This is a genomic window from Mycobacterium sp. DHQP2018-32-09 (assembly GCF_058148405.1).
This window is the reverse complement of record NZ_JBYVYK010000017.1, coordinates 57194-98008: the sequence shown is the minus strand read 5'-3', so window position 1 is coordinate 98008 and position 40815 is coordinate 57194. Positions and strand designations below refer to the sequence as shown.

Sequence of the window (40815 nt, the reverse complement as noted above, 5' to 3'; positions counted from 1 at the left end):
CCGGCCGCCGCCGCTCGCGTCGGCGCCGCCTTGGCGCTGGGCCTCGTCGCACTCGGGGTGGTCGGCGTGCGCGACGCCGCCATCGCCGCCGGCTGGATCGGCGGCACGCCGTGGGTCCCGGCGGCTGCCGACGCCGTCGACGGCCTGACCCCGTCCGGATGGATGCCCGCGGCGGCCGTGTTCGCGGCGGTGCTGGGGGTGGCGTTGCTAGGCGTCGCGGTGGCGCCCCGCAGGCGTGTCGCGGTGCCCGTGACCGCTGCGTCGGCCGTCTACCTGAGACGCGCGGACGTCGCGACCATCGCGGCGACCGTGGCGCGCGACGTGCCCGGGGTCCTCGACGCGCGCGCGACGGCGTCGTCCAGGCGGCTCGTGGTCCGATGCACCGTCACCACGGGCGACGCCGGCCTGCGGCAGCGCATCGAAGCGGTCGTGGCGACGGAACTGGCTGCGCTGCACCGCGTTCCCGCCATCACGGTCCGCGCGCGCCCCGCGGAGCGCGCGTGACCAGGCTTGCGGTCGGCATCGACCGTCTGATGGCCGCCGTGGCGGGCTTGGGCCTGCTCGCGGGCGCGGCGCTGACGGTGGCGTGGTGCGCCGGGCGTATCGGAGGCGGCAGGCCGCTGCGCTGCGTGCTCACCGCCGGCGTGCACGCCGCCTGGTGGCCGTGGGCGGCCGCCGTCGGCGGCATCCTGCTGATCCTGGTGGGTCTGCGGTGGCTGCTCGCGCATCGTCGCGCCCCGCGCGCTCGGCGCATCGCGCTGGCCACCACCGAGTTCACCGCCACCGCGGACGTCACGGCCGCGGCGGCGGCCGCCGCGGCGGCGCTGCGCACCCGACCGGCGGTCGTGAAGGCCAGCGGGGTCGCCACCGTCGAGCACGGCGCGCCCACCGTGACACTGACGGTGACGGTGCCCGCGCGGCACGGCCTCACCTACGCCGCGGCGGCGGCCGACGACGTGGCCGGCACGCTAGCCGCGATGTTCGGCGATGCCGTCGCGGTGCGCACCGTCGTGCGCGTCGACGCGAAACGCGCGCACGCCGCGGTGGTGTAGCGCGCTGCGGGTGGCAAGCCACGCCGCACCCGCGCCGAACACGCCGCACAGCGTGACCATCCCGGCGGTCTCCGGCGTGCCGACCAGCATGAGGAAGCCGAACCACGACGCCACCGCGAGCAGCGCCCAGCGCCACGGCGTCCACGCGGCAGGCGTGCCGAAGCGCAGGGCCAGCGTCATCCCGAGCAGTAGCGCCAGCCCGTGGCCGGCGTCGGTGAAATCGCTGCTGGTGGCCACGACGCTGCCCTCGACACCCAGCCACCACCCCACCCACAGCGGTCGCCAGGACGGCGGAATGGCGGCCGTCAGCACGCCGAGGACCGCGGCGGCGCCGTAGCTGGTGCCGACGTCGACCGCCCGGGCCACGTCGGCACGCGCCCACCCGCGCTCGACGGCGGCGACCAGTCCGACCGCCACCAGCAGCGTGGCGCCCACGTGACCGACGGCGAACGCGACCACCAGCCGTCGGCTTCCCCAGACCAGCTCGGCGAGTCCGAGCAAGCACAGCAGTCCCGGCAGCCACAGCAACAGCGGGCCGGCGTCGACGACGAACGCGCTCCCGAACAGGGTGCCCACGCGTCCGCGGGCCAGATTGTGCAGGTTCGTGCTGGCGTGCTCGAACACGCGCTCCTGCACGTCGGGGTCGAGCGTTGCCAGTGCCGCGGCGACGGCGGCCAGGATCGAGCCGTAGATCAGGGTCACCCGCACCCGCAGCAGTCGCGAGACGGCGAGGTGGACCATTGCTCAACTATGCACCGGGAGTCACGGCGCCCTGCGGTTCGTCGGCTGGCAGATCCCTGCGAGTCTTCAACCAGTACATGGCGAGATCGTCGGGCACGCCGGAGATCCGTGGGGCGAACAGGGGCTTGCGGACCCTCTTCGCGACCACGCCGAGGGCCTCGAGTTTCCCGTCGGGCAGCCCGTCGAGGGTCGCCTGGGAGATCACCAGACCGCCGCGCGTCGCGCGTTCCATCACCCTGGCCGCGATGTTGACGTCGACGCCCAGCCAGTCGGACCCGATGCGCTGCGGCCGCCCGGTGTGCACCCCCACCCGCACCCGCGGCCGGTATCCCTCGACCTCGACGCCCTTGACCGCGTCGAGCGCGTGCACCACCGCCGCGACCGCGGTTCCCGGTTCGCCGAAGACCGCCATCGACCCGTCGCCCATGCGCTTGACGATGCGTCCGCCCGCCGCCAGCAGGGGCGGTTCCATCTTCTGGGTGACGCGGCGCAGCAGTCGCAGCGTCGCATCGTCGCCGGCCGCCAGAGACCAGTCGGAGAACCCGACGAGGTCGGTGAACACCAACGTCACCTCGTCATTGGCGGGCTTGCCGGAGACACGCTCGGTGATCGCCTGCCACACCTGCAGCGCGCCGAGGCTGACCTCGCGGGACGCGGCGTCGCGGTCGAGCAGGCGGTCGGCGGCGCGCGTGGCCGCCCGCGGGCCGCCGACACCGGCCGCCGAGAGCGGATCCCCGAATTCCGGATCGCCGGGCAGCGCACGGCGGGCGCGTCGCAGGAAAGCGATGACGTCGGGGCTGTGGTTGGTCGCCCGAAGCCACCCGAGCGGCCCGTTGGCGCCGTATCCGGTGTCGGTGCGCTCCACGCCGTCGGATCGTTCCTCGAACGACTCGACATCCACGACGCCACCCTAGGTCCGCCGCGCGGCGAGCGGCAATGACGCCACGCCCGCGTGGGACGTCGCTCACAGCCTCGATCTTGACGCGCCTGTCACTTAGTGACATGGTTGGAATGTCACTAAGTGTCACCCGCGTGATCCGCACGCGCCGACCGACGAAGGGACACCCCATGCCACTCCCCGACCCCATCTCGGTGGAGGACTTCTTCAACCCGCCCGTGCGCGCCGCCGCCACCCTCTCCCCGGACGGGACCAAGCTCGCCTTCCTGGCCCCGTGGCAGAACCGCCTCAACGTCTGGGTGAGCGACCTGGCGGCCGACCTCACCGAGGGCGAACCGCGCTGCGTCACCGCCGACGCCACCCGCAGCGTGCACCATTACGAATGGACCGACGATCCCCGGTGGATGATCTACCTTCAGGACACCGGTGGTGACGAGAATTGGCACGTCATGCGGGTCGACCTCGAGAACCCCGACGCCCCAGCGGTCGACCTGACGCCGTTCCCCGGCGCCATGGGGATCCCCATCCGCGAGATCACCGGGGGCCGCGCGTTCGTGATGGCCAACAACCGCGACCCCCAGGCCTTCGACGTCCTCGAGATCGACGTCGCCACGGGCGAGACGACACTGCTCGCCCAGAACCCCGGCCAGATCGGGTCGTGGCTGTGCAGCGAAGACGGCACGCTCTACGCGACGTCGCTCACCGACGACGGCGACGTCGTCGTGTCGCGCTGGGACGCCGAGACGGCCACGCCGAATCCGATCGTGACCTATGACGGATCCGATCATCCAATGGGCCTCTACCCGACGGTGCTCACTCCCGACGGCAAGGGACTGTGGCTGGGATCCAACCGCGGCACCGACCGCACCCGCCTGGTCCGCCTGGACCTGACCACGGGCGAGGAGAGCGAGGTCGACGACCACCCCGAATACGACCTCGATCCCCGCGCGATCGTCAGCCCCGTCCTCCCGTCGCCCCTGATCCTGGACCGCCGCACCGGCGACTTGCTCGGGGTGCGCTACCTGGGTGCACGCCAGGTGATCCATGCCCTCGACGACGACTTCGCGAGCGTCCTGGCCGCGGTGCAGGAACTCTCCGACGGCGACCTGAGCAGCCTCACCTCGGACCTCACCGGCAGCCGCTGGGTGGTCGGTTTCACCCACGACCGCGATCCCGGCGTGACCCACCTCTACGACCACGCCACCGGAACGTCCCGGACGTTGTTCCGGCCGCTCCCGCACCTCGATCCCACCCAGTTGGCGCCCATGCAACCGGTGACCATCACCTCGCGCGACGGCCTGGCACTGCACTCCTACCTGACGCTTCCGGTCGGCGTCGAACCCCGCAATCTGCCGCTGGTCCTCGTGGTGCACGGCGGGCCGTGGTACCGCGACGGCTGGGGCTGGGACGGCGGGACGCAACTGCTGGCCAACCGCGGTTACGCGGTGCTGCAGGTCAACTTCCGCGGATCGCTCGGCTTCGGCAAGTCGTTCCTGAAGGCGGCCATCGGCGAGTTCGCCGGCAAGATGCACGACGATCTGGTCGACGCCGTGCAGTGGGCGGTGGATCGGGGCCTGGCCGACCCCGACCGCCTGGGGATCCTCGGCGGATCCTACGGCGGCTATGCGGCGCTGGTCGGGGTCACGTTCACCCCGGATCTGTTCGCCGCCGCCGTCGACTACGTGGGCATCTCCGACCTGGCGAACTTCATGCGCACCCTGCCCCAGATCGCGCGCCCACACCTGGCCAACAACTGGCACGCCTACGTCGGCGACCCCGACGACCCGGTGCAGCTGGCCGACATGATGGCGCGCTCCCCCATCACCAAGGTCGACCAGATCACGACACCGCTGATGGTCGTCCAAGGTGCCAACGACGTCCGCGTCGTCCAGGCCGAGTCCGACAATCTGGTGGGCGCGCTGCGCGACCGCGGCGTCGAGGTGGAGTACCTGATCCAGCACGACGAGGGCCACGGTGCGGTGAACCCCGAGAACAACATCACGATGTGGCGCGCCATCACCGAGTTCCTCGCGCGCCACCTCGGCGGGCGTGCGTGAGCGCCGGCGCCGGCGTCCTGCAGCGCGTCGGCGGTGTCGCCGGCCTGGTCCAGGCCAGCGTGCCCAGCATGGTCTTCGTCGCCGCCGACGCGGTCGCGGGCCTGCACGCCGCGGTGGCGGTGGCGGTCGGCAGCGCCGCCGTCATCGCCGCACTGCGCCTGCTGCGCCGAGAATCGTTGCAACCGGCCCTGTCCGGATTGCTCGGGGTAGCCGTCGGCGCCCTGATCGCCTACCAGACCGGCGACGCCAAGGACTACTTCCTGGTGGGCATCTGGACCAGCCTGTTCCTGGCCGTGGCCTGCATGGCCTCGGTGCTGGCGCGGCGACCGCTCGTCGGTGTCGCGTGGAACCTGCTCAACGGCCGCGGCGGAGCATGGCGCACGGACCGAACCTCGGTGCGCGCGTACGACGTCGCCACGGGCGCGCTGGCGGTGGTGTCGGCGACGCGGTTCGTGGTGCAGAACTGGCTCTACGACGCCGACGCCACCGGATGGCTGGCGGTGGCGCGGGTGGCGATGGGTTACCCGCTGACGGCGCTGGCGCTGCTGGTGATGGTGTGGGCCATCCGACGCTCGGCACGCAGCCTGGGCCGCCGCGACGCCGCCTCGGCAGACCTTCCCGGGACGCGGCCGTACTGCTCGTCGCGGGATGTCTAGGCCGGCACGGCGCTTCGTCGACGGCGATCGTGGACAACGACCGTTGTCAGGAATATCGTGGCGGTTCCACCTTGGTTTCGGAGCACGCCGAGGCGGCGGGACCCCACGAAAGGCGGCGTGATCGATGCTCGAATGGTCCGAGGTGGATCTCGCCGTCCGCGATGCCGTCCGCGACTTCGTCGACAAGGAGGTGCGGCCCCACGTCGACGACCTCGAGAGCGGCGACATGGCCCCCTACCCGATCATCCGAAAGTTGTTCGCCACGTTCGGAATCGACGCCATGGCCAGGGAGTCACTGGAGCGTCGGCTGACCAAGATGCGCGCCGGCGACACCGGCGGGTCGTCGGGCGGCATGCTGGGCGGCGGGACCGAACAGGCGGGCATGGGTTTCGTGCTGATCAGCGAGCTGTGCCGGGTCAGCATGGGGGTGGTCACGGGCATGGGCGTCAGCCTCGGCCTGACGGTGCCCACGATCGCGGCCAAGGGCACGCTGGCCCAGCAGGAGCGGTGGCTGCCCGAGTTGGTCACCTACGAGAAGGTGGGCGCGTGGGCGATCACCGAACCCGACTCGGGATCGGACGCCTTCGGCGGCATGACGTCGACCGTGGTCCGGGATGGCGACGGCTACGTGCTCAACGGCCAGAAGACGTTCATCACCAACGGACCCGACGCCGACGTGACCGTCGTCTACGCCAAGCTCGACGAGGGCGACGGCACCGACAGACGGGCCCGCAAGGTGCTGACGTTCGTGCTCGACCGGGGCATGGACGGTTTCGTGCAGTCGAAACCCTTGCGCAAGATGGGGATTCACAGCTCGCGAACCGGCGAGCTGTTCTTCACCGACGTCCGCCTCGGCCGCGACCGCCTGCTCGGCGAGAGCGAGCAGAACACCGACGGCCGCGACAGTGCCCGGTCGAACTTCTCCGCCGAGCGGATCGGCGTCGCCGCCATGGCGCTCGGGGTCATCGAGGAATGCCTGCGGCTGTCGGTGGACTACGCGAAGTCCCGCACCCTGTGGGGGCAGAACATCGGCCAGTTCCAGCTGATCCAGCTGAAGCTGGCGACGATGGAGGTGGCACGAATGAACGTGCGCAACATGCTGTTTCGCGTCATAGAGGCCGCTCAGAATGGCGTCGCCATCTCGCTCGCCGAGGCATCGGCCATCAAGTGGTACTGCTCGCAGGCGGCGACCGACGTCGCGATGGAGGCCGTGCAGTTGTTCGGCGGGAACGGCTACATGACGGAATACCGCGTCGAACAGCTGGCGCGCGACGCAAAGTCGCTGATGATCTATGCCGGCAGCAACGAGGTGCAGATCACCCACGTCGCCAGGGGGCTGCTGGCCTGAGGGGCCTGCCCAACGGGGGGTGAGCCGCGGCATCTGCGAACCCTGGGTGGCACGGCAATCATGGCCCGCCTAGATCGCCCATCCGACGGGTGCGGACCAGAAGTCGGTCCCTCGACGTGAAGCCCCCACCCCACGGCCCCGAGAGTGGGGGCGCCGTCGTGTCGATTCCCCGGGGTCGCGGACCCGCGGTGTTGACGACCGTGGAAGCCATCGACGCCATCCCGCAAGCGAGACGGCGGACATGTCAGACCTCGAATGTATGTTCGAAGCATGCGGGCGGGGATCGTGGGCGGGGCGGTGCCAGAGGCGGTGGCAGCGTTGCGCGCCGCCGTCGACGCGCTGACTTCCTGCGACCTCGAATCACTCGACGCCGCCGAGCGGGTGGAACTCCTCGCCGACCTGGAAACCCACCGCTGCCGCATCCCCGCGCTCGAACACCGCCTGATCAACGCTCTGGACGCCGACACCCCGCCAGCGCAGTTGGGGGCCAAGAGTCTCGCCGACGCGTTGCAGACCCGGCTCAACCTGCACCCCAGGGAAGCCAAACGCCGCGTCGCCGTGGCCGCCGACCTCGGGCCCCGACGATCCCTGACCGGACAGCCGATGCCACCTACGCTGCCCGCCACCGCGATCGCGGTGTCGCACGAGGTGATCAACGCCGACCACGTGACCGTGATCCGCGACGCCGTCGCCAAGATCCCCACCCACGTCGACCCGATGCAGCGGTCGGGGTTGGAGGTCGCCTGGGCGCGGGCCGCGATGTCGATGGCGCCGCATCAGTTGGCCGCCGATCTCACGCGGGCGCTGTATCTGCTCGATCAGGATGGGCCGCCGCCGACCGACGAGGACGGGGCGGCGTCGCGGCGTGACCGTCGGCAGGCAGGGGGCCGATGGCACCGTCGCGGTGAACGTGGTGATGACCGCCGCGGCCTGGGCCGCCCTGGAAGTCCTGTTGGCGAAGTTCGCCGCCCCAGGCATGTGCAACCCCCGCCGACGATGAGCCCTGTACGTCGGGGACACCGAGCCAAGCGCAGATCGACGCCGATGACCGCACGCTGGCCCAGCGTCGCCACGACGCGTTGGCGTTCCTCCACCGCACGGCCCTGGCCAAGGGTGAACTGGGCCGGCTCAACGGGATTCCCACGGCGATCCTGATCCGCACCACCCTCGCCGATCTGGAATCGCGCGCCGGCGTCGGGGTGACCGGCGGCGGCACCGTGCTGACGCGCCGCGAGATCCTGCAGCTGGCCGCCCAATCCACCACCACGGGATTCCTGACCCTGTTCGACGACGCCACCGGCAAGGTCCTCGACCTGTTCCAGACCCGCCGCACCGCCACCGTCGTGCAACGCCTCGCCCTGATCACCCGCGACGGGGGCTGCACCAAACCCGGCTGCACCGTCGGGGCGTACGGCTGCCAAGTGCACCACGCCAAGAAGGACTTCGCCGCCGGTGGCAACACCAACGTCAACGACAACGCCCTGGCGTGCGGCAGTGACAATCGGCTGGTCGGCACGACCGGCGGCTGGACCACCCGGATGAACGCCCGCCACGAGGTCGAATGGCTACCGCCCCCACTACTGGACCGCGGCCAAACCCGGGTGAACACCTACCACCACCCCGAACGACTCCACCCACCACCGGGCGGCGAGGAAACTGATTGCGCGGCAAGCGAATCGCCATCCGACGGCACCAGGGAAATGAGCGAGGCAACCGCCGACCCACCCGGTGACGGACGCACCGGACCCACCATCGACGACCCGTGGGCACCCGAGCACCACCCGCCGCAGGCGGCCTCGCCATGACGGCGATCGTCAACGGATGGCGGCGCCTGCACACCCGCTCCCGCGCACCTGGCCAGGCCGGAAGGGTCCCTGACCCCGCCGTTCAGCGGGTGGCGCGCGAACTCTGGTACAGGCAGATGGCCGCGGCGGACGCCACGTTCAGGCTCTCCGCGCCACCGGTCATCGGGATGCGCACGCGCACGTCGGCGGCGTCGGCGACCTCGGCGGGCAAGCCGTGTGCCTCCGAGCCGAACAACCAGGCCGTCGGCACGTCGAGGTTCAGATCGGGCAACGACACCTCGCCGTCCAACGTCGCCGCCATCACCACCAGACCGGCGTGGACCAGCTCCGTGATCAATCCCTGCGTGTCGGGCACCGATACCACCGGCACGGAGAAGAAGCTGCCCGCCGAGGCTCGCAGACACTTCGCGTTGTAGGGGTCCACGGAGTTGCCGGCGAGCACGAACCCGTCGGCGCCCATGGCATCGGCCAACCGGATCAACGTGCCGGCATTTCCCGGATCGGACGTGTCCACGGCGACGGCCACCAGGCTGGGCGCGGTCAGCAGGTCCGCGAGCGCTGCGTCCGGCATCCGGCAGACGGCGATCAGCCCCGTGGGCGTCACCGTGTCGGACAGCGCCTTCGCCGCCCGCTCGGTGACCTCGTGCACCGGCGCGTCGGCGAGCAGTGAGTCGAAGCGCTGCGCTGCGTCCGCGGTGGCGAAGACCTCCTCGACGAGACCACGCCGCAGCGCCGACTCGACGAGGTTGGGACCTTCGGCGAGAAAGCGTGCGGCGTGGCGACGTCCTGCGGGCCGCTGCAGCTTGAGCGCCGCAGCTACCCGATTGGAGCGTTCGGTGAGGGCCGTCAGGCGGCTTCGCCCGACGGGGCGTTGACGTCCTCCGGCAGCGCCGTGCGGGCCACCTCGACCAACGCGGTGAACGCGGCCGGATCGCTCACGGCGATCTCGGCCAGGTTCTTGCGGTCCACCTCGACACCGGCGGCCTTGAGGCCCTGGATCAGGCGGTTGTAGGTGATGTCGTTCGCACGGGCCGCGGCGTTGATGCGCGAGATCCACAACTTGCGGAACTCACCCTTGCGGGCGCGACGGTCGCGGTACGCGTAGGTCAAGGAGTGCAGCTGCTGTTCCTTGGCCTTGCGGTAGAGCCGCGAGCGCTGGCCGCGGTAGCCCTTCGAGGCCTTGAGGACTGTACGACGCTTCTTCTGGGCGTTGAGTGCGCGCTTCACGCGTGCCATGGGTGTTCCTATTCTCGTTCGGTCAGGTCAGTGGCCGCAGACGGCCGGAAGTCGAAGCCGGCCAGTTAGCCGTTCAGCATCCTGCTGATGCGGGGAGCGTCGTTGGCCGCCACGGTGGTGCGGCCGCTGATGCGGCGCGTGCGCTTGCTCGCCTTGTGCTCGAGCAGGTGGCGCTTGTTGGCCTTCTCGCGCACGATCTTGCCGGTGCCGGTCTTCCGGAACCGCTTCGAAGCGCCGCTGTGGGTCTTGGCCTTGGGCATGTCGTCCTCTAGTTCTGCTGGTTGATCAGGTCGTCGGTGGTTGCTGCTGCGCGTCGGCCGGGGCGCTCGCTCGCTGCGCGGCCGGAGCGTCGGCATCGTGCGCCGCCTTGGCGCGAGTCTTCGCGCCGCGATGCGGGGCCAGCACCATCGTCATGTTGCGGCCGTCCTGCTTCGCGGACGTCTCGATGAAGCCGTACTCGGCCACGTCGGCGCCCAGGCGTTGCAGGAGTCGGAAACCCAGTTCGGGCCGCGACTGCTCGCGGCCACGGAACATGATCGTCACCTTGACCTTGGACCCGGCCTCCAGGAAGCGGATGACGTGACCCTTCTTGGTCTCGTAATCGTGCGGGTCGATCTTGGGACGGAGCTTCTGTTCCTTGACGACGGTCTGCTGCTGGTTCTTGCGAGACTCACGCGCCTTCTGGGCCGTCTCGTACTTGAACTTGCCGTAGTCCATGATCTTGCACACCGGCGGCTTGGCGTCGGGTGCGACTTCGACGAGATCGAGATCGGCGTCCGCGGCGACGCGGAGAGCATCTTCGATGCGCACGATGCCTACCTGCTCACCACCTGGTCCGATCAGGCGAACTTCAGGTACGCGAATGCGCTCGTTGATGCGTGTCTCAGTGCTGATGGGGCCTCCTATGTAGTCCTCGAGGAGTACCCACAACGTCGGCTCCCCCATCACATGGGGCGGGCCCTGCTGGATGGCAGGGCCCGAACGCCGACCGGTCGCGGCCGAAGCCGCCTGCACCACGTGCAGGAACGTCCATCCCGAAGGATGTCGGTGACCGGACCGTGAGGTCTCGTTCGGCATCGAGGTGACGCCGTGACCTACGGTGGGAGCGGGACTCCACTTGCTGTCCCGGTCGGAGCCGGGACGGTCGCGCGTGAAAGTCTAGCAGGCATGACCGATGATCCCGAACTCGCCGACCTGCCCACGCGCGAGCTGGCCGAGATCCCCGCCGTCGAGGTCATCTCGCGGGCCGCACTGATGCTGATGAGCGCCGCCGCCGAGAAGCTCGGGCTCGCGGCCGACGACCCCGAGGACAGCCCCCACCGCGACCTCGACGAGGCCCGCCGCCTGATCACCGCGCTCGCCGGGCTGATCAAGGCCTCCGCCGAATACCTCGGACCGCACGCCGGCCCCGTCCGCGACGGCCTGCGCGAGCTGCAGCTCGCCTTCCGCGACGCCAGCGCCTACCCCGACGAACCGGGGCAGGGCCCCGGCGAGAAGTTCACCGGCCCCGTCTGGCGGACCAGCTAGCGCGCCACTTCGTGGCCTGCGGTGGGCACCACGACCAGCTCGTGCGGCCGGTCGTTGACCGACACGGCACCCTCGGCGGTCACCACGACGATGTCCTCGATGCGCGCCCCCCACGAGCCCGGAAAGTAGATGCCTGGCTCCACGCTGAACGCCATGCCCGGCTGCAACGCAAGATCGTTGCCCGCCACGATGTAGGGCTCCTCGTGCACCGAGAGCCCGATGCCGTGTCCCGTGCGGTGCACGAACGCGTCGGCGAGACCTTCGGCGGCCAGCACGTTGCGCGCGGCCGCATCGATCTGCTCGGCGGTGACGCCGGGCCGCACCGCGGCGACCGCGGCGCGCTGCGCCCGCTGCAGCACCGCGTAGTCGCGGGCCACGTCGGCCGACGGCACGCCGATGCTGTAGGTGCGGGTGGAGTCCGAGTGGTATCCGGGTTCCCAGGGACCGCCGATGTCGACCACCACCACGTCGCCCTCGCACAACACCCGGTCCGAGCACTCGTGGTGCGGGTCGGCACCGTTGGGGCCGGAGCCCACGATGACGAACGCCGCCTCCGAATGCCCCTCCTCGACAATGGCATTGGCGATGTCGGCGGCGACCTCGGCCTCGGTGCGGCCCGGTGCGAGGAAGCCGGGAACCCGCGCGTGCACGCGGTCGATCGCCGCGCCCGCCCGACGCAGCGCGTCGATCTCCGCGGGATCCTTGATCATCCGCAGCGTGCGCAGCACGTCGGTGGCCAACACCGGCGTCACCCCCAGCACCTCGGCCAGCGGCAGCAGGTGCAGCGCAGGCATGGCGTCGGTCACCGCGAACGTGCCCGACGACGCACCGGCCAGCGCGTCGGCCACCATCCGGTACGGGTCCTGCCCGTCGACCCAATCCCGAACCGCCACGCCGAGATCGGGGACGGCCGACTCGCGCAGCGCCGCCAGTTCCATGCGGGGCACCACTACCGTCGGGGCGCCGGCGGCGGGAATGACGAGGGCGGTGAGCCTTTCGAACGTCTCCGCGCGCGAACCCACCAGATAGCGCAGGTCGTAGCCGGGCGTGATCACCAAACCCGTCAGCCCGGCCGCCGCCGCGGCCTCGGCCGCCGACCGCAGCCGGTTCGCATACACGTCACTGCCGAATCGAGGGCTGTCCATGGCAATAGGCTAGCGGGACAGGCCAGCGGGGCCGCCCACCCAGACGGAGGTTCGATGCCCGACCAAGACCGACCCGTGCTACTTCTCGACGGCGCGAGCATGTGGTTCCGCTCGTTCTTCGGCGTGCCCTCGTCGATCACCGCGCCGGACGGCACACCGGTCAACGCCGTTCGCGGCTTCCTCGACACCGTGGCCACCCTCGTCACCCGAGAGCGGCCGCGACGACTGGTGGTGTGCCTCGACCTGGATTGGCGACCACAGTGGCGCGTCGACGCCATCCCCTCCTACAAGGCCCACCGCGTCGAGACCGAGCGCGGCCCGGACGCCCCCGACGTCGAGGAGGTTCCCGACGACCTGACCCCGCAGGTCGACGTGATCATGGCGCTGCTGGACGCGTACGGCATCGCCACCGCGGGGGCGCCCGGCTACGAGGCCGACGACGTGCTGGGCACGCTGGCCACCCAGGAGCGCACCGATCCGGTGGTGGTGGTCAGCGGAGACCGGGATCTGCTGCAGCTCGTCGGCGACGAGCACGTGCCGGTGCGGGTGTTCTACATCGGGCGGGGGTTGTCCAAGGCGGTCCGCTACGGCCCGGCCGAGGTCGCCGAGACCTACGGTGTGCCCCTCCACCGCGCCGGGGCGGCCTACGCCGAACTGGCGTTGCTGCGCGGCGACCCCTCCGACGGGCTGCCCGGGGTGGCCGGCATCGGCGAGAAGACCGCGGCCACCCTGCTGGGCCAGTACGGTTCGCTGGCCGACATCGTCGCCGCGGCGCACGATCCGGCATCGAAACTGGCTGCCGCGCAACGCAAGAAGCTCCTGGCCGCGGCAGATTACGTGCGCCGGGCGGAGCCGGTGGTCCGCGTCGCACGCGACGCCCCGGTGACGCTGTCGACTGCGACCGACGAGCTGCCGCTGGCCGCGCGCGACCCCCGGCGGGTGGCCGAACTGGCCTCCCGGTACGGGGTCACGTCGTCGGTGGGCCGACTCCAGCAGGCCCTCGACGACCTGCCCTGAGACGGCGCAGCCCTACTTGGGCCTGCCCACCTCGTAGGTGCCGTCGTCGTCCTGGAACGTCACGGTGACCTGCCGCTTGGTGCCGTCGATGCTCACGTCGCACGTGAACGTGCTGCCCTTCTTCACCTCGGGATTGGCACCGTTGTTGCACGTGACGCCCGAAACGTTCTTGGCGCCATAACCGTTGGTCTCGTCACCGAGCACCTGGGCGACGCCCTGCTGGGCGGCGTTGACGTCGAGTTGCTTGGACACGAACCAGCCGGGCGCGAAGAAGCCCATGACCAGCACGGCGATCACGATGACGGCGACGACGCCGCCCACGATGCCCAGCACCAGCTTGGAGGAGCCCTTCGACGTCGACGGGCTCGCGCCCGGCGCCGCGTACTGCGGGTACTGCTGCTGGTCGGGCTGGCCGTACTGCTGGGTCGGTTGACCGTAGGCGCCGTACTGCGGCTGCTGGCCGTACTGCGGTTGGCCATACGGGGGCTGCCCGTACTGCGGTTGGCCGTAGGGGGGCTGCCCATATTGCGGTTGGCCGTACTGGGGCTGGCCGTACTGGGGCTGACCGTACTGCTGGGCGTAGGCGTCGGGCTGCGGCTGCTGATAGGCGGTGGGGCCGTAAGCCGTCGGCTGCTGATGCTGATCGGCTTGCTGGCCGTACTGCTCGGACTGGGCACCGTAGGCGGGCGGCTGCTGACCCCACGCGGGGGTCTCACCGGCGGGCTGGGCCTGCCCCTGGTCGGACGCGGGTTGCTGCCAGGCCGACTGGTCGCCCTGCGGCGACTGCTGACCCGACCACTGCTGTTGCGTCGGATCAGATCCCTGCGGTCCGCTCATCGTCTCTCCTCGGTGCTGGCTCGCCGGTTCCCACTCCACTCGGGTGCGTTGGCAACACACTACCCTGCGTCAACAGCCACGACGCCGCGCCGAATGTCGACGATGGCGCGTTTCGCGGCCGTCCGCAGGCTCGATTCCGGAGCGGCGTTGCGCACCTGGTCCAGCAGGTCCAGCACCTGCCGGCACCACCGGACGAAATCCCCCGCCGACAGCGGAGACCCGGTGCCGTAGACGTCGGATGCCTCCAGCGCCGACGAGAGGTCACCGGTGGTGGCCCAGCGGTGGATGGCGGCGACGAACCCGGCATCGGTCTCGCGGCTCGGCGCCAGCCGATGGCGCTGCTCGTCGGCCCGGATGGCGCCGCACGTCCGCCGGGTCTGGGCCAGCGCCTGACGCAGCGGGGCGCTCGCCCACTCCAGACTTGGTGCGCTGCCGGGCGTGTCGCCACGCGACTCGTAGAGCACCGAGGACAGCACCGCCGCCAACTCCGCCGGCTTCAGACCCGCCCAGGTGCCCTGGCGCAGGCATTCGGCGACCAGCAGGTCGCTCTCGCTGTAGATGCGGGCCAGCAGCCGGCCATCGTCGGTGACGCGCGGGTCGGTCACGCGCGGATCCTGGGTCCCGACTGGGGTCGCGTCGGGGGCGCCCCAGGCCTGCTCGATGAACCCCCGTTCGGCGAGCAGGGCGACGATGCGGTCGAACGTGCGCGCCAGCGAGTTGGTGGCCGACGCGACCTTGCGCTGCGTCTCGGCGTTGTCGCGCTCGATGCGCAGGTAGCGTTCGGCCACGCGCATCGCATCCTCGCGGTCCGCGGCGTGCTGCACCGGGTGGTCCCGCAATTCGGCGCGCAGCGCCACCAGTTCGGGATCGATGTCCGGTTCGGCGTCGGCCCCGCGCCGCGACCGACGCGACGGCAACTCGAGTTCGGCGGCGGCGGTGCGCAACGCCGACGCCAGGTCGCGGCGCACCTTGGGCTGACGGTGTTCGACGCGCCTGGGCAACGTCATCGTGCCCAGCTTGGCGGACGGACCCGTGTAGTCGGCTGCCGAAATCCTTCCCGCCCAACGTTCCTCGGTGAGCACGAGGGGACGGGGATCGTCGGGGTCGCCGGCGGGTTCCAACACCACGGCCACGCCGCTGCGCCTGCCGTGACCGATCGTGATGATGTCCCCGCGGCGCAGTGCCGCCAACGCATCGGAGGTGGCCTTGCGCCGCTGCACGCGTGACGCCCGCGACTGGGCGCGCTCGCGGGTGGAGATGGCCGCCCGCAGCCGGGCGTACTCCAGGACCAGCTCGGCGCGGTCGCCGAGTTCGGTCGCGATCTCGGCGAGCATGCGTTCGCCACGCTGCACGCCGCGCACCAGGCCGACGACCGAGCGGTCGGCCTGATACTGGGCGAACGACCGCTCCAGCAGGCTGCGCGCCTGCTGGGGTCCCATGTGCCCCAGCAGGTTGATGGTCATGTTGTACGACGGCGAGAAGGAACTCCGCAGCGGGAACGTGCGCGTCGAGGCCAGGCCCGCGACGTCGGCGGGGTCGACGCTGGCGTCGCCCGCCTGCCACAGCACCACGGCGTGACCCTCGACGTCGATGCCACGTCGCCCCGCGCGCCCCGTGAGCTGGGTGTACTCCCCCGGCGTCAGCGGGGCGTGCTGCTCCCCGTTGTACTTGACCAGCCGCTCCAGCACGACGGTACGGGCGGGCATGTTGATGCCCAGTGCCAGTGTCTCGGTAGCGAACACGGCCCGCACCAACCCGGCCGTGAACAGTTCCTCGACGGTGTGCCGGAACACCGGCAGCATGCCCGCATGGTGGGCGGCGATGCCGCGCAGCAGCCCCTCGCGCCATTCGTGGTAGCCCAGCACCACCAGGTCGGCCTCCGCGAGGTCGGCGCAGCGGCGGTCGACGATGGCGGCGATCCGGGTGCGCTCCTCGTCGGTGGTGAGGCGCAACGGCGAACGGAGACATTGCTTGACGGCGGCGTCGCATCCCGCGCGGGAGAAGACGAACGTGATGGCGGGCAGCAGTCCCTCGCGGTCCAGGATCCCGATGACGTCCGGACGCGCCGGTGGGCGGTAGAACCCGGGGCGGCCACCGCCGTCACGCCTGCCCCGGCCCCGCGGCGGCGGCCAATCGGTGAGCCGGTCGGCCTCGCGGCGCAACGCGATGTGACGCAACAACTCCGGGTCGACGCGCGGTTTGCCCGTCCCGTGCTGGCCACCGTCGAACAGGTCGAACAGCCGCTTGCCCACCATCATGTGCTGCCACAGCGGCACGGGACGGTGTTCGTCGACCACGACCGTAGTGTCGCCGCGGACCGTCTGGATCCAGCCGCCGAACTCCTCGGCGTTGCTGACCGTCGCCGACAGGCTGACCAGCCGCACGTCGTCGGGCAGGTGCAGGATGACCTCCTCCCACACCGCGCCGCGCATGCGGTCGGCCAGGAAGTGCACCTCGTCCATCACCACGTGCGACAGCCCGTACAGCGCCGCCGAGTTCGCGTACAGCATGTTGCGCAGCACCTCGGTGGTCATCACCACCACGTCCGCGTCACCGTTGACGGACTGGTCGCCGGTGAGCAGGCCGATGCGTTCGGCGCCGTAGCGGCGCACCAGGTCGGCGTGCTTCTGATTGCTCAAGGCCTTGATGGGCGTGGTGTAGAAACACTTTCGGCCCGCGGCCAGCGCGAGGTGCACGGCGAACTCGCCGACCACGGTCTTGCCCGCACCCGTCGGCGCGCAGACGAGCACGCCGTGCCCGTTCTCCAGCGCGCGGCACGCGGTGATCTGGAAGTCGTCGAGCGCGAAGGGCAGTTCCGCGACGAAACGACTCAGCTCGTCGGGCGCGGCGGGGGTGGCCGGGTCAGGTGGCTTGGTCATCGACCGTCAGCCGGGAGGGGGCGGGCACCTCGGTGGGCGCTTCGACGGGCGCGGGCGCACCGATGGGGGCGGCCTCGTCGTCGGGCACGTCCTCGAGCGCCGCCCGGCGGGCCCGCCGGCGGTCGTTGAAGCGGGCCACCTGGATGGCCAATTCCAGCAGCAGGCTCAGCGCGCACGCCAACGCGAGCATCGAGAACGGATCGGAGCCCGGCGTGGCGAACGCGGCGAACACGAACAACCCGAAGATGAGCCCGCGACGCCACGCCCGCAGACGCTCGTAGGTCAGCATGCCGACGAGGTTCAGCATGATGATGAGCAGCGGGAACTCGAAGCTGATGCCGAACACCAGCAGCAGGTTGATGAGGAAGCCGAAGTATTGGTCGCCCGACAGCGCGGTGATCTGCACGTCGCTGCCGACGGTCAGCAGGAACGCCAACGCTTGCGAGAGCACCACGTAGGCCAGCACGGCGCCCGTCACGAACAGCACCGCGCCGAACCCCACGAACACCGACGCGAACCGGCGTTCCTTCTTGTAGAGGCCGGGGGTGATGAACGCCCAGATCTGGTAGAGCCACACCGGGCAGGCGAGCACGACCCCCGCGGTGAGCGACACCTTCAACCGCAGCATGAACTGATCGAAGGGCGCCGTCGCGAGCAGGCGGCACGCGCCGTCGGGTGCGATGGTGGCACGCGCGGACGCGGGCAGCGAACAGTACGGTCCGCGCAGCCAGTCGCCCAGGCTGGGCGTGCCGAACATGCCGTGCGTGTACCAGAAGAAGCCGACGATGGTGGTGAGCACGACGGCCGCCGCCGAGATCAGCAGTCGATTGCGCAGTTCCGCGAGGTGGTCGACGAGCGACATCGTCCCGTCGGGGTTGACCCGGGCGCGACGGCGCCGCGGATCGAGTTTGAGGAGGATTCCGGGGAGGGCCACGGGATCGAGAGTGGACGCCAGTCAGCGACGCGACCGCGATGGTCGCGTCGATGGTGTTGGCGTCAGGCCGTGCGCTTGTCGGGAGACGCCTGCTCGGTGGCGGGCGTCGTGTCGACCCGCTCCGAGGCGATCGGCTTGGCAGGCGCGGGGGCGTCCGCCGAGTCCGACTTGCCGTCCGCCTGCATCTCCTTGATCTCGGACTTGAAGATGCGCATGGACTTACCGAGCGAGCGCGCGGCGTCGGGGAGTTTCTTGGCACCGAACAGCAGCACGAACACTGCAATCACGATCACCCAGTGCCAGGGTTGCAGACCACCCAATTCGGTCACCTCCAGTCGTCGCCGCCGAGTCTACCCGCCGATCTCGGCGGCACCGACCTCGTAGGCCGCCAGCGCGGCGACCGCAGCGTCCCGCACCCGGTCGACCAGCGACTGCGGTTCCAGCACCCGCACTCCCGCACCGAAACCGAGCACGAACCGCGCCATCCACGCCTCGGAGGCGTAGGTCATCGTGGCCTCGCACACCCCGTCGGCGAGTTCGCGCACCACCTGCAGCGGGTAGTAGTCGAACATCCATCCCGCCGACGGCTCGACCAGCAGCGTCGCCGCAGGCAACGACGGATCCCCGTCGAACAGCGACGTGTCCGGGCCGGCCTGCACCGCGGGTTCCGGCGGCGCGGACGGCTCGTCGAGCACCCGCGCGTCCACGATGCGGTCGAAACGGAACAACCGCACCCCTTCGGCCGACCGGCACCACGCCTCCAGGTAGCCGTGATCACCCACCAACACCACGCGGATCGGATCGACCGTGCGCGTGGTCAACGCGTCGTGGGACGCCGAGTAGTAGTCGATGGTCAGAGCCCTGCCGTCGCGGACGGCCGCGCGCACCGCGGCCACCGCCGCGCTCTCGGCAGGCGCGGGCTCGCGGGACGCGCTCGCCGCGTCCTCCGCGTCACCGGTGGCGGTGCCCGCGGCCGACTCGATCTTCGCGATCGCGCTACGTGCCGCGGCGGGGTCGACCATGCCCGGCACCTCCAGCAGGGCGCGCAGCGCCACCAGGATGCCGGTGGCCTCCGGTGACGTCAGCCGCAGCGGATGGTCCATGCCCGCCGAGAACGTCACCTCGATGGTGGTGCCGTCCATCTCGAAGTCGATCAGGTCGCCGGGGCCGTACCCGGGCAACCCGCACAGGAACAGCTGCTGCAGGTCGTCGCGCAACTGGGTGACGGTGACGCCCAGATCGAGCGCCGCCTCCTCGTAGGTGATCCGCGGATTGGCCTGGAAGTACGGCACCATGTTCAGCAGCCGGACCAGGCGCGTCGACACGCTACTCATGGGTCGCCCCCTCCGGGGTGCGGACGCCGGCCTGGGCCCGCAACCGCGCGATGACGTCGTCGCGCAGCGACGGCGGGTCCAGCACCACCGCATCGGCGCCGTAACCGGCGATCTCGCGCGCCAGCCGGTCGTGCATGCCGATGTCCACCGCGAGTTCGTCGCCCGTGCGGCCACCGAGGGTGCGGGTGGCCATCGCGGTCGCGGCGCGGCGCAACGCCGTGGCGCGCCCCTCCGCCACCCAGACGCGTGCCTGCGCCGTCGGGGGCCACTCGGCCACCGCGCGATGCACGATCTGGCGCAGGTCGACACCGTCCGGGCGACGTACGGCACGGCGCGGCCCGAAGGCCTCGACCTGCGAGCCGATGCGCGACAACCGGAACGTGCGCGTGTCGTCGCGGTCGCGGTCGTGACCCACCAGATACCAGCGACCGCGATAGGTGACGACGCCCCACGGTTCGACGGTGCGCGTCGTGAACGGGTCGGTGCGTTGCGAGCGATGCGGGAAGCGGACCGCCTGACCGGCGTCGATGGCGGCCAGCAGCGTGCCGAGCACCTCCTCGGATCCGCGCAGCCCCGGCATGGCGGCCGCGTTGCTGATCATCACGTCGTTGTCGGGCGCGTCGACGTCGACCCCCGCGGCGCGCAGCTTCAGCAACGCGCCCTGGGTGGCCGTGACCAGTTCGGGTGACTCCCACAGCTGCGTGGCGATCGCCACGGCGGCCGCCTCGTCGGCGGTGAGTTCGACCTGCGGCAGCGCGTAGGCCTTGCGGTTGATCCGGTACCCCTCGGTGGGGTCCATGGACGACGCGCGGCCGGTCTCCAGCGGGATGCCCAGGTCGCGCAGCTCGTTCTTGTCCCGCTCGAACATCCGGGCGAACGCGTCGTCACTGGGGCTGTCGCCGTAGCCGTAGACGGTGTTGCGGATGCGTTCTGCGGTGATGTAGCCGTGCGTGGACAGCAGCGCGATGACCAGGTTCATCAACCGTTCGACTTTGGAAACCGCCACGCTAGAACCTTAATGCCGAGCCGGGCCGCCATCTGCGCAGCGGGGTGCCGGCGCGCGGCGGGTCGACTACATGCTGGCGATGAGCCGCTTCACCCGCTCGTCGACCGACCGGAACGGGTCCTTGCACAGCACGGTGCGCTGGGCCTGGTCGTTGAGCTTGAGGTGCACCCAGTCGACCGTGAAGTCACGACCGGCGGCCTGCGCCGCGCTGATGAACTCGCCGCGCAGCTTGGCCCGCGTGGTCTGCGGGGGCTCGTTGACGGCGGCCTCGATCTCCTCGTCGGTGGTGACGCGTGCCGCCAGTCCCTTGCGCTGCAGCAGGTCGAACACGCCGCGCCCACGCTTGATGTCGTGGTAGGCCAGGTCCAGTTGGGCGATCTTCGGATCGGACAGCTCCATGTCGTATCGATCCTGGTAGCGCTGGAACAGCTTGCGCTTGATCACCCAGTCGATCTCGGTGTCGACCTTCGCGAAGTCCTGGCTCTCGACCGCGTCGAGCTGGCGCCCCCACAGGTCGACGACCTGGGCGATCTGCGGATCGGGTTCGCGGGTCTGCAGGTGCTCCACGGCGCGGCCGTGGTACTCACGCTGGATGTCGAGCGCGCTGGCCTGCCTGCCGCCCGCGAGCCGGACGGGGCGCCGGCCGGTGAGGTCGTGACTGACCTCGCGAATGGCGCGGATGGGGTTGTCCAGCGAGAAGTCCCGGAACGGTACGCCCGCCTCGATCATCTCCAGCACCAGCGCGGCGGTGCCCACCTTGAGCATCGTGGTGGTCTCGCACATGTTCGAGTCGCCGACGATGACGTGCAGGCGCCGGTACTTCTCGGCGTCGGCGTGCGGCTCGTCGCGGGTGTTGATGATGGGTCTGCTGCGGGTGGTGGCGCTGGAGACGCCCTCCCAGATGTGCTCGGCGCGCTGCGACAGGCAGAAGGTCGCGGCCTTCGGCGTTTGCAGCACCTTGCCCGCACCGCAGATCAACTGGCGCGTCACCAGGAACGGCAGCAGCACGTCGGAGATCCGCGAGAACTCGCCGGCCCGCACGATCAGGTAGTTCTCGTGGCAACCGTAGGAGTTGCCCGCCGAGTCGGTGTTGTTCTTGAACAGGTAGATGTCGCCGCCGATGCCCTCGTCGGCCAACCGCTGCTCGGCATCGATCAGCAGGTCCTCGAGGACGCGTTCGCCGGCACGGTCGTGCGTCACCAGCTGGGTGAGGCTGTCGCATTCGGCGGTGGCGTACTCCGGGTGGCTGCCCACGTCCAGGTACAGCCGGGCACCGTTGCGAAGGAACACGTTGGAACTGCGGCCCCACGACACCACCCGCCGGAACAGGTACCGCGCCACCTCGTCGGGCGAGAGTCGGCGGTGGCCGTGGAACGTGCACGTCACACCGAATTCGGTCTCAATGCCCATGATTCGCCGCTGCACGGAATCGAGCTTACGGGGTGCGGCACCACGGTGTATTCACACCCGCCGAGACGGTGCCGACCCGGCCGATGCCCCGCCGACCCGCCGGGACCTTGCATAGCCTGGTGGCATGCTCACCGAACTGGTCGACCTACCGGGTGGGACGTTCGCCATGGGGTCTCGGGACTTCTATCCCGAGGAATCCCCGGTGCACGAGGTGACCGTGGCCGGTTTCGCCATCGAACGTCACCCGGTGACCAACCGCCAGTACGGCGAATTCGTCGCGGCCACCGGTCACGTCACGGTGGCCGAACGCGCGCTGGATCCCGCCTCCTACCCGGGGGTGGCGGCCGCGGACCTGGCCCCCGGCGCGCTGGTGTTCCGGCCGACGAGTGGGCCGGTGGACCTACGCGACTGGCGACAGTGGTGGACCTGGGTGCCCGGCGCGTCGTGGCGGCACCCGTTCGGCCCCGGGTCGTCGATCGACGACCGCGGCGACCACCCGGTGGTGCAGGTGGCCTACCCCGACGCCGCCGCCTACGCAGCCTGGGCCGGGCGTCGACTGCCCACCGAGGCGCAATGGGAGTACGCGGCGCGGGCAGGCGCGACAAGCACCTACGCCTGGGGTGAGGACGTGGCGCCCGGCGGTCGGCTGCAGGCCAATACGTGGCAGGGCCACTTCCCGTACGACAACCGCGGCGCACTCGGCTGGCGGGGCACGTCACCGGTGGGCACGTTCCCTGCCAACGGGTTCGGCCTGGTCGACATGATCGGCAACACCTGGGAGTGGACGACGACGCCGTACGCGTCGCGACACCGCCCCGACGCCGCGTCGTCACCGTGCTGCCCGCCGCCGTCGCCGACCGGCGACCCGTCGCTGAACCAGACCCTCAAGGGTGGCTCACACCTGTGCGCACCCGAATACTGCCACCGCTACCGACCGGCGGCCCGCTCGTCGCAGTCGCAGGACAGCGCGACGACGCACATCGGGTTCCGCTGCGTGGCCGGCTAACTCTCGGCGGGAGTGTCCGCGGCGTCGTCGGCCGGCGCAGGCTGGGGCACCAGGGCCTCGAGGGCGGCGCCGGTGATGCGACGGAACGCCCGCCGGGGACGGTTGGCGTCGAGGATGGCCACCTCCAGCGTGGCCGGACCCAGCGTGCGGGGTTCTCCCCCGGTTCCCGACGCAGTGCCGGCACCCGCGCTCAACGCGTCGACGGCGACCTTGGTGGCCTCGGCCAGCGACGCGTTCTCGCGGTAGGACTCGTTGAGCGCGGTGATGATGGGTTCGGTGCTGCCACCCATCACCACGAAGTGCGGCTCGTCGGCGATCGACCCGTCGTACGTGATGCGGTACAGCTCAGGGGCTTTCGACTCACCGTAGTGCGCGACCTCGGCGACGCACAGCTCCACCTCGTAGGGCTTGGCCTGCTCGGTGAAGATGGTGCCCAGGGTCTGGGCGTACACGTTGGCCAGCTGGCGACCCGTGACGTCGCGCCGCGAGTACGCGTAACCCTGCGTGTCGGCGAACCGGATGCCGCCGCTGCGCAGGTTGTTGAACTCGTTGAAGCGACCGACGGCGGCGAAGCCCACCCGGTCGTACAGTTCGCTGACCTTCTGCAGAGATCGCGACGGGTTCTCGGCCACGAACAGCACGCCGTCGGCGTAGGCCAGTGCGATGACGCTGCGGCCGCGCGAGATGCCCTTGCGCGCAAGCTCGCTGCGCTCTCGCATCGCCTGTTCGGGCGAGATGAAATACGGAAAGCTCACGGCTCGACCTTCCCCGGCTCGTCGTCGGGGCCGAAGGTGTCGGCCCGCGAACGACTCTCGACGATCTCCCGCGCCAGCGCGGCGATGCGCTCCTGCGCGATCTCCTCCGCACCGTCGGCACCGATCGACACCGCGGTCGGGTAGATGCCGCGGACCAGGTCCGGGCCGCCGGTCGCCGAGTCGTCGTCGGCCGCGTCGTACAGCGCCTCGATGGCCACGCGCAGCGCCGATTCGGTGTCGGTGACCCGCGCGTACAGCTTCTTCATCGACGACTTGGCGAAGATCGAGCCGGACCCGACCGACTGGTAGCCCTCCTCCTCGACGTTCCAGCCACCGGCCGCGTCGAACGACACGATGCGGCCTGCGCCTTCGGGATTGGGGTCGTCGAGGTCGAACCCGACCAGCAGCGGCAGGGCGACGAAGCCCTGCAGCGCCGCACCGAGGTTGCCGCGCACCATCGTGGCCAGCCGGTTCACCTTGCCGGGGAACGTCAGTGGCACGCCCTCGAGCTTCTCGTAGTGCTCCAGCTCGACGGCGTAGAGGCGGGCGAACTCCACCGCGATGGCCGCGGTACCCGCGATCCCGGTGGCCGTGTAGTCGTCGGTGACGTACACCTTCTGCACGTCCCGGCTGGCGATCATGTTGCCCTGCGTGGCCCTGCGGTCGCCGGCCATCACCACGCCGCCCGGATACTTCAGCGCGACGATGGTGGTGCCGTGCGGGACGGCGTCAGTGGGCGCCGGACCCACCGGGCCCCCAGCACCCCCAGCACCCGGCAGCAGGTGCGGTGCCTGATGGCGCAGGAAGTCGGTGAACGACGACGGGTTGACCCCGGGGTGGGGAGTCGCCGACGGCGCCGCGAAGGCGCCGGATAGGGAGGGAAGGGCAGGCGAGACGTGGTTCTGCCAGGTCACTGGCCGCCCTTTTGCACGTAAGCGCGCACGAAGTCCTCGGCGTTCTCCTCGAGGACGTCGTCGATCTCGTCGAGCAGGTCGTCGGTGTCCTCGGTCAGCTTCTCGCGACGCTCCTGGCCGGCTGCCGCGTTACCGGTGACGTCGTCGTCGTCACCGCCGCCACCACCGCGCTTGGTCTGCTCCTGAGCCATCGCTGCCTCCTGCGTGTCATCGGGGGGCCGGGCACCGGCCCACCGGTTGTTCCACCCTACCGGTCGCGCGGGGATCGGACCGGGAGCGAGGGGGTTCTCACGTCGTGAGTCGATCCACCAATTCGGCGGCGCTGTCCACCGAATCGAGCAACTTCCCTACGTGCGCCTTGCTGCCGCGCAGCGGCTCCAGCGTCGGGATCCGGACCAGCGAATCGCCGCCCAGATCGAAGATCACCGAGTCCCAGCTGGCCGCGGCGATGTCCGCGCCGAAGCGGCGCAGGCACTCGCCACGGAAGTACGCGCGGGTGTCGGTGGGCGGATTGTCCACTGCGTCGAGCACCTGCTGCTCGGTGACCAGACGACGCATCGACCCGCGGGCCACCAGCCGGTTGTACAACCCCTTGTCGAGCCGTACGTCGGAGTACTGCAGATCCACCAGGTGCAGCCGCGGCGCCGACCATCCCAGGTTCTCGCGGCGTCGGAACCCCTCGAGCAACCGCAGCTTGGCGGGCCAGTCCAGGATCTCCGCGCACTCCATCGGGTCACGCTCGAGCAGGTCGAGCACCTCGGCCCACGTCTGGAGCACGTGCGAGGCACGCGGATCGGGGTCTCGTGCGTCGACCAGCTTGGCCACCCGGTCGAGGTAGATGCGTTGCAACGCAAGCGCGGTCAGCTCCCGGCCGTCGGCCAGCGCCACCGTGGCACGCAACGACGGGTCGCGGCTGATGACGTGCACCGCGTGCACCGGCCGGGCCAGCGTCAGGTCGGACAGGTCGATCCCGTGCGCGGGACCCTCCTCGATGAGGTCGAGCACCAGCGACGTCGTACCCACCTTCAGGTAGGTCGACGTCTCGGCCAGGTTCGCGTCGCCGATGATGACGTGCAGGCGGCGGTACTTGTCGGCGTCGGCGTGGGGCTCGTCGCGCGTGTTGATGATGCCGCGCTTGAGGGTGGTCTCCAGGCCCACCTCGACCTCGATGTAGTCGGCGCGCTGCGTCAACTGGAAGCCCGGCTCGTCGCCGGCGGGTCCGATGCCGACGCGGCCCGACCCCGTCACGACCTGTCGCGACACCAGGAATGGCGTGAGGCCGGCGATGACCGCGGAGAACGGCGTCTGCCGGCTCATCAGATAGTTCTCGTGGGTGCCGTACGAGGCGCCCTTGTTGTCGATGTTGTTCTTGTAGAGCTGGAGCTTGGCCGCCCCCGGCACGCTGGCGACGTGGCGCGCGGCGGCCTCCATCACGCGTTCCCCGGCCTTGTCCCAGATGACGGCGTCCATGGGGTCGGTGACCTCGGGAGCGGAGTACTCCGGATGCGCGTGGTCGACGTAGAGCCGAGCACCGTTGGTCAAGATCATGTTGGCGGCGCCGACCTCGTCGGCGTCGATGATCGGCGGCGGCCCCGAAGCCCGGCTCAGGTCGAACCCGCGGGCGTCGCGCAGCGGCGACTCCACCTCGTAGTCCCACCGGGTGCGCTTGGCGCGCTGGATACCCGTGGCGGCGGCATACGCGAGCACCGCCTGCGTGGAGGTGAGGATGGGATTCGCGGTGGGATCCGACGGCGAAGAGATGCCGTATTCGACCTCGGTTCCGATGATCCGCTGCATGACGCCAGCCTAAACAACGCGATTCTCCTTGCGGTGCGCGCGGTTGCTTGGTGCAGTAGTCGCGATGAACGCAACCTCGACCACGGTGTTCCACGACTGCACGCTGATCGACGGCACCGGCGCGGCGCCCGTGCCCGACGCCGTGGTCGTCGTCACCGGTGACCGCATCACCGCGGCCGGCCCCGCAGCACACGTCACGCAGCCCGCCGGGGCGGTGCGGGTCGGGCTCGGCGGGAACACCGTGTGCCCGGGGTTCTTCGACTGTCACGTGCACTTCGGCCTGCCGGGCACCGGCGGGCCGCCGCTGCAGAAGGTGCTGCGGCCCGCGTCCTACGGCTACTTCGAGCTGCTGGCGCGGCTGCGCGTGACGCTGCACAACGGCGTCACCAGTGCGCGGGACCTGATGGGCATCGACGCCGGGGTGCGCGACGCCGTCGCCGACGGGCTCGTCGAGGGACCGCGGCTGCTCGTGGCGATCGACATGTTGAGCAACACCTCCGGGCACGCCGACTTCCGGTTGCCGTCGGGGATCGATCTGACGCCGCTCGTCGGGGGCTCGATCGTCGACACCGTCGACGCCGCACGTACCCGCACCCGGCAGCTCGTCCGGGCGGGCGCCGACGTGATCAAGGTGGCGACGAGCGGTGGCGTGTCCTCACCCAACGACGACCCGGCGTGGCTCGGAATGCGGGCCGAGGCCGTCGCCGCGGTCGTCGAGGAAGCCCGCGACCACGGGGGCAGGACGGTCGCGGCGCACGCCATCGGGCGCGCGGGGATCCGGGCCGCCGTCGACGCCGGAGTGCACAGCGTCGAACACGGCTACGACCTCGACGACGAGCTGCGCGCCCAGATGGTGGCCCAGGGCACGTTCCTGGTTCCCACGCTGCTGGAGACCATGACGCCGGTCAGCGCCTCGCCGCAGGGCGCCGCCAAGAGCGCCAGGTGGCATGCCCTCGCGCATGACTCGGTGCGCGCGTCGGCGGAGGCGGGCGTACGGATCGCACTGGGCACCGACGCCGGCCTGAGCCCGGCCCACGGCACCAACCTGGCCGAGCTGGGTCTGCTGGTGCGGTTCGGCGGGCTGACGCCCATGGCGGCCATCGAGGCGGGCACGCTGCAGTCGGCCCGGCTGTGCGGGGTCGCCGACTCGCTGGGCTCGGTGGAGGTGGGCAAACTCGCCGATCTGGTGGTGGCGCGGGGCAACCCGCTGGCCGACCTCGATGCGCTCGGCGACGCGGCGAACGTGCTGCTGGTGGTCAAGGGCGGCGCCATCGTCAGCGACCGCGGTGGGTTCACCGCCTCGTGAGTGCGCCGGAACGGGCCGCGGGCACCGAGGACCGCATCGCCGCCGAACAGTGGTTCCTGCGTCACGGGCTGCCGTCGGTGCTGACGCCCCGCGCCCGGTGGCGTCGGCTGTGGTGGCGCAGCGCTCCCGCACTGGCGGCCTTGGCGGCCCTGTTCGTGGCGGCGCAGCTCATCGTGACGGCCTCCGGCGGTGACGACGTGGACATCGACGAGAACCCCACTCCCGCAGAGGTGCTCATCATCGTGGTGGTGCTGCTGTGCGTGCCCGTGGCACTGCTGGCGGCCTGGTGTGCGGCCCGGGTCACCAGCGTCGGCGGCCGGCGCACCATCGCGGTCGCCTCCGTCGCGGTGTGCGCGGTGTCGGACCTCTGGGTGGGCCAACTGCTGGACTTCGTCACCGAACTGGCCGGCACGGCGTTGGCGGTGGGCCTGGTGTTGGGGTTCAACGGCAGCGGTGTCGGTTCGGTACTCGGCTGGTCGATTCGCTTGACGCTGAACCACCTTCGCTCGCTGGGCGCGCTGTTCGCCAGGGCGCTACCGGTGCTGCTGCTCACCGTGCTGGTGTTCTTCAACGGCCCGGTGTGGTCGATGGCCACGACGATCGGCCGTGGGCGCATGTGGCTGCTGATCGCGTTCATGGTGGCCGTTGCGAGCACCTTCCTGATGACGGGCGTGCTGGATCGGGCCAAGCCGGTGCTGTCGACGACCGCGGTGCGCGACGCCGACGCCGAACTGCTCGCAGGCACGCCGTTCGCCACCATGGAAGATCCGAAACCCGGTGCGGTGCAGCCGCTTTCCATGGGTGAGCGGATCAACGTCATCTTCGTGGTCGGCGTGTCGCAGTTCGTGCAGATCGCCGTCGTCGCCGCCATGACGTCGGCGATCTTCCTGGTGATGGGGCTGCTCGCGCTCACCCCCGCGCTGCTGAAACGGCTGACGGTCGACGGCGAGTGGCAGGGCACGTGGCTGGGCATGACGCTGCCCATCCCCCAGGCGCTGATCCACGTGGCGATGTTCCTCGGCGCGTTGACCTTCATGTACGTCAGCGCCCGGTCGGTGGGTGACGGCGAGTATCGAAAGCAGTTCCTGGACCCGCTGATCGAGGAACTGCGCGCGGTACTGGTGGCCCGCAACCGGTATCGCGCCATCGTGCGGCCCGCTCGATCGGCCCGCTGACCGTCCTCAGCGCTCTCTCAGCATCCCTCTGAGATCGTCGGCCGTCCACGAAACGACGCCGGCCCGCCACGGGCCGGCGTGACTGCCGAGGGAGAAGATGAAGGCAATCAGTCGGGTGCTGGTCGCGCTGGTCGCGGCCATCGCGGCGTTGTTCGCGAGCATGGGCACCTCACACGCGGGCCTGGACAACGAGCTGAGCCTCGTTGACGGCAAGGACCGCACGCTCACCATTCAGCAGTGGGACACGTTCCTCAACGGTGTGTTTCCCCTCGACCGCAACCGTTTGACCCGGGAGTGGTTCCATTCGGGCAAGGCCAAGTACGTCGTCGCCGGGCCCGGCGCCGACGAGTTCGAGGGCACCTTGGAGTTGGGTTACCAGATCGGCTTCCCCTGGTCGCTGGGCGTGGGGATCAACTTCTCCTACACCACGCCGAACATCCTGATCGACGACGGCGACTTCACCGGCCCGCCGTTCGGCCTCGACTCGGTGATCACCCCGAACCTGTTCCCGGGTGTGTCGATCAGTGCGGATCTGGGCAACGGCCCGGGCATCCAGGAAGTGGCGACGTTCTCGGTGGACGTCTCCGGCGCCACCGGTGCGGTGGCGGTCTCCAACGCCCACGGCACGGTGACCGGCGCGGCCGGTGGCGTGTTGCTGCGTCCGTTCGCTCGCCTGATCTCCAGCACCGGCGACTCGGTCACCACCTACGGCGAACCCTGGAACATGAACTAGCCCTTGGGCCGACACCATCACGAAACCGTCGGCGCACCACGCCCGCTCCCCCGCATGCCCTTCGTTGACCTCCCTGGCATCCGGGCCACGAGCGGGCGGGGTGCGCCGACTCGTGCGTGCCGGCCCGGTTCGGGGCCCACCCCGACGCGAAGGACGAGATGAGCGCCGACGACGCCGCGGATGGCACAATCGAGCGTGCGATGAAGGTCCTAGTGGTCGAAGACGAGCCCCTGCTGGCGAACACGCTCGCCATCGGACTGCGCGCCGAGGGCTTCGTGGTGGTCGAGGCCACCAACGGCGTCGACGGCCTGTGGCAGGCCGTCGAACACGACTTCGACGTCATCGTCCTGGACATCATGCTCCCCGGGCTGTCCGGATACGAGGTGCTGCGCAAGATGCGCACCAAGGACGTCTGGACCCCCGTGCTGATGCTGACCGCCAAGGACGGCGAGTACGACCAGACCGACGCCTTCGATCTCGGCGCGGACGACTACCTCACCAAGCCGTTCTCGTTCATCGTGCTGGTGGCCAGGTTGCGCGCACTGGTCCGGCGCTCGGCCCCGCAGCGACCGGCGATCCTGACCGCGGGCACGCTCACCCTGGACCCGTCACGCCGCATGGTGCAGCGTGACGGAACCCAGATCTCGCTCACACCACGGGAATACGGGCTACTCGAGTTCCTGATGCGCAACAAGGACACCGTGGTCACCAAGACCGAGATCCTGCAGAACGTGTGGGACGCCCATTACGAGGGAGCCGACAACGTGGTCGAGGTCTACGTCGGTTACGTCCGGCGCAAGATCGACATCCCGTTCGGCACCAGCACCATCGAGACCATCCGCGGGGTCGGTTACCGCCTCGACTCCGGCCACTACGCCGACGGCAGCTGAACCTCGACCACGGTCCCCACGCCGTCGCGGTCGCCGATCGTCACCGAACCGCCGTGGGCCAGCACGATCTCGCGCACGATGGCCAGGCCCAGCCCGGTGCCCCCCGCACTGCGCGAGCGATCCGGGTCCAGCCGCACGAACCGGTCGAACACCCGCTCCCGCTGGTCGGCGGGAATGCCGGGCCCGTCGTCGAACACCGTCACCACGACGCGGCCCCCGCGCGGCGCGACGCGCACCTCGACGAGCGAGCCGGCGTGCCGGGCAGCGTTGTCCACCAGGTTGCGCAGCACCCGCGACACGGCCCCGGCGTCGCCGACGGCGCGCGCCGGCGCGATGTCCGCCCGCACCGCCAAACCGCTCGCCCGCCGGACGCGTTCGACCTCGGCCGCTGCCAGGTCGTCGACGTCGACGTCGTCGCGCGCCACCGTCATGCCGCGTTCGTCGGCTCGGGCGAGCAGCAACAGATCGTCGATCAGCGCCTTCATGCGCTGCGCCTCCGGGATGATGGTGCGGGCCGCGAGTTGGGCGTCGAACACCTCGGGGTGCGCCGCGGCGACCTCGAGGGCCGAGATGATGGTCGTCAGAGGACTTCTCAGTTCGTGGGAGGCGTCCCCCACGAACCGCTGCTGGGCGGCATGGCCGGCCTCGATGCGCGCGAGCATCTCGTTCATCGTGACGGCCAGCGCCGCGATCTCGTCCTTGCTCGCCGGTACCGGCACTCGCTCCGCCAGATCGGAGGTGGTGATCTCCGACACCCGGGAGCGGATGGCGTCGACCGAGCGCAGCGACCGCCGCACCAGCAGGTACGTGGCCGCGCCCGACACCCCGATCACGACGGGCGCGGCCAGCGCCAGTGCGATCACCACGGTGCGGACCGTCGATACGATGGTGGCGCTGCCCTCCCCGACGAGGATGGTGTACCGACCGTCGGGGCCGTCGAGAGTCTGGGCGCTGAACCGGATCTGACCGTAGGGCGACGCCCGCCCCGGCAGACCGATGCGCAGCCCGCCGCCGACGTCGGACAGGGGGATCAACGGGGTGTCCGGCGCCGACGTGGAGCGTCGCACCACCCTCCCCGCGGCGTCGACGACCTGCACGGCCACGATCCGCTCGTCGGTGTCGAACAGCGCGGCGTCGACGCCCGCGGGGCCGCCCCCACGCACGTCGTCGGCGATGGCGGCCACCCGCGACGCCGCGGCGCTGTCGACCCCGTCCAGCAGGGCCTGATATTGCACGGCGGCCAGTCCGGCGCCCGCGACGGCGAGTGCGACGAAGACGACGGTGGCGGCCACGAAGGCCGACCGGGCGGAAATGCCCCAGGTGGACGTGAGTGCTCTCGCCATGGCGGCACCAGTCCACCACAATGTCAGCCGTGCCGTCTGCCGTGTCGCCTGCCGTGTCCGAAGCCCAGCAGGTACACGACTGGTTCCTGCACCGCGGTCTGCCCCTGGTGTTGACGCGTCGGGTCCGGTCGCGCGATCTCGTGGCGCGGTCGGCTCCGATGGTGTCGGCGGTCGGCGCGCTGACCGCCGTGACCATGCTGCTCGCCGACGTCACCGGCGACCGGCCGGATTACGGATACGCCGCACGCCTCGGCGTCATCGGCGCGGTCCTGCTGGCCGCCCCCTTCCTGCTCCACCGATTGCACGGACTGGACACGTCGGCGGGCGAGCGGGGCAGGCGCAGCACGGCGCTGGTCGTGATGGCGACGTACGTGATCGTCATGCCCGTCACGGTGTCGGGGTGGTCGGCGGCCGCCGCGGCCGAGGTCCCGGTGTTCGTGCTCATCACCGTGGTCGCGATCTGGCTGACCTACCTCGGCTTCGGATCCATTGCGGCGTGGGCGTTCCGCTTCGCGTGGGTGCAGTTCGGCGCGCTCGGCACGTTGATGAGCCGGGCGCTGCCCGTCATGATGCTGACGGTCGTCGTCTTCTTCACCGGTGAGCTGTGGCAATTGGCGGCGCGGATGTCGAGGCAGCGGCTATGGCAGCTGATCGGATTCCTGGCGGTGGTCGCCCTGGTGTTCATGGTGACGACCATCCGCGACGAAGTGGCGGCCCTGCGTGCGGACCGGTCCCGCGAAGACCCGGCGCTGCTCACCGGGACCCCGTTGGCGGCGCGGGCGGCGCGGGTGGACGGCCCGCTGCCGCGTCCGCCCCTGTCGCGGGGCGAGAAGATCAACGTGGTCGCGGTCATGGTGGTGTCGCAGGCCATCCAGGTGGTGTTCTTCACCGCAGGCCTGTTCGCGTTCTTCCTGGCGCTCGGCATCGTCGCCGTCCCCGACGACGTGGCGGTGCTGTGGTCGGCCGAGCAGTCCTGCCAGGTGGGCGAACCTCCCTGCGCCGGAACGTGGTTCGGCGTGCACGTCCCGGTTCCCCAGACCGTGGTGCACATGTCGCTGTTCGTGGCGGTGCTCTCGGGCCTCTACTTCACCGTCAGCACCAGCGTCGACCCGCTCTATCGGCAGCGGTTCTTCGACCCGCTGGTGGCCGACGTCGCCGTCAGCCTCGCGGGTCGAGACGCCTACCTCGCCGGCGCGACCTAGGCTGACGTCATGACCGACGTCCACGGCAAGCGCTACGGCGAGGTACTGCTGGTCCGCATGGAGGACGGCCGCCCCGAAGCGACGGTGTACAACACCTTTCCGCTCAACGACTGTCCGGCGGCGGCGTGGCAGGCCTTGGACGCCCAGGCGATCGCGGCCGAACACGGTGCCGCCGCCGCCCTGCTCAACGGTCCGCGGTACTGGCTGATGAGCGGCATCGAGAAGGAGGGCGGTACCGCCGCCCAGCGGGTCACGTTCGGCGGCATCGAGATGCTGCGCCAGGCGACGGTGGCACTGTCGTCGATGAACCCCGGTCCCTACTCGCCGAACATGGTCGATCGCAAGGCCGTCTTCACGTTCGCCGCGGACCGCGAAGTCTACGAATTGGTCGATGCCGACGACCGCCGATGGATCATGCAGACGTTCAGCCAGACCGTCGACCTCACCTTGAGCTTCGACGACCTTCCGGGACTGGGCTCGCGGTTGCACCTGCCCGCGGGATGGCGTTTCGAGGTCTCGACGCCGTCGCAGCCGATCCGGGTCGACACCACCAACTCCGTCGCGACGGTGCTGCAGGACGACCTGGCCAACAGCTACTCGCTTCGCACCGACTGACGAGCTCGCCGACGACTCGGCCCCCGACCCGCGAGGCGGGGCCGGGGGCCGGGTCGCGTACCGGACCTACAGGTACTGGCCGAGGTTGCTCTCGGTGTCGATGGCTCTGCTGGCCGACGAACTCTTGCCGGTGACGAGCGTCCGGATGTAGACGATCCGCTCGCCCTTCTTGCCGGAGATGCGCGCCCAGTCATCCGGGTTGGTGGTGTTGGGCAGGTCCTCGTTCTCGGCGAACTCGTCGACGATCGAGTCCAGCAGGTGCTGGATGCGCAGCCCCCTCTGGCCGGTCTCCAAGACCGCCTTGATGGCGTACTTCTTCGACCGGTCGACCACGTTCTGGATCATGGCGCCCGAGTTGAAGTCCTTGAAGTACATGACCTCCTTGTCACCGTTGGCATAGGTGACCTCGAGGAAGCGGTTGTCGTCGATCTCGGCGTACATCCGGTCGACGATCTTCTCGATCATCGTCTTGATGCACAACGCGCGATCGCCGCCGAACTCGGCGAGGTCCTCGGCGTGCACCGGCAGGTCCTCGGTGAGGTACTTGCTGAAGATGTCCTGCGCCGCTTCGGCGTCCGGCCGCTCGATCTTGATCTTCACGTCCAGACGGCCCGGCCGCAGGATCGCGGGATCGATCATGTCCTCACGGTTGGAGGCGCCGATGACGATGACGTTCTCCAGACCCTCCACGCCGTCGATCTCGCTGAGCAACTGGGGCACCACGGTGGTCTCCACGTCGGAGCTGACACCGGTGCCGCGGGTGCGGAAGATCGAATCCATCTCGTCGAAGAACACGATCACCGGGGTGCCCTCGGAGGCCTTCTCCCTGGCCCGCTGGAAGATCAGGCGGATGTGCCGCTCGGTCTCGCCGACGAACTTGTTCAGCAGCTCCGGGCCCTTGATGTTCAGGAAGTAGGACTTGGCCTCGCGGCTGTCCTCGCCCCGCAGCTCGGCCATCTTCTTGGCCAGCGAATTGGCGACCGCCTTGGCGATGAGCGTCTTGCCGCAGCCGGGCGGACCGTACAGCAGCACGCCCTTGGGCGGCCGCAACGAGTACTCCTTGTACAGGTCCTTGTGCAGGAAGGGCAGTTCGACGGCGTCGCGGATCTGCTCGATCTGACGCGTCAGGCCGCCGATGTCGTGGTAGCTGACGTCGGGCACCTCCTCGAGCACCAGGTCTTCGACCTCGGCCTTGGGGATGCGCTCGAAGGCGTACCCGGCCTTGGTGTCCACCAGCAGGGAGTCGCCGGGCCGCAGCCTGCGGGCACGCTGCTCGTCGTCCAGCTCGGCGACGTCCACGCCGTCGGCCAGGAAGTCGGCGGCCACCAGCGGCTCCGCGAGCCACACGATGCGCTCCTCGTCGGCGTGGCCGACCACCAGGGCGCGGCGCCCGTCGTCGAGCACCTCGCGCAGCGTGCTGATCTCGCCGACGGACTCGTAGGTGGTGGCCTCCACGACGGTGAGGGCCTCGTTGAGGCGCACCGTCTGGCCCTGCTTGAGTTCGCCCACCTCGATGTTCGGCGAGCACGTCAGGCGCATCTTGCGACCCGAGGTGAACACGTCGACGGTGTCGTCCTCGTAGGTGCCCAGCAACACGCCGTACCCACTGGGCGGCTGGCCGAGCCGGTCGACCTCCTCGCGCAGTGCGAGCAACTGCTGGCGCGCCTCCTTGAGGGTGTCCATCAACTTCGCGTTGCGAGCGGCGAGCGAGTCGATCCGGGCCTCGAGCTGGGGTACGTCCCGCGGGCTGCGGGCCCCGCTGCCGGCGGCCTGCGCCAGCTGCTCGCGCAGGATCGCCGCCTCCCGCCGCAACTCCTCGAGCTCGGCCGCGCCACCTCCGGACGACGGGCCGGCGGGATGGTCTGGGTAGGCTCCCGAACGCTCTGACTCACTCATGTTGCGCTCCTTCCCGCACCGAAAGTTGGTGCAGTAACGGCTTCAACGCTACCGGCGATTCACTCTTCGTGTGTGGTGTAGCAATTCGACACACCAGCAACGCTGTTAACCTCTGATCTGAGTAGGCCCGATGGAAAGGACCGCCGTGACCCTGAAATCCCTCGTTACCGGCGTGGCAGCCACCGCACTGGTGGCAGCGGCGGCAGGCGGTGTGACATCAGTTGCATCCAGCGTATCGATCGCGGCACCCGCCGTGTCGCCCGTGGTGTTCGGCGCGCCGCTGCCACAATCGCCCGCGCCCGACCTGCAGGCACCCCTGACCGAGACGCTCAGCGGCCTGGTGGCGCCGGGCTCGTTCTCGTACAAGGCGACCTACATCCAGGGCGGCCTGGGCCGGGTGGAGACCCGGTTGGCCGATCGCAAGTACGCCGACGCCGCGGCCAAGGGTTACTTCCCGCTGGCCTTCAACGTCGTCGACATCGACGCCAACGGACCCATCGTCACGGCGAACGTGACCGCGACCGCGGCCACCGGCGCCACCGCGACGCAACCCGTGACGTTCGTGCAGGGCCCCAGCCCCACCGGCTACCAGATCACCAAGGAGTCCGCGCTGTCCGTGCTGTCCGCAGTGAGCTGACGCCCCGGTGCGCCGCACCCCTTCGGTCGTCCTGAGCGCCGCCACCGTTGCCTCGGTGGCGGCGTTCGGCATGTCCGGGTGCGGCGACCACGCGCCCACGGCCGAGCCCGCGACGTCCCGCGCCAGGGCCGTCACGGCCCCGCCGGCACCGTCGACGCCGGACGCGGCACCGTTGCCCGCGCCCGAGGCGTTGGCCGGGGTCTTGCAGCAGCTCGCCGATCCGGCGGTGCCGCCCGAGCGCAAGGTGGGTCTGGTGCAGTACGGCACCGCCCAGGATCAGCCGCTGCTGCAGAACTTCGCCGAGGCGTTGGCGGCCAACGGATACGACCCGCTGGGCGTGACGGTGACGGACCTGAGCTGGGCCGCCCAGCCCGGCAACGTCACCGCGATCGTGACGCTCGCGCCGCCCAACCCGGGGCCCGCGACGTTCACCTATCCCATGGAGTTCAGCCCGATGCGCGACGGCTGGCAGCTGGCCCGCCGCACCGCCGACCAGCTGCTGCCGGCGCTCGGCGGCACCGCGCCGCCGGGCTCGGCGGCACCGGCACCGCCGGGCTCGGCCCCCACACCCCCGCCGTGACGGCGTGGATCGGTTGGCTCGAGTTCGACGTCCTGCTCGGTGACGTGCACTCGCTCAAGGCCAAGCGATCGGTCGTCCGGCCGATCGTCGCCGAGTTGCGGCGGCGCCTCGCGGTGTCGGCCGCCGAGACCGGCGACGTCGACCTGTACCGCAGGACGCGGATCGGGGTCACGACGGTCTCGGGCGAGCGCGCCCACGTCGTCGACGTGCTCGACGCCGCGGAGCGGCTGGTGGCGGCGCGGCCGGAGATCGACCTGCTGTCGGTGCGGCGCGGATTCGCCCGCAGCGACGACGAATGACCGGCGACGGCTAGACCTGCTGCCTGCGCCGCTTCAACGGCGTCGGCGTGACCGTGCCCGGCGCGAGGCGGCGCGCAGAGATGAGGAAGGCGGTGTGCCCGCGCATGTTGTGCTGCGGGCGGACGGCCAGCCCGACGACGTTCCAGCCACGCTGCATGGTCTCCCACGACCGCGGCTCGGTCCAGCACTGCTGCTCCCGCAGCGCCTCGACGGTCTTGGACAGTTGGGTGACGGTGGCGACGTAGACCATCAGCACGCCACCGGGGATCAGCGCGTCGGCCACCGTCGGCAGCACGTCCCACGGCGAGAGCATGTCGAGCACGACGCGGTCCACCTGCGGACCCGAGTAGTCGGCGAGGTCGGCGATCACCAGGTCCCAGTTGGGTGGCCGCCTGCCGAAGAAGGTCTCGACGTTGCGGATGGCGTGCACGGCGTGGTCGTCGCGCACCTCGTAGGAGATCACCTTGCCCTCGGTGCCCACCGCACGCAGCAGCGAACAGGTGAGCGCCCCGGATCCGGCACCGGCCTCCAGCACGGTGGCGCCGGGGAACACGTCGCCCTCGTGCACGATCTGCGCCGCGTCCTTGGGATAGATCACCTGGGCGCCGCGCGGCATCGACAGCACGTAGTCGATGAGCAACGGGCGCAGCACCAGGAACGGGTCGCCGTTGGTCGACTTGACCACGCTGCCCTCGGGCTGACCGAGCACCGACTCGTGCGGGATGGCGCCGCGATGCGTGTGGAACTCGCCGCCGGGGGCCAGCACCATCGTGTAGTGCCTGCCCTTGGCGTCGGTCAACTGGACGCGATCGCCGACGACGAAGGGACCGGTGGTGGACACAGCCGCACAGCCTGCCATCGAACGCGCCGGACCGGGTGCGCGGGGTTGTCCGAGGGGCGTCCTAGGCTGATCGACATGTCCGACGCAGCTGCTCCCGCGGTCCGGCGTCCGGCGTTGTCCCCGTCGCGGGCGGGCGACTTCAAGCAGTGTCCGCTGCTCTACCGGTTCCGTGCCGTCGACCGGCTCCCCGAGCCGCCGTCCACGGCGCAGGTGCGGGGGTCGGTGGTGCACGCCGCGCTGGAACGGTTGTATGCGCTGCCCGCCGCGGGCCGGGACGTGACCACGGCGCTGGAACTGCTGGACCCCGCGTGGCAGAAGGTGGCCGACGAGCATCCCGAATGGGCGGCCGAGCTGGCGCCCGAGGCCCGCGCCGCGCTGCTCGCCGAGGCCGGCCGCCTGCTCACCGGGTACTACCGGCTGGAGGATCCGACGCGGTTCGATCCGCAGAGCTGCGAGCAGCGGGTCGAGGTGGAGTTGGCCGACGGGACGCCGCTGCGCGGGTTCGTCGACCGCATCGACGTCGCACCGACGGGCGAACTGCGCGTGGTGGACTACAAGACGGGCAAGGCCCCGCCCGCGGCGCGGGCACTCGCCGAGGCCAAGGCGTTGTTCCAGATGAAGTTCTACGCCGTGGCGCTGTTGCGCTCGAGGGACGTGCTGCCCACCCGGCTGCGGCTCATCTACCTGGCCGACGGGCAGGTGCTCGACTACGCCCCGGCCCACGACGAACTGCTGCGGTTCGAACGGACGTTGATGGCCATGTGGCAGGCCATCCTGGCCGCCGGGCGCACCGGCGACTTCCGACCGAAGCAGTCCCGCCTCTGCGACTGGTGCGCGCACCGCACGGCGTGCCCGGTGTTCGGCGGCACGCCACCGCCGTACCCGGGCTGGCCCACCACCTTGGCGGAGCCGGCCGCGTGATCGACTGCCTGTACCGTCGGCTGCCCGCCGACGGCGAGTTCGCGACCTTCGAGTCGACGGCCGGCACCGCCAGCAATTGGGGCCCGTCTCTGCAGCACGGTTCGCCACCGCTGGCGCTGCTGACCCGCGCCATCGAGGACGTTGCCGCTCCCGGCATGCGGGTGGGCCGGGTGACCCTGGACATCCTGGGCGCCGTACCCGTGGCGCCGGTGCGGGTCCGGGCATGGGTCGAACGGCCGGGAAGCCGCATCGCCCTGGTGGCGGCCGAGATGCTCGCCGCCCGGCCCGATGGCGAATTCCGCGCCGTCGCGCGCGCGACCGCGTGGCTGATGGCCACCACCGACACCGCCGACGCCGTCTCCGACCGCCATCCCCCGCTGCGCGAGGGTACGGCCGTCGACGTCCCGCACGGCTGGGCAGGCGCGCCCGGGTTCCTGGAAACCGTGAGCTGGCGCAGGCAGCACACCGAGCCGGACGAGGCCTTCACCAGCTGGCTGAGCCCGCTGGTGCCGCTCATCGACGACGAACCGACCACCGCCCTGCAGCGGCTGGCCATGGTGGTCGACTGCGCCAACGGTGTAGGCGCCGTGCTGGATCCGAACGAGTTCGTGTTCATGAACACCGACACCACGGTGCACCTGCACCGGCTGCCGAGAGGCGACGACTTCGCGCTGCGCGCCCGCGCGTCGATCGGGCCCGACGGCATCGGCGCGACCACCGCCGAGATCTTCGACCGCGACGGCTACGTCGGCACGTCCGCGCAGGCGCTGCTGGTCCAGCGCCGCTGACCGCTGCCCGCTGACCGCGGCCGGTGCCGCGCCGTTCACCGGTGCCGCACCGTTCACCGCTGCCGTGCGGCATCACGCCGACGTCACGTGTCTTCCGGTGTTCTCCATGACACATGGGCGCAAACAACAGTGTTGCCGTGGACATTGCCGCCGACGGTGACCGGGTCGACACTCATCATGACGCTGAATCCCGCGTCACGAGGAAGGACGACCCATGACACCAGTCGCCAGCGATGTCGGCTCCCCCATCCGGGTGGATCACCGTGACGTCATCAATCCCGCTACCGGAACCGTCATCGACACCGTGCCCGAGCACGGCGCGGCGGGCGTCGACGCCGCCGTCGCCGCGGCCAAGACCGCGTTCGAGGCGGGACCGTGGCCCGCCATGACCCGCAGCGCGCGGGCACGGCTGCTGCTGCGCATCGCCGACGCCATCGAAGCCGACGCCGAACGGCTCTACACCCTCGAGGCGCTCAACAACGGCAGACCCATCACCGAGACCCGCGCGCAACTGTCCCGGGTCCCGGAGTGGTTTCGCTACAACGCCGGCCTGCTCGCCGCCCAACGCCCGGCCGTACTGCCCGGCGACGGACCACACCTGACCTACCAGCAGCGCCTCCCGCTCGGCGTGTGCGGCATCATCACGCCGTTCAACCATCCGCTGCTGATCCTCGGCCGCAGCCTCTCCGCGGCGCTGGCCAACGGCAACACCGTCGTCGTCAAACCCTCGGAGCTGACACCGCTGACCACCGTGGCCCTCGGCGAGATCATGGCCAGGGCAGGGCTCCCCGAGGGCGTGGTCACCGTCGTGACCGGCGGCCGGGACGCCGGTGTCCGGCTCACCGAACATCCCGACGTCGCGAAGATCACGCTGACCGGCGGCACCGAGGCGGGCCGATCCGCCGCGCTCGCGACGGCCGCCCGCTTCGCCCGCGTGACCGCCGAACTGGGCGGCAAGACGCCGGTGATCGTGTTCGACGACGTCGACCCGACCGACGCCGCCGAAGGCGCGGCGTTCGCCGCCTTCGTGGCCGCCGGCCAGTCCTGCGTCGCCGGTTCGCGTTTCCTGGTGCAGCGCGGCGTCTACGACGCCTTCGTGGCGGCGCTCGGGCACCGCGCCCGAGCCATCCGCGTGGGCGACCCCACCGATCCGGACACGCAGATGGGACCGCTGATCAGTGCCCGCCAACTGGCCAAGGTGACCGCCCTGGTCGAGGGCGGCGTGCGCGAGGGTG

At 70.5% G+C, this 40815-nt stretch carries 41 protein-coding genes and 1 pseudogene (1 of these 42 running past the window's edge); 21 read left to right on the top strand and 21 right to left on the bottom strand.

What is annotated here, in order from left to right; translation table 11 throughout:
• Together AC30CM_RS10895 and AC30CM_RS10890 are read left to right on the top strand one after the other, a co-directional pair.
• The coding region (locus tag AC30CM_RS10895; protein WP_490116871.1) for a DUF6286 domain-containing protein at nucleotides 1-504 on the top strand (504 nt) is incomplete at its 5' end.
• Nucleotides 501-1052 (top strand): hypothetical protein, encoded by a 552-nt coding sequence (locus AC30CM_RS10890; RefSeq protein ID WP_490116870.1) that lies wholly within the window; start codon nucleotides 501-503, stop codon nucleotides 1050-1052. The genes AC30CM_RS10895 and AC30CM_RS10890, both read left to right, overlap by 4 nt.
• On the opposite strand, the gene AC30CM_RS10885 is transcribed toward AC30CM_RS10890, so the two are convergent.
• Both AC30CM_RS10885 and AC30CM_RS10880 read right to left on the bottom strand, forming a co-directional pair.
• On the bottom strand, nucleotides 969-1793 hold the full coding sequence (locus AC30CM_RS10885) for a rhomboid-like protein (RefSeq protein ID WP_490116869.1): 825 nt from the start codon (nucleotides 1791-1793) through the stop codon (nucleotides 969-971). The two genes, AC30CM_RS10890 and AC30CM_RS10885, sit on opposite strands and share 84 nt — an antisense overlap.
• 7 nt (nucleotides 1794-1800) lie before the next feature.
• On the bottom strand, nucleotides 1801-2694 hold the full coding sequence (locus AC30CM_RS10880; RefSeq protein ID WP_490116868.1) for an adenylate/guanylate cyclase domain-containing protein: 894 nt from the start codon (nucleotides 2692-2694) through the stop codon (nucleotides 1801-1803).
• Nucleotides 2695-2861: 167 nt separating this feature from the next.
• Between AC30CM_RS10880 and AC30CM_RS10875 the strand changes: the two genes are divergently transcribed.
• The 4 genes and pseudogenes from AC30CM_RS10875 to AC30CM_RS10860 all read left to right on the top strand — a co-directional run bounded on the left by AC30CM_RS10875 (nucleotide 2862) and on the right by AC30CM_RS10860 (nucleotide 8557).
• The gene (locus tag AC30CM_RS10875; protein WP_490116867.1) at nucleotides 2862-4748 is read left to right on the top strand and encodes a S9 family peptidase; all 1887 of its coding nucleotides are present in this window, start codon (nucleotides 2862-2864) and stop codon (nucleotides 4746-4748) included.
• The gene (locus AC30CM_RS10870; protein ID WP_490116866.1) at nucleotides 4745-5404 is read left to right on the top strand and encodes a DUF3159 domain-containing protein; all 660 of its coding nucleotides are present in this window, start codon (nucleotides 4745-4747) and stop codon (nucleotides 5402-5404) included. Before AC30CM_RS10875 ends, AC30CM_RS10870 begins: the two co-directional genes overlap by 4 nt.
• A 124-nt stretch (nucleotides 5405-5528) precedes the next feature.
• A complete protein-coding gene (locus tag AC30CM_RS10865; RefSeq protein WP_490116865.1) occupies nucleotides 5529-6752 on the top strand; it encodes an acyl-CoA dehydrogenase family protein in 1224 nt (407 codons plus the stop codon).
• Nucleotides 6753-7007: 255 nt separating this feature from the next.
• Nucleotides 7008-8557, top strand: a pseudogene (locus tag AC30CM_RS10860) (HNH endonuclease signature motif containing protein).
• An 82-nt stretch (nucleotides 8558-8639) separates the two neighbouring features.
• Here AC30CM_RS10860 and AC30CM_RS10855 read toward each other — a convergent pair.
• The 4 genes from AC30CM_RS10855 to infC form a co-directional block, all read right to left on the bottom strand.
• Entirely contained in the window at nucleotides 8640-9407 is a 768-nt protein-coding gene (locus AC30CM_RS10855; RefSeq protein ID WP_490116881.1) for a TrmH family RNA methyltransferase, read from the bottom strand.
• A complete protein-coding gene (rplT, locus tag AC30CM_RS10850; RefSeq protein ID WP_490116864.1) occupies nucleotides 9404-9793 on the bottom strand; it encodes a 50S ribosomal protein L20 in 390 nt (129 codons plus the stop codon). The genes AC30CM_RS10855 and rplT overlap by 4 nt, the downstream gene beginning before the upstream one ends.
• Before the next feature lie 65 nt (nucleotides 9794-9858).
• Nucleotides 9859-10053, bottom strand: a complete 195-nt coding sequence (gene rpmI, locus AC30CM_RS10845) for a 50S ribosomal protein L35 (protein WP_490116863.1) — start codon at nucleotides 10051-10053, stop codon at nucleotides 9859-9861.
• 25 nt (nucleotides 10054-10078) lie between these two features.
• Nucleotides 10079-10687: a translation initiation factor IF-3 gene (gene infC / locus AC30CM_RS10840; protein WP_490116880.1), complete on the bottom strand. Its 609-nt coding sequence runs from the start codon at nucleotides 10685-10687 to the stop codon at nucleotides 10079-10081.
• A 273-nt stretch (nucleotides 10688-10960) separates the two neighbouring features.
• On the opposite strand from infC, the gene AC30CM_RS10835 reads away from it, so the two are divergent.
• Complete coding sequence (locus AC30CM_RS10835; protein WP_490116862.1) at nucleotides 10961-11320, top strand: DUF1844 domain-containing protein; 360 nt, start codon at nucleotides 10961-10963, stop codon at nucleotides 11318-11320.
• Here AC30CM_RS10835 and AC30CM_RS10830 read toward each other — a convergent pair.
• The gene (locus AC30CM_RS10830) at nucleotides 11317-12465 is read right to left on the bottom strand and encodes a M24 family metallopeptidase (protein ID WP_490116861.1); all 1149 of its coding nucleotides are present in this window, start codon (nucleotides 12463-12465) and stop codon (nucleotides 11317-11319) included. The genes AC30CM_RS10835 and AC30CM_RS10830 overlap by 4 nt on opposite strands.
• Before the next feature lie 54 nt (nucleotides 12466-12519).
• Between AC30CM_RS10830 and AC30CM_RS10825 the strand changes: the two genes are divergently transcribed.
• On the top strand, nucleotides 12520-13482 hold the full coding sequence (locus tag AC30CM_RS10825) for a 5'-3' exonuclease (RefSeq protein ID WP_490116860.1): 963 nt from the start codon (nucleotides 12520-12522) through the stop codon (nucleotides 13480-13482).
• A 12-nt stretch (nucleotides 13483-13494) separates the two neighbouring features.
• On the opposite strand, the gene AC30CM_RS10820 is transcribed toward AC30CM_RS10825, so the two are convergent.
• The 7 genes from AC30CM_RS10820 to pafA all read right to left on the bottom strand — a co-directional run bounded on the left by AC30CM_RS10820 (nucleotide 13495) and on the right by pafA (nucleotide 21897).
• Nucleotides 13495-14319, bottom strand: coding sequence for a DUF4333 domain-containing protein (locus AC30CM_RS10820; protein WP_490116859.1), 825 nt, complete (start codon nucleotides 14317-14319; stop codon nucleotides 13495-13497).
• A 59-nt stretch (nucleotides 14320-14378) separates the two neighbouring features.
• Nucleotides 14379-17198, bottom strand: coding sequence for a DEAD/DEAH box helicase (locus AC30CM_RS10815; protein ID WP_490116858.1), 2820 nt, complete (start codon nucleotides 17196-17198; stop codon nucleotides 14379-14381).
• Nucleotides 17182-18132, bottom strand: coding sequence for a twin-arginine translocase subunit TatC (tatC, locus tag AC30CM_RS10810; protein ID WP_490116857.1), 951 nt, complete (start codon nucleotides 18130-18132; stop codon nucleotides 17182-17184). Before tatC ends, AC30CM_RS10815 begins: the two co-directional genes overlap by 17 nt.
• A 62-nt stretch (nucleotides 18133-18194) precedes the next feature.
• Complete coding sequence (gene tatA / locus AC30CM_RS10805; RefSeq protein ID WP_490116879.1) at nucleotides 18195-18452, bottom strand: Sec-independent protein translocase subunit TatA; 258 nt, start codon at nucleotides 18450-18452, stop codon at nucleotides 18195-18197.
• 30 nt (nucleotides 18453-18482) lie between these two features.
• The gene (locus AC30CM_RS10800) at nucleotides 18483-19466 is read right to left on the bottom strand and encodes a helix-turn-helix transcriptional regulator (protein WP_490116856.1); all 984 of its coding nucleotides are present in this window, start codon (nucleotides 19464-19466) and stop codon (nucleotides 18483-18485) included.
• On the bottom strand, nucleotides 19459-20472 hold the full coding sequence (locus AC30CM_RS10795; protein WP_490116855.1) for a helix-turn-helix transcriptional regulator: 1014 nt from the start codon (nucleotides 20470-20472) through the stop codon (nucleotides 19459-19461). The genes AC30CM_RS10800 and AC30CM_RS10795 overlap by 8 nt, the downstream gene beginning before the upstream one ends.
• 66 nt (nucleotides 20473-20538) lie before the next feature.
• Nucleotides 20539-21897: a Pup--protein ligase gene (pafA, locus tag AC30CM_RS10790; RefSeq protein WP_490116854.1), complete on the bottom strand. Its 1359-nt coding sequence runs from the start codon at nucleotides 21895-21897 to the stop codon at nucleotides 20539-20541.
• A 109-nt stretch (nucleotides 21898-22006) separates the two neighbouring features.
• Between pafA and AC30CM_RS10785 the strand changes: the two genes are divergently transcribed.
• On the top strand, nucleotides 22007-22888 hold the full coding sequence (locus AC30CM_RS10785; RefSeq protein WP_490116853.1) for a formylglycine-generating enzyme family protein: 882 nt from the start codon (nucleotides 22007-22009) through the stop codon (nucleotides 22886-22888).
• On the opposite strand, the gene prcA is transcribed toward AC30CM_RS10785, so the two are convergent.
• From prcA to dop, 4 genes are all read right to left on the bottom strand, one after another.
• Nucleotides 22885-23643, bottom strand: a complete 759-nt coding sequence (gene prcA / locus AC30CM_RS10780; protein WP_490116852.1) for a proteasome subunit alpha — start codon at nucleotides 23641-23643, stop codon at nucleotides 22885-22887. The two genes, AC30CM_RS10785 and prcA, sit on opposite strands and share 4 nt — an antisense overlap.
• On the bottom strand, nucleotides 23640-24557 hold the full coding sequence (gene prcB / locus AC30CM_RS10775; protein ID WP_490116851.1) for a proteasome subunit beta: 918 nt from the start codon (nucleotides 24555-24557) through the stop codon (nucleotides 23640-23642). The genes prcA and prcB overlap by 4 nt, the downstream gene beginning before the upstream one ends.
• A complete protein-coding gene (locus tag AC30CM_RS10770) occupies nucleotides 24554-24748 on the bottom strand; it encodes a ubiquitin-like protein Pup (protein WP_490116850.1) in 195 nt (64 codons plus the stop codon). Before AC30CM_RS10770 ends, prcB begins: the two co-directional genes overlap by 4 nt.
• A gap of 97 nt (nucleotides 24749-24845) precedes the next feature.
• A complete protein-coding gene (gene dop, locus AC30CM_RS10765) occupies nucleotides 24846-26354 on the bottom strand; it encodes a depupylase/deamidase Dop (protein WP_490116849.1) in 1509 nt (502 codons plus the stop codon).
• A gap of 64 nt (nucleotides 26355-26418) precedes the next feature.
• Between dop and AC30CM_RS10760 the strand changes: the two genes are divergently transcribed.
• The 4 genes from AC30CM_RS10760 to AC30CM_RS10745 all read left to right on the top strand — a co-directional run bounded on the left by AC30CM_RS10760 (nucleotide 26419) and on the right by AC30CM_RS10745 (nucleotide 30458).
• Nucleotides 26419-27660: a metal-dependent hydrolase family protein gene (locus AC30CM_RS10760; protein WP_490116848.1), complete on the top strand. Its 1242-nt coding sequence runs from the start codon at nucleotides 26419-26421 to the stop codon at nucleotides 27658-27660.
• On the top strand, nucleotides 27657-28835 hold the full coding sequence (locus AC30CM_RS10755) for a hypothetical protein (RefSeq protein ID WP_490116847.1): 1179 nt from the start codon (nucleotides 27657-27659) through the stop codon (nucleotides 28833-28835). The genes AC30CM_RS10760 and AC30CM_RS10755 overlap by 4 nt, the downstream gene beginning before the upstream one ends.
• A 97-nt stretch (nucleotides 28836-28932) precedes the next feature.
• Complete coding sequence (mspA, locus tag AC30CM_RS10750) at nucleotides 28933-29568, top strand: porin MspA (protein WP_490116846.1); 636 nt, start codon at nucleotides 28933-28935, stop codon at nucleotides 29566-29568.
• A 200-nt stretch (nucleotides 29569-29768) separates the two neighbouring features.
• Complete coding sequence (locus tag AC30CM_RS10745; protein ID WP_490116845.1) at nucleotides 29769-30458, top strand: response regulator transcription factor; 690 nt, start codon at nucleotides 29769-29771, stop codon at nucleotides 30456-30458.
• Here the strand turns inward: AC30CM_RS10745 and AC30CM_RS10740 are convergent.
• Nucleotides 30440-31822, bottom strand: a complete 1383-nt coding sequence (locus AC30CM_RS10740; protein WP_490116844.1) for a sensor histidine kinase — start codon at nucleotides 31820-31822, stop codon at nucleotides 30440-30442. The genes AC30CM_RS10745 and AC30CM_RS10740 overlap by 19 nt on opposite strands.
• 8 nt (nucleotides 31823-31830) lie before the next feature.
• On the opposite strand from AC30CM_RS10740, the gene AC30CM_RS10735 reads away from it, so the two are divergent.
• Complete coding sequence (locus tag AC30CM_RS10735) at nucleotides 31831-33003, top strand: hypothetical protein (RefSeq protein ID WP_490116843.1); 1173 nt, start codon at nucleotides 31831-31833, stop codon at nucleotides 33001-33003.
• Nucleotides 33004-33012: 9 nt separating this feature from the next.
• On the top strand, nucleotides 33013-33618 hold the full coding sequence (locus AC30CM_RS10730; RefSeq protein WP_490116842.1) for a hypothetical protein: 606 nt from the start codon (nucleotides 33013-33015) through the stop codon (nucleotides 33616-33618).
• A gap of 66 nt (nucleotides 33619-33684) precedes the next feature.
• Here the strand turns inward: AC30CM_RS10730 and arc are convergent, their stop codons facing one another.
• Nucleotides 33685-35514 carry a proteasome ATPase gene (gene arc / locus AC30CM_RS10725; protein WP_490116841.1) on the bottom strand — a complete coding sequence of 610 codons (1830 nt, stop codon included), beginning with the start codon at nucleotides 35512-35514 and terminating at the stop codon, nucleotides 33685-33687.
• A 145-nt stretch (nucleotides 35515-35659) separates the two neighbouring features.
• On the opposite strand from arc, the gene AC30CM_RS10720 reads away from it, so the two are divergent.
• Genes AC30CM_RS10720 through AC30CM_RS10710 form a run of 3 tightly spaced genes read left to right on the top strand, consistent with a single transcriptional unit; the run spans nucleotide 35660 to nucleotide 37030 of the window.
• Nucleotides 35660-36151: an MTB12 family secreted protein gene (locus AC30CM_RS10720; RefSeq protein ID WP_490116840.1), complete on the top strand. Its 492-nt coding sequence runs from the start codon at nucleotides 35660-35662 to the stop codon at nucleotides 36149-36151.
• A gap of 7 nt (nucleotides 36152-36158) precedes the next feature.
• A complete protein-coding gene (lppK, locus tag AC30CM_RS10715) occupies nucleotides 36159-36731 on the top strand; it encodes a lipoprotein LppK (protein WP_490116839.1) in 573 nt (190 codons plus the stop codon).
• Nucleotides 36728-37030: a DUF503 domain-containing protein gene (locus AC30CM_RS10710; RefSeq protein WP_490116838.1), complete on the top strand. Its 303-nt coding sequence runs from the start codon at nucleotides 36728-36730 to the stop codon at nucleotides 37028-37030. Before lppK ends, AC30CM_RS10710 begins: the two co-directional genes overlap by 4 nt.
• Before the next feature lie 10 nt (nucleotides 37031-37040).
• Here AC30CM_RS10710 and AC30CM_RS10705 read toward each other — a convergent pair whose 3' ends face one another.
• Nucleotides 37041-37871 (bottom strand): tRNA (adenine-N1)-methyltransferase, encoded by an 831-nt coding sequence (locus AC30CM_RS10705; protein WP_490116837.1) that lies wholly within the window; start codon nucleotides 37869-37871, stop codon nucleotides 37041-37043.
• A gap of 75 nt (nucleotides 37872-37946) precedes the next feature.
• On the opposite strand from AC30CM_RS10705, the gene AC30CM_RS10700 reads away from it, so the two are divergent.
• From AC30CM_RS10700 to AC30CM_RS10690, 3 genes are all read left to right on the top strand, one after another.
• Complete coding sequence (locus AC30CM_RS10700) at nucleotides 37947-38792, top strand: RecB family exonuclease (RefSeq protein ID WP_490116836.1); 846 nt, start codon at nucleotides 37947-37949, stop codon at nucleotides 38790-38792.
• Complete coding sequence (locus AC30CM_RS10695; protein WP_490116835.1) at nucleotides 38789-39580, top strand: thioesterase family protein; 792 nt, start codon at nucleotides 38789-38791, stop codon at nucleotides 39578-39580. Before AC30CM_RS10700 ends, AC30CM_RS10695 begins: the two co-directional genes overlap by 4 nt.
• A 214-nt stretch (nucleotides 39581-39794) precedes the next feature.
• A protein-coding gene (locus AC30CM_RS10690; protein WP_490116834.1) for an aldehyde dehydrogenase family protein crosses the window boundary here: on the top strand, nucleotides 39795-40815 show its 5' portion. 461 nt of this gene lie beyond the right edge of the window; 1021 of the gene's 1482 nt are visible here — the first part of the coding sequence; it begins with the start codon at nucleotides 39795-39797; its stop codon lies off the right edge, out of view.

Coding starts and splice junctions, on each gene's coding strand:
- AC30CM_RS10885 (WP_490116869.1), bottom strand. CDS start 1,793: ATGGTCCACCTCGCCGTCTCGCGACTGCTGCGGGTGCGGGTGACCCTG.
- AC30CM_RS10875 (WP_490116867.1), top strand. CDS start 2,862: ATGCCACTCCCCGACCCCATCTCGGTGGAGGACTTCTTCAACCCGCCC.
- AC30CM_RS10865 (WP_490116865.1), top strand. CDS start 5,529: ATGCTCGAATGGTCCGAGGTGGATCTCGCCGTCCGCGATGCCGTCCGC.
- rplT (WP_490116864.1), bottom strand. CDS start 9,793: ATGGCACGCGTGAAGCGCGCACTCAACGCCCAGAAGAAGCGTCGTACA.
- rpmI (WP_490116863.1), bottom strand. CDS start 10,053: ATGCCCAAGGCCAAGACCCACAGCGGCGCTTCGAAGCGGTTCCGGAAG.
- AC30CM_RS10835 (WP_490116862.1), top strand. CDS start 10,961: ATGACCGATGATCCCGAACTCGCCGACCTGCCCACGCGCGAGCTGGCC.
- AC30CM_RS10830 (WP_490116861.1), bottom strand. CDS start 12,465: ATGGACAGCCCTCGATTCGGCAGTGACGTGTATGCGAACCGGCTGCGG.
- AC30CM_RS10825 (WP_490116860.1), top strand. CDS start 12,520: ATGCCCGACCAAGACCGACCCGTGCTACTTCTCGACGGCGCGAGCATG.
- AC30CM_RS10820 (WP_490116859.1), bottom strand. CDS start 14,319: ATGAGCGGACCGCAGGGATCTGATCCGACGCAACAGCAGTGGTCGGGT.
- AC30CM_RS10815 (WP_490116858.1), bottom strand. CDS start 17,198: ATGACCAAGCCACCTGACCCGGCCACCCCCGCCGCGCCCGACGAGCTG.
- AC30CM_RS10800 (WP_490116856.1), bottom strand. CDS start 19,466: ATGAGTAGCGTGTCGACGCGCCTGGTCCGGCTGCTGAACATGGTGCCG.
- AC30CM_RS10785 (WP_490116853.1), top strand. CDS start 22,007: ATGCTCACCGAACTGGTCGACCTACCGGGTGGGACGTTCGCCATGGGG.
- AC30CM_RS10770 (WP_490116850.1), bottom strand. CDS start 24,748: ATGGCTCAGGAGCAGACCAAGCGCGGTGGTGGCGGCGGTGACGACGAC.
- dop (WP_490116849.1), bottom strand. CDS start 26,354: ATGCAGCGGATCATCGGAACCGAGGTCGAATACGGCATCTCTTCGCCG.
- AC30CM_RS10760 (WP_490116848.1), top strand. CDS start 26,419: ATGAACGCAACCTCGACCACGGTGTTCCACGACTGCACGCTGATCGAC.
- mspA (WP_490116846.1), top strand. CDS start 28,933: ATGAAGGCAATCAGTCGGGTGCTGGTCGCGCTGGTCGCGGCCATCGCG.
- AC30CM_RS10745 (WP_490116845.1), top strand. CDS start 29,769: ATGAAGGTCCTAGTGGTCGAAGACGAGCCCCTGCTGGCGAACACGCTC.
- AC30CM_RS10730 (WP_490116842.1), top strand. CDS start 33,013: ATGACCGACGTCCACGGCAAGCGCTACGGCGAGGTACTGCTGGTCCGC.
- arc (WP_490116841.1), bottom strand. CDS start 35,514: ATGAGTGAGTCAGAGCGTTCGGGAGCCTACCCAGACCATCCCGCCGGC.
- AC30CM_RS10700 (WP_490116836.1), top strand. CDS start 37,947: ATGTCCGACGCAGCTGCTCCCGCGGTCCGGCGTCCGGCGTTGTCCCCG.